At 71.9% G+C, this 57671-nt stretch carries 43 protein-coding genes and 1 tRNA gene (1 of these 44 running past the window's edge); 16 read left to right on the forward strand and 28 right to left on the reverse strand.

The genetic code is table 11. From position 1 onward, the window contains the following. The first annotated feature begins 542 nt into the window (after positions 1–542). Positions 543–761, forward strand: a complete 219-nt coding sequence (locus M3E84_RS04205; RefSeq protein ID WP_259894752.1) for a helix-turn-helix domain-containing protein — start codon at positions 543–545, stop codon at positions 759–761. A gap of 5 nt (positions 762–766) precedes the next feature. Here M3E84_RS04205 and M3E84_RS04210 read toward each other — a convergent pair whose 3' ends face one another. Beyond that, positions 767–1336 (reverse strand): hypothetical protein, encoded by a 570-nt coding sequence (locus M3E84_RS04210; protein ID WP_259894753.1) that lies wholly within the window; start codon positions 1334–1336, stop codon positions 767–769. A gap of 267 nt (positions 1337–1603) precedes the next feature. Between M3E84_RS04210 and M3E84_RS04215 the strand changes: the two genes are divergently transcribed. Together M3E84_RS04215 and M3E84_RS04220 are read left to right on the forward strand one after the other, a co-directional pair. Beyond that, the gene (locus M3E84_RS04215; protein ID WP_259894754.1) at positions 1604–2185 is read left to right on the forward strand and encodes a LysM peptidoglycan-binding domain-containing protein; all 582 of its coding nucleotides are present in this window, start codon (positions 1604–1606) and stop codon (positions 2183–2185) included. 78 nt (positions 2186–2263) lie between these two features. Continuing rightward, on the forward strand, positions 2264–2746 hold the full coding sequence (locus tag M3E84_RS04220; RefSeq protein WP_259894755.1) for an Rv3235 family protein: 483 nt from the start codon (positions 2264–2266) through the stop codon (positions 2744–2746). Between the two features lie 98 nt (positions 2747–2844). Here the strand turns inward: M3E84_RS04220 and secA are convergent, their stop codons facing one another. The 10 genes from secA to M3E84_RS04270 all read right to left on the reverse strand — a co-directional run bounded on the left by secA (position 2845) and on the right by M3E84_RS04270 (position 16687). Next, positions 2845–5640, reverse strand: coding sequence for a preprotein translocase subunit SecA (gene secA, locus M3E84_RS04225; protein ID WP_259894756.1), 2796 nt, complete (start codon positions 5638–5640; stop codon positions 2845–2847). A gap of 243 nt (positions 5641–5883) precedes the next feature. After that, positions 5884–6564, reverse strand: coding sequence for a ribosome hibernation-promoting factor, HPF/YfiA family (gene hpf / locus M3E84_RS04230; protein WP_259894757.1), 681 nt, complete (start codon positions 6562–6564; stop codon positions 5884–5886). 139 nt (positions 6565–6703) lie between these two features. Further along, positions 6704–7555, reverse strand: a complete 852-nt coding sequence (locus M3E84_RS04235; protein ID WP_259894758.1) for a ComF family protein — start codon at positions 7553–7555, stop codon at positions 6704–6706. Positions 7556–7672: 117 nt separating this feature from the next. Beyond that, positions 7673–9412 (reverse strand): LpqB family beta-propeller domain-containing protein, encoded by a 1740-nt coding sequence (locus tag M3E84_RS04240; protein ID WP_259894759.1) that lies wholly within the window; start codon positions 9410–9412, stop codon positions 7673–7675. Next, positions 9412–11835 (reverse strand): MtrAB system histidine kinase MtrB, encoded by a 2424-nt coding sequence (gene mtrB / locus M3E84_RS04245; RefSeq protein ID WP_259894760.1) that lies wholly within the window; start codon positions 11833–11835, stop codon positions 9412–9414. Before mtrB ends, M3E84_RS04240 begins: the two co-directional genes overlap by 1 nt. 22 nt (positions 11836–11857) lie before the next feature. After that, on the reverse strand, positions 11858–12544 hold the full coding sequence (gene mtrA, locus M3E84_RS04250) for an MtrAB system response regulator MtrA (RefSeq protein ID WP_259894762.1): 687 nt from the start codon (positions 12542–12544) through the stop codon (positions 11858–11860). 170 nt (positions 12545–12714) lie between these two features. After that, positions 12715–13770 carry a hypothetical protein gene (locus M3E84_RS04255; protein WP_259894763.1) on the reverse strand — a complete coding sequence of 352 codons (1056 nt, stop codon included), beginning with the start codon at positions 13768–13770 and terminating at the stop codon, positions 12715–12717. Further along, the gene (locus M3E84_RS04260; RefSeq protein ID WP_259894764.1) at positions 13767–14129 is read right to left on the reverse strand and encodes a chorismate mutase; all 363 of its coding nucleotides are present in this window, start codon (positions 14127–14129) and stop codon (positions 13767–13769) included. Before M3E84_RS04260 ends, M3E84_RS04255 begins: the two co-directional genes overlap by 4 nt. Positions 14130–14144: 15 nt before the next feature. Continuing rightward, complete coding sequence (mnmA, locus tag M3E84_RS04265; protein ID WP_259894765.1) at positions 14145–15323, reverse strand: tRNA 2-thiouridine(34) synthase MnmA; 1179 nt, start codon at positions 15321–15323, stop codon at positions 14145–14147. A gap of 143 nt (positions 15324–15466) precedes the next feature. Next, positions 15467–16687 carry a cysteine desulfurase family protein gene (locus tag M3E84_RS04270; protein WP_259894766.1) on the reverse strand — a complete coding sequence of 407 codons (1221 nt, stop codon included), beginning with the start codon at positions 16685–16687 and terminating at the stop codon, positions 15467–15469. A gap of 35 nt (positions 16688–16722) precedes the next feature. Between M3E84_RS04270 and folP the strand changes: the two genes are divergently transcribed. The 3 genes from folP to M3E84_RS04285 are packed head-to-tail and all read left to right on the forward strand — an operon-like array spanning position 16723 to position 18930. Beyond that, positions 16723–17679 (forward strand): dihydropteroate synthase, encoded by a 957-nt coding sequence (gene folP, locus M3E84_RS04275; RefSeq protein WP_259894767.1) that lies wholly within the window; start codon positions 16723–16725, stop codon positions 17677–17679. Then, entirely contained in the window at positions 17672–18454 is a 783-nt protein-coding gene (locus tag M3E84_RS04280; RefSeq protein WP_259894768.1) for a dihydrofolate reductase family protein, read from the forward strand. The genes folP and M3E84_RS04280 overlap by 8 nt, the downstream gene beginning before the upstream one ends. 11 nt (positions 18455–18465) lie before the next feature. Next, positions 18466–18930, forward strand: a complete 465-nt coding sequence (locus M3E84_RS04285; protein WP_259894769.1) for a tRNA (cytidine(34)-2'-O)-methyltransferase — start codon at positions 18466–18468, stop codon at positions 18928–18930. Positions 18931–18948: 18 nt separating this feature from the next. Here M3E84_RS04285 and M3E84_RS04290 read toward each other — a convergent pair whose 3' ends face one another. Next, positions 18949–20514 carry a S1C family serine protease gene (locus M3E84_RS04290; protein WP_259894770.1) on the reverse strand — a complete coding sequence of 522 codons (1566 nt, stop codon included), beginning with the start codon at positions 20512–20514 and terminating at the stop codon, positions 18949–18951. Positions 20515–20742: 228 nt separating this feature from the next. On the opposite strand from M3E84_RS04290, the gene M3E84_RS04295 reads away from it, so the two are divergent. Both M3E84_RS04295 and M3E84_RS04300 read left to right on the forward strand, forming a co-directional pair. Beyond that, positions 20743–22890: a TPM domain-containing protein gene (locus M3E84_RS04295; protein WP_259894771.1), complete on the forward strand. Its 2148-nt coding sequence runs from the start codon at positions 20743–20745 to the stop codon at positions 22888–22890. A gap of 112 nt (positions 22891–23002) precedes the next feature. After that, positions 23003–23773 (forward strand): PspA/IM30 family protein, encoded by a 771-nt coding sequence (locus tag M3E84_RS04300; RefSeq protein ID WP_259894772.1) that lies wholly within the window; start codon positions 23003–23005, stop codon positions 23771–23773. A 254-nt stretch (positions 23774–24027) separates the two neighbouring features. Here the strand turns inward: M3E84_RS04300 and M3E84_RS04305 are convergent. From M3E84_RS04305 to M3E84_RS04315, 3 genes are all read right to left on the reverse strand, one after another. Beyond that, positions 24028–24104 (reverse strand) — tRNA-Met (locus M3E84_RS04305). A 186-nt stretch (positions 24105–24290) separates the two neighbouring features. Next, the gene (locus M3E84_RS04310) at positions 24291–27326 is read right to left on the reverse strand and encodes a UPF0182 family protein (RefSeq protein WP_259894773.1); all 3036 of its coding nucleotides are present in this window, start codon (positions 27324–27326) and stop codon (positions 24291–24293) included. 197 nt (positions 27327–27523) lie between these two features. Beyond that, positions 27524–28585 carry a PDZ domain-containing protein gene (locus M3E84_RS04315; RefSeq protein WP_259894775.1) on the reverse strand — a complete coding sequence of 354 codons (1062 nt, stop codon included), beginning with the start codon at positions 28583–28585 and terminating at the stop codon, positions 27524–27526. Positions 28586–28850: 265 nt separating this feature from the next. Here M3E84_RS04315 and M3E84_RS04320 point away from each other — a divergent pair, with 265 nt between their 5' ends. Further along, a complete protein-coding gene (locus tag M3E84_RS04320) occupies positions 28851–30287 on the forward strand; it encodes a zinc-dependent metalloprotease (protein WP_259894776.1) in 1437 nt (478 codons plus the stop codon). On the opposite strand, the gene M3E84_RS04325 is transcribed toward M3E84_RS04320, so the two are convergent. Then, positions 30224–30907 carry a M48 family metallopeptidase gene (locus M3E84_RS04325; RefSeq protein WP_259894778.1) on the reverse strand — a complete coding sequence of 228 codons (684 nt, stop codon included), beginning with the start codon at positions 30905–30907 and terminating at the stop codon, positions 30224–30226. The two genes, M3E84_RS04320 and M3E84_RS04325, sit on opposite strands and share 64 nt — an antisense overlap. Before the next feature lie 138 nt (positions 30908–31045). Here M3E84_RS04325 and M3E84_RS04330 point away from each other — a divergent pair, with 138 nt between their 5' ends. After that, the gene (locus tag M3E84_RS04330) at positions 31046–31861 is read left to right on the forward strand and encodes a ThiF family adenylyltransferase (RefSeq protein WP_259894779.1); all 816 of its coding nucleotides are present in this window, start codon (positions 31046–31048) and stop codon (positions 31859–31861) included. 52 nt (positions 31862–31913) lie between these two features. On the opposite strand, the gene M3E84_RS04335 is transcribed toward M3E84_RS04330, so the two are convergent. Together M3E84_RS04335 and nudC are read right to left on the reverse strand one after the other, a co-directional pair. Continuing rightward, positions 31914–33800 (reverse strand): ATP-dependent helicase, encoded by a 1887-nt coding sequence (locus tag M3E84_RS04335; protein WP_396415561.1) that lies wholly within the window; start codon positions 33798–33800, stop codon positions 31914–31916. Further along, complete coding sequence (gene nudC, locus M3E84_RS04340; protein WP_259894782.1) at positions 33794–34912, reverse strand: NAD(+) diphosphatase; 1119 nt, start codon at positions 34910–34912, stop codon at positions 33794–33796. The genes M3E84_RS04335 and nudC overlap by 7 nt, the downstream gene beginning before the upstream one ends. A gap of 180 nt (positions 34913–35092) precedes the next feature. On the opposite strand from nudC, the gene M3E84_RS04345 reads away from it, so the two are divergent. After that, a complete protein-coding gene (locus tag M3E84_RS04345; RefSeq protein ID WP_259894784.1) occupies positions 35093–36385 on the forward strand; it encodes a macrolide 2'-phosphotransferase in 1293 nt (430 codons plus the stop codon). Positions 36386–36444: 59 nt separating this feature from the next. Here M3E84_RS04345 and M3E84_RS04350 read toward each other — a convergent pair whose 3' ends face one another. Both M3E84_RS04350 and M3E84_RS04355 read right to left on the reverse strand, forming a co-directional pair. After that, complete coding sequence (locus M3E84_RS04350) at positions 36445–40239, reverse strand: ATP-dependent DNA helicase (RefSeq protein ID WP_259894785.1); 3795 nt, start codon at positions 40237–40239, stop codon at positions 36445–36447. After that, entirely contained in the window at positions 40236–43793 is a 3558-nt protein-coding gene (locus M3E84_RS04355) for a UrvD/REP family ATP-dependent DNA helicase (RefSeq protein ID WP_259894787.1), read from the reverse strand. The genes M3E84_RS04350 and M3E84_RS04355 overlap by 4 nt, the downstream gene beginning before the upstream one ends. A gap of 234 nt (positions 43794–44027) precedes the next feature. Between M3E84_RS04355 and M3E84_RS04360 the strand changes: the two genes are divergently transcribed. Next, the gene (locus tag M3E84_RS04360; protein WP_311200428.1) at positions 44028–45026 is read left to right on the forward strand and encodes a 3'-5' exonuclease; all 999 of its coding nucleotides are present in this window, start codon (positions 44028–44030) and stop codon (positions 45024–45026) included. Positions 45027–45118: 92 nt separating this feature from the next. After that, complete coding sequence (locus tag M3E84_RS04365; RefSeq protein WP_259894789.1) at positions 45119–45313, forward strand: CsbD family protein; 195 nt, start codon at positions 45119–45121, stop codon at positions 45311–45313. A gap of 92 nt (positions 45314–45405) precedes the next feature. Here M3E84_RS04365 and hemL read toward each other — a convergent pair whose 3' ends face one another. The 8 genes from hemL to hemE all read right to left on the reverse strand — a co-directional run bounded on the left by hemL (position 45406) and on the right by hemE (position 55253). Then, positions 45406–46725: a glutamate-1-semialdehyde 2,1-aminomutase gene (gene hemL, locus M3E84_RS04370; RefSeq protein ID WP_259894790.1), complete on the reverse strand. Its 1320-nt coding sequence runs from the start codon at positions 46723–46725 to the stop codon at positions 45406–45408. 125 nt (positions 46726–46850) lie between these two features. Next, complete coding sequence (gene hemB, locus M3E84_RS04375; protein ID WP_259894792.1) at positions 46851–47900, reverse strand: porphobilinogen synthase; 1050 nt, start codon at positions 47898–47900, stop codon at positions 46851–46853. A 1-nt stretch (position 47901) separates the two neighbouring features. Next, positions 47902–48975, reverse strand: a complete 1074-nt coding sequence (locus M3E84_RS04380; protein ID WP_259894793.1) for a uroporphyrinogen-III synthase — start codon at positions 48973–48975, stop codon at positions 47902–47904. Between the two features lie 194 nt (positions 48976–49169). After that, complete coding sequence (hemC, locus tag M3E84_RS04385) at positions 49170–50240, reverse strand: hydroxymethylbilane synthase (RefSeq protein WP_259894794.1); 1071 nt, start codon at positions 50238–50240, stop codon at positions 49170–49172. A 38-nt stretch (positions 50241–50278) separates the two neighbouring features. Continuing rightward, positions 50279–51598, reverse strand: a complete 1320-nt coding sequence (locus M3E84_RS04390; protein ID WP_259894796.1) for a ferrochelatase — start codon at positions 51596–51598, stop codon at positions 50279–50281. Then, a complete protein-coding gene (gene hemQ, locus M3E84_RS04395) occupies positions 51595–52311 on the reverse strand; it encodes a hydrogen peroxide-dependent heme synthase (RefSeq protein ID WP_259894798.1) in 717 nt (238 codons plus the stop codon). Before hemQ ends, M3E84_RS04390 begins: the two co-directional genes overlap by 4 nt. Positions 52312–52398: 87 nt before the next feature. After that, complete coding sequence (hemG, locus tag M3E84_RS04400; RefSeq protein ID WP_259894799.1) at positions 52399–53895, reverse strand: protoporphyrinogen oxidase; 1497 nt, start codon at positions 53893–53895, stop codon at positions 52399–52401. A 173-nt stretch (positions 53896–54068) separates the two neighbouring features. Continuing rightward, positions 54069–55253 carry a uroporphyrinogen decarboxylase gene (gene hemE, locus M3E84_RS04405; RefSeq protein ID WP_259894801.1) on the reverse strand — a complete coding sequence of 395 codons (1185 nt, stop codon included), beginning with the start codon at positions 55251–55253 and terminating at the stop codon, positions 54069–54071. A gap of 104 nt (positions 55254–55357) precedes the next feature. Between hemE and M3E84_RS04410 the strand changes: the two genes are divergently transcribed. From M3E84_RS04410 to M3E84_RS04420, 3 genes are all read left to right on the forward strand, one after another. Further along, the gene (locus tag M3E84_RS04410) at positions 55358–56794 is read left to right on the forward strand and encodes a glutamyl-tRNA reductase (protein WP_311200527.1); all 1437 of its coding nucleotides are present in this window, start codon (positions 55358–55360) and stop codon (positions 56792–56794) included. Positions 56795–56808: 14 nt separating this feature from the next. Beyond that, the gene (locus tag M3E84_RS04415) at positions 56809–57441 is read left to right on the forward strand and encodes a TetR/AcrR family transcriptional regulator (RefSeq protein WP_259894803.1); all 633 of its coding nucleotides are present in this window, start codon (positions 56809–56811) and stop codon (positions 57439–57441) included. A 73-nt stretch (positions 57442–57514) separates the two neighbouring features. Beyond that, on the forward strand, positions 57515–57671 hold part of the coding region annotated (locus M3E84_RS04420) for a DUF3107 domain-containing protein (protein ID WP_259894804.1) (this coding region is incomplete at its 3' end). Its footprint extends 61 nt past the window's final position; 157 of 218 annotated nt are visible.

A 57671-nucleotide genomic window follows, 5' to 3' on the forward strand; every position in this document is an offset into this window, starting at 1 on the left:
GTGGCCTCTCAGTGTGAGTCAGCGTCTCCCCCGTCATCCAGTGGCGGGGGGGGGGGGGGGGGGGGGGGGGGGCCCCCCCCCCCCCCCCACGAGCCCGAGCCCCACCAGCAGCCGCGGCTCGCGCCAGCCGGGACGACGCAGCCGCCCGGCCGTGTCGGTGCTCGAGGCACCGGAGACCGCGCGGGATCCCGTGGTGGATCCGGATCTGGGCATGTGGGCCTCCTGGACTGTGCACGGTGCCTCGGGCCGTCCGGGGCGCTGCGATCGGATCTGCGTGCGCTCGGCGCAGCGTTCCTGTGCTCATCGTGACCCGAGCAGCTCGGACTCGGGAGAGCTCGAGTTCAACTGTGGACGAGTCGATGACTTCAACTGCGCTCAGATCTCGGCTGCTGCCCCTTCCGCGCAGGGACCCGCAGGATCCGCTGCCGAGATGCCTCCAAGCCGTTCTTCCACAACCGCATCCCGCCTCGGGGCACCGGATGGCACAATGTTCCCGATCGGAGCCGGTCTGGACCCCGATCCCGGAATCTCAGGAGAGCACCATGGCAGAGCCGCAGTTCCTCACGCTGGCCGATGTCGCCGACATCCTCGCGATCTCGGCCTCCCAGGCTCGTGCGATGGTCCGCTCGGGCGAGCTGCCGGCGATCCAGGTCGGCGGACGCGGTCAGTGGCGGGTCGAGAAGGCCCGCTTCGAGCAGTGGGTCGAGCAGCGTCATCAGGAGACGGCCCAGGCCGTGCGAGCGGGCGCCTCCCTGGACTGAGGGCCTCAGGCCCGGCCTGCCGCGACGGGCTCCGAGACCACGCAGGCGATCGCCGAGAAAGGCACCGTGCGCATGGCGCGCACCGCCCGACGGCGCCGGAACTCGTCGTCCGGATGCATCGCCAGATCCAGGTGATCGCGCCCCGCCCGGTCGATCGTCCCCTCCAGCGATCCGCCGGGCACCCCGTCGACCAGCAGGACGCGCACAGCCGCCCTGGCCTGGGCCAGGGCGCGCACCGCCTGCCCCAGCCCCAGCCGGCTGCGCCGCTGCGGATCGCTGCGCCGCCGATCCAGCCCCTCGACCCACAGCACCGATTCCAGGGGGACCAGCAGCTCCACGGCCGAGTCCTGGAGCATGACCCACCCCATCCCGGCACCGGTCACCTCGCCGCGCGCCGAGGAGCCCCCGCGCAGCCCCACCTGCACGGCCGCGCCCTCGCAGCCCAGGAAGCGGTCCTGCAGCAGGGCCTCGGCGGTCTCGGCACGGGTCAGCTCGGCTGCCTCGCGCTCCATATCCCGGAAGCGCTCGGCCGCCAGCTGCGCCTCCATGTCCGCGAACAGCTCATCCCAGCGCATCAGCTCCCCCATCCCCGGTCGCCCAGCCCCGGAGCGCCCTCATGGCCACCGGCAGGTCAGCCTCCCCGGAGTCTACGAAAGGGCGCGGTCTCATGACGTCATAGTGAGATTCATCGTTCATTGACACCAGCAGACACTCAGATGAAGCTGTGAGCATCAAACGTCACCAAACGGCATCACATGGCAGATTCAGCGATGATCTGACACCCGCACCGATCGGCACGGGCACGATGCGCAGAGGCGGTGACCTGATGCCAGGAGGCACCCATGTCCGTGCAGTGCGCAGCCCGCTTCACTCCCCCGCCGGTCCCCGAGCCGTCCGCCGAGCGAGGCACGGCCCCTCGAGCCTCCGGGCCCTTCACCCAGCGCGGCCTGGGTGCCGGCGCGGCCCTGCTTCTCAGCAGCGGCGCCGCTGCGAGCGCCTGGGCCCTGCCCGCGACGGCCCACGCGCAGTCTGAGCAGACGGCACCGGAGGAGGATCAGCAGGCCGGCCCCCGCCCCGAGGCCCACAGCCCCGATGTCGCGGCCGCCATGCCGGTGAGCCCCCTGTGGAGCGCGGCGATCGCAGCTGAGACCCCCGCTCGGCCCGCAGCCGCAGCGGCACCGGCGGCACCGACGACTTCGGAACGGATCCAGGATCGCCTGGCCGAGTCCGCGCTGTGCGTGCGCGGCGGCGAGAGCCTGTGGTCCCTGACCGGGCAGCTGCTGGGCCCGAACGCCTCAGAGGCCGAGATCGCCCGGTCCTGGCCGCTGCTCTGGGAGGCCAACGCCGATCAGATCCGCGACCCGGACCGGGTGGCCGCAGGAACCGTCCTGAAAGTCCCGCCGCGGCTGCTGCCGGAGTCCTGAGCCGCCGCAGCGCCGCCCCTCTTCACACACCTCGCCTGTTCCACCCCCATCCATCCCTATCTGTTCCAGGAGCCCGCCATGCCCATCACCTCGCACCGCCCGCCGACCCCGCGCTCCGAGCAGCGCCCGTCGTCCTCAGGCAGCGCACGCCCCTACGTATGGCGCCAGCAGCAGCGCGCCGCCCAGCGATCCATCACCCCGGGCACCGAGCGTGAGCGCGCCACTGCCCTGATCCGAGCTGTCGCCGTCGCCGCTGTCGAGGTCCTGGCCGGTGCGCGGCCCGCCGGCCAGCTCTCCCGCTGGGCCGAACCGGAGATCGTGGATCGCCTGCACCGCAGAGCCGTCCTGCTGCAGCGGCGCCGAGGTCTGGAGCCGGCGGAGGCCCCCGTGCATCGCGTCCATCAGCACTCGGAGGTCCGCAGTCAGCGCGTGTGCCCGGTGGGTGACGGCATCTACGAGGCCGCCCTGGTCATCTGCGATGACGCCCGCTCACGAGCGGTCGTCGTGCGGGCCGAGCGGCAGGAGCAGGCCTGGCGCATCACCGTCCTGGAGATCGGGTGAGGCCACCCACGCACGCCTGCTGAGAAACGGCAGCGGGGCCGGGCGCGGACGCTCTCGCCTGCCCGGCCCCGCTGGGGCTTCTCCGCTGGGGAACGCGCTCAGTCCTCGGAGGAGGCCTGCTTCCTGGCCTCTCGCTCGGCCTTGGCCTCCGCGGCTCGGCGCTCGGCGCGCGAGCGCGGCTGAGCCGGAGCCTCGCCGCCTGCGGCGGCTGGATCCGAGACCGACGACGCACTCGGCACCGAGGCGCTCGCCTTGCTCCGGGCAGAGCTCCCGGGGGCCTTCTCGCCGCTGCGCTCGGTGCGCACCTGCGCGCGTCCGCTCTCGCTCGGGGCGGAGTACTGCAGGAACTTCGGCTGCTTGGGCAGACCCGCCCCCAGCGGACCGCCGCCGGCCTGGGCGCGCTGCGAGCTGAGATCGACCGAGAAGAGGTAGGTCACCGTCTCCTCGCGGATGCTGTCCATCAGGTTCTGGTACATGATGTGACCCTCGCGCTGGTACTCCACCAGCGGATCGCGCTGGGCCATGGCCCGCAGCCCGATGCCGTCCTTGAGGTAGTCCATCTCGTAGAGATGCTCGGGCCACTTGCGGCCCAGCACGGACAGGACCACACGGCGCTCGAGATTGCGCATGGCCTCGGAGCCGATCTGCTCCTCGCGCTCCTCATAGACGACCTCGGCATCCGAGATCAGCTGCTCCCGCAGGAACTCGGTGCTGAGCTTGTCGCGTCCGCCGGCCTCCTCGATCAGCTCCTCCTGGGACACGGAGACCGGATAGACCGTGCGCAGGGACTCCCACAGCGCGTCCAGGTCCCAGTCCTCGGGGTGTCCGGAGCTGGTCTTCTCGACCACGATCGAGCCCACGACCTCCCGGAGGAACTGCTGCACCTGGTCCTGCAGGTCGTGCCCCTCCAGGATGCGGCGGCGATCTGCGTAGATCGCCGTGCGCTGGCGGTTGAGGACGTCGTCGTACTTCAGGACGTTCTTGCGCTGCTCGGCGTTGCGGCCCTCGACCATGTTCTGCGCCGAGGCGATCGCCCGGGAGACGATCCGGAACTCCAGGGCGGTGTCCTCGGCCGCATTGGCCATCAGACGGGAGGCGCCGCCGGCATTGAACAGGCGCATCAGGTCATCGTTCAGCGACAGGTAGAACCGCGATTCGCCGGGATCGCCCTGACGTCCCGCGCGCCCGCGCAGCTGGTTGTCGATGCGGCGGGACTCGTGGCGCTCCGTGCCCAGCACGTACAGCCCGCCGAGCTCCTTGACCGTCTCGTGCTCGTCGCCGATCTCCTGCTCCGCGGCCTCCAGGACCTCGGGCCACTTCTGCTCATAGCCCTCCGGGTCCCGATCGGGGTCCAGGCCGAGCTCCTTCATGCGCTCCATGGCGATCGCCTCGGCGTTGCCGCCCAGGATGATGTCGGTACCGCGACCGGCCATGTTGGTCGCCACCGTGACAGATCCCTTGCGCCCGGCCTGGGCCACGATGGCGGCCTCGCGCTCGTTGTTCTTGGCGTTGAGGACCTCGTGCTTGATGCCGCGCTTGGACAGCAGCTTGGAGAGGTACTCGGACTTCTCCACCGAGGTGGTGCCCACCAGGATGGGCTGGCCGGTCTCGTGGCGCTGCTCGATGTCCTGGACCACGGCCGCGAACTTCACGACCTCGTTCTTGTAGACCAGGTCCTCCCGGTCCTCCCGGATCATGGGGCGGTTGGTCTCGATGGCCACCACACCGAGATCGTAGGTGTTCATGAACTCGGCGGCCTCGGTCTCGGCGGTGCCGGTCATGCCGCCGAGCTTGTCGTAGAGGCGGAAGTAGTTCTGCAGGGTGATGGTGGCCATGGTCTGGTTCTCCGGCTTGACCTTCACCTTCTCCTTGGCCTCGATGGCCTGGTGCTGGCCCTCGTTGTAGCGCCGGCCCTTCAGGATGCGCCCGGTGTGCTCGTCGACGATCTGGACCTCGCCCTTGATGACGACATAGTCCTTGTCCCGGGTGAACAGCTCCTTGGCCTTCAGGGCGTTGTTCAGGAAACCGATCAGCGGGGTGTTGGCGGTGTCGTAGAGGTTCTCGATGCCCAGCCAGTCCTCGACCTTGTCGATGCCGGGCTCCAGCACGGAGACGGTGCGCTTCTTCTCATCGGCCTCGTAGTCCTCGTCCAGCTCCAGCCGATCGACGAGCGAGGCGAAGACCGAGTACCAGCGATTGGCCTCGCCGGAGGCGGGACCGGAGATGATCAGCGGAGTGCGGGCCTCGTCGATGAGGATCGAGTCGACCTCATCGACGATCGCGAAGTTGTGCCCACGCTGCACGAGCTCGTCGACCGACCAGGCCATGTTGTCGCGCAGGTAGTCGAAGCCGAACTCGTTGTTCGTGCCGTAGGTGATGTCCGCGGCGTACTGCTTTCGGCGCACCTCCGGGGACTGACCCGCCAGGATCGTGCCGGTCTCCATGCCCAGGAACCTGTAGACACGGCCCATCTGCTCCGCCTGGGAGGAGGCCAGGTAGTCGTTGACCGTGATGACGTGCACGCCCTTGCCGGACAGCGCGTTGAGGTATGCCGGTGCGGTGGCGACCAGGGTCTTGCCCTCGCCGGTCTTCATCTCGGCGATGTTGCCCAGGTGCAGCGCGGCCCCGCCCATGAGCTGGACGTCGTAGTGGCGCTTGCCCAGAACCCGATGCGAGGCCTCGCGGACCACGGCGAAGGCCTCCGGGAGCATGCGGTCCAGGGACTCGCCATCCTGGACGCGCTGGCGGAAGGCGTCCGTCTCGGCGCGCAGCTCGGCGTCGGTGAACGAGCTGAAGCCGTCCTCGAGCGTGTTGATCGCATCGGCATAGGACCGCAGACGGCGAAGGACCTTCTTGTCGCCGGTCCGGAGCACCTTCTCCAGAATGGACGCCACGGGAACACGCTCCTTGATCGTGGGGGCTGAGTCGCCGTGATCGATCCGAGAGCCGTCACGGACTCTCCCGCGACGGGCTCCCCGGTCCGAGGCCGTGGGGTCGGCCGACGACTCAGGACAGTGTACGGCAGAGCCCATGGCGGCAGACGCGACCGGGAGAGCCCGGTCGCGTCTGCCGTGCGCTGAGCTCGAGGGCCGACCTGCCTGTGCCGACCGCGCCATCAAGCTGGGAGACGGCCCCGATCAGCTGGCCTGGTACGCCCTCTCCTCCACGGTCTCCGGCTCGAGCGCCGAGGCGCTGAGGGAGATCACACCGTATTCCCAGCCCTTGCGCCGGTAGGCCACCGAGGCCTCATCGGTGGCCGAGTCGATGTAGAGGAAGAAATCGTGGCCCACGAGCTCCATGCGGTCGATGGCCTGGTCAGCGCTCATCCGCTCGGCGGGGAAGGACTTGCGTCGGATCTCGACGGGCGGCACGTCCTCGCTGAGCGCGTACTCGGTGTCGAAGGCCTCGGACTCAGCGGCCGAGAGCTCTTCCTGGGAGGCGTAGGGCCGCTCCCCGATCGGCATGACCGGAAGCGCGGCGGTCGCTTCGTGCACGGCGGTGGGACGGTGGTTGCCGCGGTGGATCTTTCGGCGGTCGCGCGCGCGGCGCAGCTGCTCGATGAGCTTGGCGTAGGCGGCATCGAAGGCGGCCTGCTTGTCATCGCCGCGGGCCTCCGCACGCACCACGGGACCGCGGCCGATCACGGTGGCCTCCACGCGCATGCCGTCGTGACCGGGCTGGGGATTCTCCTTGAGGACTTTGATCTCGATCCGCTGGACCTTGTCGCCCAGCTCCTCGAACCTCACGACCTTGGTCCCGACGTAGTCGCGGAAGCGATCGGAGATGGTGACGTTGCGGCCCTGGATGGTGAGTTCCATGATGTCCTCCCAGTCAGCGGACTGGCTCCCGCAGCACACGGGATCATCCGCGGTAGACCCTGCGGCGGCCGACGAGGGCGACCTCCGCCCGGGACTAGGGGTCCCGGTAACAGAATATTACCCGGCTCACACATGCGATTCACCCACCCGTCGCCGGTGATTCGCTCCCGGCACGGACCCCGAGGGCCGTGGGGGCGCCCACCGCGCCCAGCACGACTGCCCCGCGCACCGCGATGCCGCCGGTCTGAAGCCGCCGTGCCGCCCGGGACAGCGTTGAGCCGGTGGTGAGGACGTCATCGACGAGCACCACGGAGTCCGGCACCGCACAGCGCAGCCGTCGCCATGGGCGCTGCAGCACGAAGGGGTCCTCGGCCCGAGCACGTGCGGCGGCATCGCGTGTCTTCTGCGCACCCGAGTGCGCCACGTCGCCGCGGCGCAGTGCCGCCGCAGCGGTGCGGGTGCGGTGTCCGAGCCACGGCTCCACGCGCACTCCCGTCGGCAGCAGGCCCTGCCGACCAGCCCGGGCCAGCAGCTCACCCACGGGATCGGACCAGCGGCGCCGCAGCGCCGCCGCCGAGGTGGGGATCGGCACGAGCACCTGCCCCTGCGCGCCCTCCCCGAGCCCGACGCGCACGGCGCGGGCGAGGATCGGGGCGAGCACAGCGAGCAGATCGGCCCTGCCGCCGTCCTTGAAGGCCATCAGGCACACCGCCAGCTCGAACTCATACGCCCCGGCGGCCACGACCGGCAGACCCGCGAGCTGGGCGGAGCCGGATTCCGCCCGACGGGGCCGCGAGCAGCTGCGGTGCAGCAGGCGCCGACACGGGCGGCACACCGACTCTCCCGGCTCCCGGCACACCGCGCACTGGACCGGCACGAGCGGCTCGATCCCACGCACCGCCGTCTGCGCCGCTCGGGCCATGCCCGCTGCGAAGGAGTCGGCGCCGAGGCTGCGACCGGGGTGCCGTCGTGGTGTCTCAGGAGAGTTCATGGGCGCAGGGTCCCGCAAGCGCCGGAGGTGCGCTCGCCCCGACGACGGGCACGGGACGCAGCACCCCGCCCCCCGGACGAGCACCAGCCTGTGGAGGACTGCCGGCCGGTCGAGGGCTCAGCCCGCGTAGGCCACGTCCGAGATCTCGTCGGTCTGCGGGGACCAGGCCTCACCGGTGAGCAGGCGCAGCTCGCCGGCGCTCTCCACGTAGATCTCGCCCTCGCCGTCCCCGCCGGCGATGTTCTGCACGCCGTCGACGACCGTCGGCAGGCTGCGGTGGCGACCCGAGATGTCGTAGACCTGCGGCGTGCTGCTGGAGTCGCGCTCAGCGGCCGCCACGAACGCCGTATCGCTGATCCACGCGGCGTAGGCCGGGGGCTCCACGGCACCCAGATCTACCATCTGCGGATCGTTCAGCCGCACCGGCTCCCCGTCGCCGCTGCGGATGATGCCGGCCAGCAGGATCCGGGAGTCGTCGCCCTCGTCGGTGAGGATCAGCGCCCGGGTGCCGCCGCGGGCCACGCGCAGGCTGGCGATCGGGATGCCCTCCAGCGAATCCGCCTGCACCTGCTCGGCGCTGCGTCCGGGCTCGTCGATGTTGGCGACTCGGACCGTCCCCTCGTCATCTGCGGTCCAGGCCCAGCCGTGATCATCCACGGACGGATCGCTCAGCCCGGATCCGCTCACGCGCTCCACGACCTCAGGATCCGCGGAGGAGAAGGTCACCATGGTCTCGTCGCCATCGCTCAGCGCCGCGAACCGGTCCATCTCCCTGCCCATGGCCGGTGCCGTGGGCGAGCGGCCCTCGAGGGCATCTGCCAGCTGCGGAACAGGGCTGATCTGCCCGCCCTGATGGAACACGAGCTCCTCATCGCGCAGCGCGATCTGACGCCCCGGCACCCCCGCCACTGTCCCGGGAAGCTCAGCGGCAGCGCCCGGCGCCAGCTCCACGGCCGAGTCGTTGACGGTCATGCCGAGGGTGTCGACCGTCTCGAGATCCTGCAGGGTGAGCAGGATCTGCCCGTACATGCCCTGCGTGGTCTCCAGGTCCGCGGTGCTGAAGTCGGGGATGGTCAGCTCGACCGAGGCTTCGCCGTCCTGGACGGGAACGGTGGAACCCTCGGCCAGCTGCGCGCCCTCCGGGATCTCGGAGCGCACCGCACCGTCCAGGTAGGGAGCCGGGCCGTTGAGCAGTGCGCGCATGAGCTGCGTGGAGACCACGGGTCGATCCGGGAACCAGCGGGAGTCCGGCACGGCATATCTGCCGTCGAGCGTCATGAAGTACAGGTTGTAGGGCTGATACACGTCATCGAGGTTCGAGGCCGGGATGAGCACGGCGTCCGGGGCCTCGGAGATGCGCCACTCGCCATCGACCCGGGTGAGCTCGAGGTCGAACTCATCGGTCGTGCCGGGCTCCTGCCGATTCATGATCCCGTTGACGTCGATCTCGGCACGGGTGTCCACGCTGACGCGCACCTGATCGTCCTCGAGCCCCTGCTGGATCCCTGCCTCGCCGGAGAACACGAAGGTCTGCTGTCCCGGGTGCCAGCTGTCGGCCAGCTCCGGGGCCAGGTACCGACGAGCCGCGGCATAGTCCTCGGCCGCGCCCTGCCCCGCCGCCAGGAAGTCGGTCACGATCTGCTCGGGACTCGCCCCCGGGGCAGGGGCCGCGAACTCGGGCTCCGCCTCGTCGGGGGTCGCGGGGGTGGGCGGCTCGGCCACGTGCACGGGCCCGGACGTGGGGATGGACGCGCAGCCGCCCAGCACCAGGGAGCCGACCACACCCATCGACAGCGCCAGGCGCACTCGCCGGCGGCGCTCGCCCCCTGCCCGCGCAGAGGCGGTGTCCTGGCTCATCAGGAGCTCCTTCCGTCGTCGTCGTGGTCGCTGTGCGGCTCGGCGGCGCCGGCGCCCTCGGTGTCGCCGAGCTCGGGATCGGGCAGATCGCGGAAGGCAGGCAGCTCGCCGGTGTCATCCGGGAACAGGTCCTCGTAGGACTCGTCCAGGTCGTCCTCCTCGACGAAGGCTGACGGCGGCTGCCCGGCCTCGGCATCGCGGAAGGCCGTCCCGCCGACCGGCCCATGGGGCTCAGATGCGCTATCCGCGCCCTCCAGCGCGACGCGGCGCAGATCCGGGCCGTCGGACGGCTTGTCAGCGGGATCGGCGGAGGGGTCGAGTCCTGCCGCCTCCGTGGTCACCGGGGTGTAGCGAGGGCCGCCCTCCGAGCGCCCGGCCGCCGAGGCCCCCACGAGCGTCCCGTCGATCGCCTCGTGCGCCGTGGCCGACGGAGCCGGCCCGGCGCCCGCCGTCCCGTCCTGCTCCGAGGCTTGCGACGACTCCGGGGAGGCCTGGTCCTCTCCGTCCGGGGTCTCGGCGTCCTCGCTCGCCCGACGGATCTGCGAGAGCTGCAGCTGACCGGTCGAGCGCGAGACCACCGAATCCTGATCCAGCGGGATGGCGACCATCGTGCCGGTGTCGGTCACCACGCCGACCACGGGCGTGGCCTCGGGATCCGGCGGGAGATCGACCGGCGGGACGTCGTCCTCGGACAGCGGTCGCGACTGCAGCAGCGGCAGGGACAGCCGGAAGCAGGCGCCCTCGCCCGGCGAGCCCCAGGCATCGAGCCAGCCGCCGTGCAGGCGCGTGTCCTCGGCCGAGATCGACAGCCCCAGACCCGTGCCCCCGGTGGTGCGCGCCCGCGCCGGATCCGCTCGCCAGAAGCGGTCGAAGACCTTGGCCGTCTGCTCCTCGGTGAGGCCGATGCCGTGATCGCGCACGGCCACGGCCACGGCGTTGTCCGAGGCCCGCACGACGATGTCGATCGGGCGGCCCTCGCCGTGCTCGATCGCGTTGACCACCAGGTTGCGCAGGATGCGCTCGATGCGGCGCTGGTCCATCTGCACCAGGATCCGCTGGCGGTCGGTGTGCAGCCGGATCACGGTGTCGGCGTTGGCGGCCAGCGGCGCCGTGGTCTCGAGCACCCCGGTGATCTGCTGGATGATGTTGACCCCGGTGATCTCCAGGCGCGCGGCACCGGCATCGAAGCGGGAGATCTCGAGCAGATCGGCCAGCAGGACGTCGAAGCGGTCCACCTGGTGGTACAGCAGCTCCGCGGAGCGCCGGTTGACGGGGTCGAACTCGTCGCGGGCATTGTGCAGGACCTCCGCGGCCATGCGCACCGTGGTCAGCGGCGTGCGCAGCTCGTGGGAGACGTCCGAGACGAAGGTCTGCTGCATGGACGAGAGCTGCTCGAGCCGGGTGATCTGATCCGCCAGGTTGTCGGCCATGCGGTTGAAGGACCTGCCGAGGCGGGCGACCTCGTGCGAGCCGTGGACCTGCATGCGGGCATCGAGGTTGCCGTCGGCCAGCGACTCGGAGGACCGCGCCGTGTTGGTCACCGGGCGCACGATCTCGCGGGTCACGTACCAGACCACGCCCGAGACCAGCAGCGCCTGGACCAGGGTGGCCAGCAGCAGCACCGCGTGCATGGCATCCAGGGTGCGCTGGGGCTGTTCGAAGTCATGGACGAAGTACAGCCCGTACGGCGAGCCCTGCCTGGGCTCGACCACCTGCCCGACGATCACGACGGGCACCTGCAGCCCGCCCTCGTCGATCTGCGCCGAGCTGGACTGCCAGTACATGCTCTCGTCGACACCGGCGCTGTCCGAGACCTCCTCCTGGAGCTCCTCCGGGATGGTCTGCTCGCCCATCCAGCTCGTCTCGGCCTGCGGCGGCAGGGCGTCGTCGCTCGTCTCGCCGTCGCTGAGCAGCGGAAGCAGCACCCAGCGGCTGCGCTCACGGTCGCTGCCGGAGTTCAGCCCGCTCAGCGTCGAGGACACGAGGGTCTGCAGCTGGGCCTGATCGCCGCCCTCCGAGGCGTCGAAGCTGGCCTGCACGCTGCGGTAGTCGGCCTCGGACTGGCTCAGCGCCTGGCCCAGGGCGTCGGTGAACAGCCGCTCGGAGATCTGGTGGGACAGGAAGCTGCCCGTGACCAGGAAGACGACCAGGACCCCGATCAGCGCGATCGACACCGCTCGGAACTGCAGGGAGTGCCGCCAGCGACGCAGCACCAGCCGCAGGCGCAGGCGAGCTCCGCCGATCAAGCCGCGGTATCGACGCCGCCTGCCGCGGGAGCCCGGCTCGGCCTGGGCGATCGGCGCTTGCTCGGGGGCATCCACGATGCCCACCGGCAGCGTGGGTCCGGCCGGATCCTCCCCCGGGCGCGCCTCGGCTCCCGCGGAGGAGCCGCGGGAGCCTGCGGGCGAGGAGAGATCGGTCATGGCAAGAGGACCCGAGCCGGGCTCAGCGGTGCTCGTGGCCGGCGCGGTAGCCGACGCCGCGCACGGTCACGACGATCTGCGGGTTCTCGGGGTCGCGCTCGACCTTGGAGCGCAGCCGCTGGACGTGGACATTGACCAGCCGGGTGTCGGCGGCCTTGTGATAGCCCCACACCTGGCGCAGCAGCATGTCGCGGGTGAAGACCTGCTCGGGCGAACGCGCCAGGGTCGCCAGCAACTCGAACTCCAGCGGTGTCAGGGGGATCTCCTCCTGCCCGCGCAGCACGCGGTGGCCGGTGATGTCCACGGTGACGTCGCCGACCACGAGCTCGGTCGAGGTGGCGCGCGATCCCGGGCGCAGGCGCGCCTTCACGCGAGCCAGCAGCTCGGCGGGCTTGAAGGGCTTGGGGATGTAGTCATCGGCGCCGGCCTCCAGACCGCGCACGACGTCGTCGGTGTCGGACTTGGCCGTCAGCATCACGATCGAGGTGTCCGAGAACTCCCGGACCTCGCTGCAGATCTGGATGCCGTCCTTGCCGGGCAGCATGAGATCGAGCAGCACCAGATCCGGATCGGCCTGGCGGAAGGCCCCCACGGCCTCCGCTCCATCGGCGCAGAAGATCGTCTCGTAGTTCTCGGCGTTGAGAATGATGCCGATCATCTCCGCCAGTGCTGCATCATCATCCACCACGAGGATCTTCGCCTTGGCCACGGGACCGCCTCTCTGCTTCGCGACATCTGCCCGGACCCCTGCGGCAGCTCGGCGACCTGGCCGAGCGCGGGTGGGCGCTCCCATCATGTCAGCTCCGCCGCCGGCCGGCAGACAACGCAGCTGCGGGGCGTCGCGGAGGCGGACCCGCCCTGGGGTGCTCGCCCCCGCGCTCAGGACTCCCGTGCGGTCTCCTCGAGCCCGTGGGCGAGGTCCGCAGCACGGCCGAGCACGACTGGCAGCCGATCCGGGGACAGATCCTCGAGCCCGGGCCCCACGGCGATCATCAGCCGCGAGAGCTCCCGCAGCGGCACTCCCACCTCGCTGAGCGGCTGGGCGATCGCCTCGACCTCCCTAGCGGTCGAGAAGGGCTGGGCGAGACTGTCGGCCAGATGTGGCAGCAGCAGGCTCAGGCCAGTGCCGGAGTCCTGGATCTCCGCCAGCGGCTCCCAGTCGCGGGCATCGGACCCGGGGGCGGTCAGCACGAGCCGATCCGCGCCGATCGCCAGGATGCGTGCGGGCTCCAGGCCGTCCGGGATCTGCAGCTCGACGCTCTGCGCCCCTGCCGCTCGCGCGGCCTCCACCACTCGCGCGAGCCCCTCGCGGATCTCCGCCCAGGGCACCGCCCGCAGGGTCTGATAGCCGCTGGCGGTGGGAATCCGGCCCTCGAGCACGCGAAGCAGCTCCGGCTCGGCGAAGCGCACCACGATCCCGCGCGGGCCGAGCGACTGGCGCAGCGCTGCCAGGTGCTCGCCGAGGCCGTCGGCCAGCGAGTCGACCAGGTCGCGACGGGCGCCGTGATCGCGCAGGACCCGCTCCCCGCCGTGGAGATGCAGGCGGGCGGCCAGGGTGGCCGGGCCCAGCAGCTGCGTGGTCACCGGCTCGAGGTCTCCGTCTGACTCGGCGCCGATCACATCGGCCAGGGCGTTGAGGTCGCTGGCCAGCAGGGACCGGGCGGCCCGCGAGTCCTGGGAGTCGTGGCGCTGCAGGCGCCAGCCGTGCGGCTGCAGGTCGCACCACAGCTCCGTGAGCACGGCGACCGTGCGCGGCAGGTCGTCTGCGGCCGCCGAGCGCTGCGGCAGGGGCAGCAGCCCGCTGCGATGCGGCGCGCCGAGCTCACCGCGCAGGACGGTGAAGGCCTCGAGCGCCTCGGTCCCGGGCAGCCCGCCCACGACGGTGGCGCGCGTGCGGGTCGGCTCCTGAGACCGGCCGACGGCGAGGGAGCTCACTGCTCGGTTCCTGCGCGGTGCTCCTCCGCGATGCGCTCGTGGTGGCGGATGACCTCGCTGATGATGAAGCTGAGGATCTTCTGCGCGAACTCCGGATCCAGCTCGGCGTCCTGGGCCAGGCGGCGCAGGCGCTCGATCTGCTGGGCCTCGCGCTGCGGGTCCCCGGCCGGCAGGTCATGGGCTGCCTTGAGCTCGCCGACCCTCTGGGTGGCCTTGAAGCGCTCGGCCAGCACGTTGACGAGCACGGTGTCGAGATTGTCGATGGTGCCGCGCATGGCGCGCAGCTGGGCGAGGGCCTCTTCCGTCCCGAGGGACTCGGCCGAGGCCGCGGCGCTGGCAGTCTGGTCGTCGGAGCTCATGACCTCGATCCTAGGTCAGCGGGCGGGCGAGGAGGCCCGGGAGGCCGCGCGAGCGGAGGCGATCGTGGCCTGCCCGAGCACTCGGGTGCCCTGGTAGACGACGGCCGACTGCCCAGGGGCCACAGCGGACAGGGGCTCGTCGAGCTCGAGCACCAGCTCAGTGCGCAGCTGGCCGTCTTCGGCGACGTCTTCGAGCCGGGCCCGACCGGGCAGCGCCTCGCCGTGGGCGCGGACCTGGACCTGGACCTCGACGTCCTCGGAGGCTTGCCCCGGGCTGCGCTGGCTGCGCCGCTGGAAGCGCTCGAACTCGGGCACGGGCCGCCCCGCCCAGGAAAGGCGGATGCCGCGGATCTCGTCGACCGCCAGATGCTCGCGCGGACCCACCACGACCTCATCGGTCTTGGGCCGGATCTCGAGCACGAAGCGCGGCTTGCCGTCGGCGGCCGGCGTGCCGAGATGCAGGCCGCGTCGCTGGCCCACGGTGTAGGCCAGGGCTCCGTCGTGGCTGCCGAGGTGTCGGCCGTCGTCGTCGACGATGGCCCCGGGGCGCATCTCGACCCGCTCGGCCAGCCACCCGCGGGTGTCGCCGTCGGGGATGAAGCAGATGTCGTGGGAATCCGGCTTGGCGGCCACGGACAGCCCGCGGCGCTGGGCCTCCTCGCGCACGAGCGCCTTGGACGGCGTGGGCGCCAGCGGGAAGAGGCAGTGCCGCAGCTGCTGCTCATCGAGCACGCCCAGCACGTAGGACTGGTCCTTGGCGTCCTCGGCGGCCCGGTGCAGCTGCGGGTGGCCGTCGACCTCGACGACGCTCGCGTAGTGGCCCGTGCACACGGCGTCGAAGCCCAGGGCCGTGGCCTTGTCGAGCAGGGCCTCGAACTTGATCTTCTCGTTGCAGCGCAGGCACGGGTTCGGGGTGCGTCCGGCGGCGTATTCGCTGATGAAGTCGTCCACCACATCGGCCTGGAAGCGCTCGGAGAAGTCCCACACGTAGAACGGGATGCCCAGCTTCTCGGCGGCCCGCCAGGCGTCGTTGGAGTCCTCGACCGTGCAGCACCCGCGCGAGCCGGTGCGCAGCGTGCCGGGCATGCGATTCAGCGCCAGGTGCACGCCGGTGACGTCGTGCCCGGCCTCCACGGCACGAGCCGCGGCAACGGCGGAGTCCACTCCCCCGGACATGGCTGCCAGGACGCGCATGGGGTCTCCTTACAGTGCTTCGGGCTGTTCGAGGATCGGCAGGACCGCCGGGACCCGGCGGATCAGCCCTCCAGGGTAGCGGTACGAGAGCGGCCCTGTCCTCCCCTCGGCTGCTCACGGCGTCCCGGCGAGGGCGCGCCCGGTCAGGTCCCGGACAGCCCTGCCGCCAGGGCACGGTCGTGGATCTGCGGCAGTGCGGCGATCAGGGCGTCGACGTCCGAGGCGGTGGTGCCCCGCCCCAGGGTGAAGCGCTGTGCCCCGCGGGCCGTGACCTCATCCAGTCCCATGGCCAGCAGGATCCGCGACGGGCGCGGGACACCTGCAGTGCAGGCCGATCCTGTCGAGGTGGCGAATCCGGCGGCATCCAGCAGGAAGAGCAGGGAATCTCCCTCGCAGCCAGGGAACGTGAAGTGGACGTTGCCGGGCAGGCGCTGCCCGGTGTGCGGACTCTCCAGCGGCCCGCGCAGCACGGCCTGAGGCACGGCCGCCCGGATGCCGTCGATGAGCCGATCGCGCAGCTGCGCCAGGCGCTGCGACTCCCCGGGCAGATCGGCCGTGGCCTCCCGCACGGCGGCCGCGAAGCCCGCCGCACCGGCCGCATCCAGGGTCCCGGGGCGCAGCCCGCGCTGCTGCCCGCCTCCGTGCAGCAGCGGGGCCATCTGAGCGCCGCGCCCCACCACGAGCGCCCCGCTGCCCACCGGTGCCCCGATCTTGTGCCCGGACACCGCCAGCGTGGTCAGCCCGGGGAGCCGGGAGCTGACCGGCAGCGCACCCAGCGCCTGGACGGCGTCCACGTGCAGCGGGACCTGGAACTCGGCGCAGACCTCTGCCAGCTGCGCGATCGGCTGGACCGTGCCGACCTCGTTGTTCGCCCACATGACGGCCACCAGGGCCACTGAGCCCGGATCGCGGGCGAGCATCTCGCGCAGCGCAGCGGGATCTGTGCGGCCGAGCCCGTCGACCTCGAGCAGCTCGAGCTGCGCGCCGCGGTGCCGGGCCAGATGCTCGGCCGGCTCCTGGACCGCCGGGTGCTCGATGCTCGATACGATCACCCGGTCTCGGCCCGGATCCTCAGCGGTGCGAGCCTCCCAGAGACCGGTCACGGCCAGGTTGTCGGCTTCGGTGCCGCCCGAGGTCAGGATGATCTCGACCGGGTCGGCCTCCACCGCCGCGGCGATCGTGTCCCGCGACTCCTCCAGCACGCGACGGGCCGCGCGCCCGGAGGCGTGCAGCGAGGACGGGTTGCCGCCGCGCAGCAGCTGTTCGTGCACGGCACGGGCCGCCGCCGGCAGGACCGGGTGCGTGGCGGCGTGATCGAGGTAGACGGGCCCGGCGGGCTGGGCGGGGGGCTGCGGATCGGACACGCGGCCAGTGTAGGGAGCCGCCCCGACGGGCTACCGTGACCGATGTGACCGCCGCACCGAGCTCCGTGCCCCCGAACCCCGCCGACGGGGTGCCCGCCCTGCGGCATCCGGTGCGCAGCCTGGCCGGGCGGCGGATCGACTTCCGCCGCGACCTGCTGGTCATGGGCATCGTCAATCGGACCCCCGACTCCTTCTACGACCGCGGCCGGACCTTCGAGCTCGAGGCAGCCGTGGCCGCCGGGCTGCGCCACGCCCAGGAGGGAGCCGACTGGGTCGACGTCGGCGGCGTGCCCTTCGCCGCGGGCGAGCCCCTGGATCCGCGGCTCGAGGCCGAGCGCGTGGTTCCGGTCATCGAGCAGCTGGCCCAGCATCGTCCTGGGCTGATCCTCTCGGTCGACACCTTCCACGCGTCGGTGGCCGATGCCTGCCTGGCCGCCGGTGCCCACGTGGTCAACGACACCACCGGGTTCTGGGATCCCGAGCTCGCCGAGGTGATCCGCGAGCGCGACGCCCACGTGATCGTCACGCACTCCCTGACCGGCCGCGGCGGCCCGCGCACCCCGGTGCCGGCCCCGCACTACGACGACGTGGTCGCCGAGGTGCGCGAGTTCCTGGCCCGGCGGGTCGATCATGCGCTGGAGCGCGGCATCGCAGCCGATCGGCTGATCGTCGATCCCGGCCACGACCTGCACAAGACCACCATCCACTCGCTCGAGCTGACGCGGCGTCTGGGCGAGATCACGGGCCTGGGCCATCCCACACTGGCGGCGGTGTCCAACAAGGACTTCGTGGGCGAGTCCCTGGGCCTGCCGCGCGAGCAGCGCCTGGAGGGATCGCTGTCAGCCGCGGTGGTCTGCGCCCTGAACGGCGCTCGGATCTTCCGGATGCACGAATCCGCCCCGGCCCGCCGCGCCCTCGACATGGCGGCCGCGATCCTGGGCCTGCGGGAGCCGATCCAAGCTGTCCACAACACAGGAGCAGACCATGGCTGAGTCCCGCGAGGTCACCGCGATCGAGCGGATCTGGCCCGACCCCGGCGTCCCGAGCCTCGACGAGCTGCGCGAGGACTACGCGCGCACCTGGCCTGCCGTCTCCGAGGGCTCCGGGGCCATGATGATCAGCTCGCTCGACGGCTCCGCCGTGCTGGGCGCGGTCTCCGGCGGTCTGTCCTCTCCTGCGGATCAGAAGCTCATGGATGTGCAGCGCAGCGTGGTCGACGCCGTCGTCATCGGCGCCGGGACCCTGCGCGAGGAGGGCTACGGCGGGCTGCGGGTGGCCGAGGACTCCGTGGCCTGGCGGCGGTCCCGCGGGATGACGGATCACCCCGTGCTCGTGGTCGTCTCGCGCAGCCTGGACCTCGATCCGGCCTCGGCCTTCCTGGTCGAGGCTCCCGTGCGCCCGCTGATCCTCACCGGCGCCGCGGCCTCCCCGCGTCGGAGAGAGGCGCTCCAGGAGGTGGCCGGCGTCGAGGTGCTCGACGACGGCGCGGGCGGTGTCGATGCGCAGGCGGCCCACGAGCTGTTCGCCCGCCGCGGCTGGCAGCGCATCCACAGCGAGGGCGGTCCCTCCGTGCTGGCCGTCTGGCTGAGCGCGGGGCGGATCGCCGAGCTGCATCTGAGCCTGTCCCCCGTGCTCGCCGGGCCGACCGAGGCAGGCCTGCTCGGCGCCTCGATCGATCCGCAGCGACTCGAGCTGAGCCAGGTGCTGCGCGACGGCTCGATGCTGCTCACGCGCTACCGGGTCCGAGCAGCCGCGCAGCGCCCGTAGACTCTGGGCCCATGGTGCGCATGCTTCTGGTGGAACCCGAGATCCCCGGCAACACGGGCAACGTCATCCGGCTCTCGGCGGTGACGGGTGCCCAGCTGCACCTGGTCGAGCCGCTGGGCTTCGACTTCGACGACGCCAAGCTGCGCCGTGCCGGGCTCGACTACCACGACCTCGCGGGCATGCACGTCCACGCCGATCTCCAGGCCGCCTGGGAGGCGCTGCGCCCGCAGCGCGTCTTCGCCTTCACCACCACCGGAACGTCCTCGCACACCTCCGTGCAGTGGCGCGACGACGACGTCATGATGTTCGGTCGCGAATCCGTGGGCCTGTCGGAGCAGCACAAGGCGGATCCGCACGTCACGCGGGAGATCCGCATCCCCATGCTGCCGGCCCGCCGGTCGCTGAACCTCGCCAACAGCGTCTCGATCGCCGTCTACGAGGCCTGGCGCCAGAACGGGTTCCAGGGCGCCCTCTGAGGGGCCCGGCGCGTGGACTCAGCCGGCGTCGGCAGCGTCGGCGACCGTGACCTCCACGGTCTCCTCGCGTCCGTCGCGCTCGTAGACCAGCTCGCCCTTGCCGCCTGCCGGGACCTCGCGCACCGCGGCCGTGAACTCATCGGCATCCAGGGTCGTGTGTCCGTTGAAGCTGCGAATGATGTCGCCCTCGCGCAGACCGGCTTCATCGGCTGGCGAGCCGTCCTCCACGGAGCGCACGAGCGCACCCTGCGAGAAGCTCTGGCTGTCGCCGTCGTCAGCAGCAGCGGCCGAGACGCCTGCGCCCAGGTAGCCGTGGGTGGCCTCGCCGGTGTCGATGATCTCCTGGGCGATGCGCTCGGCGTGATCGATCGGGATCGCGAAGCCGACGCCGATGCTGCCGGCGGCCGAGTCGTCGCCAGAGGCCGAGGCGATCGCCACGTTGATGCCGACCACCTTGCCGTCCACATCGACCAGTGCGCCGCCGGAATTGCCCGGGTTGATGGAGGCGTCGGTCTGGATGACGTTCAGGAACACCGACTCCGTCTGGCCCTGCGAGGAATCGCCCTGGCCGTAGTCGAAGAAGAAGTCCTGCCAGCTGCCCCCGCCCGGGTCCTCCTGCGATCCCTCGCCCTCGTCCGGGGTCTCGGGCACGGCCGAGGAGGCGACGGCGATCGTGCGATCAGTCGTGGAGATGATGCCGTCGGTGACGGTGCCGGACAACCCCAGCGGAGCACCGATGGCGATCGCGGTCTCGCCCACGTTCAGCTCGCTCGAGCTGCCGAGCTCGGCCGGCACGAGTCCCTCGTGCTCGATCTTGATGACCGCCAGGTCGGACAGCGGGTCCGTGCCGACGACCTCGGCGGTGGTCACGGTGCCGTCGGAGAGCTGCACCTCGATCGACGGGTCGCTGGACTGCCCGTCCATGGTCACCACATGGGTGTTGGTGAGGATGTGGCCCTCCTCATCCAGGATGATGCCCGAGCCGGAGCCGGCGCTCTGGCCGTCCGACGAGGAGATCGTCACCACCGACGGAGCCGCCTTGGCCGCAGCACCGGTGATCTCCGTGACGGAGTCGGTGTCGTTGACGATCAGCTCGCGCGAAGCCGAGGCCGTGGAGGAGTCCTCGGAGCCGGTGGCGGCATCCACCGCGGCGTAGGTGCCCGCGCCTACCAGGGCGGAGAGGATCAGTCCGCCGGCGACCAGCCCGGCTGCCCCGCGGCGTCGGGTCTGCGGCTCAGCACCTGCGGGGTTCCGTCCGTAGCCGCCTGCGGGCTGCTGCCCGTAGCCGTACCCGGGACCGTTCTGCGAAGCGGCGGCCTGCGGCTGCTGGGAGTACGGGCTGCGCGGCTCCGGCTGCCCGTACGGCCCCGCCGCCGAGGCCTCGGCCGGGTGCTGCGCGGCCTGGGCCTGCGGATCGGGATGCTGCCCGAGGCGCGGGTCCTGCCCGATGATCGGCTGAGGGGCGGTGCTGGCGGCCTCTGCGTCGCGCCCGGAAGCCGGCTGAGGGGACTGCGGCCCCGGCTGCCCTCCCGTGCCGTCGCCTCGGCGATCGTCCGGGCGGGGGGTGTCGGCGCCGTTGCTCAAGCCAGTGCTCCTCATGCGAAGTTCTCATCGATCGATGCTCGGGGCCTCGGGTCGCCCCAGGCGCGGTCCGCAGGCAGGGCCCGCATGCATCGCGGCCCACAGTATCCAGGTGCCGCCTGGAACGCCGCTGGGTGTCGGGTCAGGACCCCTGGGAACAGCCTGTCCGGGCGCTGTGCGTCGTCGCGCGGATCCGCGGCTCGTCGCACCCGAGTCCTATACTCGCCGTGAGTGATCGCCACCACGTCGCGGCTCCCCTCGCCCGCCGAGGGCTGCGGTGTGCGCCGCAAGCGACCGACCCCCACGGAGACCATGCCTCAGCACACGAGCCGGGCCAGCCGACGATCCGGTGCGCCACGCAGCATCGTCAGCGCTCTGGGAGCCGTCGCGCTGCTCAGCGCGGCCGCACCTGCCTGCGCCGCGCCCCCGATGGACCTGCCCAGCGGCGAGCGCATCGTCGATGACTCCGGCGTCCTCCAGGACCCGGGCGGGCTCGAGGACCAGATCGAGCAGCTCACCCGGGATGAGGGCGTCACGCTCAGCGTCGTGATCGTCGACGAGTTCACGGGTGCTGCCTCCGCCGACGAATGGGTCGAGCAGACCTGGCTCGCCAGCGGTCTGGGCAGCTCGGACGCCCTGCTGGCGGTGGCCTCGCAGGACCGGGAGGCCCGCTTCCTGGCCGGCGACGGCGGAGAGGTCAGCCTCAGCGAGCAAGACAGCATCTATCAGGACGACATCGTCCCCGAGCTGTCCGCCGACGACTGGGACGGGGCCGTGGCCGGTGCCGTCGAGGGCCTCGAGCAGGCTGCCGAAGGCACCAGCAGCGCCTCGGACAGCGGCGGGGGCTTCTCCTTCAGCCCCGTGATGCTGGTCCTGCTGATCGGCCTGGCCGCGATCTTCGTTCCGTTCGCACTGCGCGCGGCCCGCCGGGTGGATCGGCAGCGCGCGGGTCAGCGCCGCCAGCACGGTGAAGCCCGCCGCTCGCGCTTCGGCGAGTTCGCCGATGTGCCCCTGAAGGAGCTGCGAGTCCGCGCCGGGGAGCAGATCGTCGCCGCCGATAACGCGATCCAGCATTCCGAGCAGGAGCTCGAGTTCGCACGGCTGGAGTACAGCCAGGCGCAGGTCGCACCCTTCGAGGAGGCGATCCTGCAGGCCAAGGAGCACATGCGGGCCTGCTTCGCCCTGCAGCAGCAGCTCGACGATCACATCCCGGATTCCGAGGACGACCAGCGCTCGTGGCTCACGGAGATCATCGGCCGCACGCGCGACGCCCAGCGCCCGCTCGAAGAGCAGAAGGAGGCCTTCGCGCAGCTGCGACAGCTGGAGACCCGTCTCCCAGAGGCCCTGGCCCAGCTGAGGGACGAATCGCAGCGCATCCGCCCCGAGCTCGAGGCCGCCGCCGCGCAGATCGACCAGCTCAGCGCCCGCTTCGCCGACTCCGCGCTGCGGCCGCTGCGTGAGGACCTCGACCAGGCTCACGAGCGCCTGCGCTTCGCTGATGAGATGACGGGCACCGCCGAGGATTCCGCTCGCGGCGACGACCGCTCGAGCGCCGTCGTGCGGCTGCGCGCCGGCGAGGAGGCAGCCGGGCAGGCATCCGGGCTGCTGCGCTCGATCCGCGAATCCGCCGAGGCCCTGGGCACCGCGGAGACCGGGCTGCGCGATGCCATGGCCCTGGCCCAGCGCGATATCGCCGAGGCCGAGGCCTATGCGCGCGACGGCTCCCGCCCCGATCTGGCGGCGGCCGCGGCCGGGATGAGCTCCGTGCTGGGCAGCATCGACCAGCAGCTGAAGGCCGAGCGCATCGATCCGGTCGAGCTGCAGCACCGTCTGGATCTCTCCCGGGACCAGCTCGATCGCTCGCTGGGTGACCTGCGCTCCGCCGCCGAGCAGGACCGGGCGCTGCGCGGGCGGCTCGAGCAGGCCCTGGAGGCGGCCCGGAGCCGCGTGCAGGCCGCCGAGCGCTACATCTGGGGCAATCGCGGCGGCATCGGGCACGAGGCACGGACCAGTCTGGCCAACGCGCAGAGCTATCTGGAGCGAGCCCAGCAGCAGGCCCAGCCCGATCCCCAGGCGGCGCTCGAGGCCGCCCAGCAGGCAGAGCACCAGGCTCAGCAGGCGCTGGACGGCGCCCACGCCGACTCCCTCGACTTCTCCCAGCGCCGCACCACCGGCTCCGGGTCCTATGGCGGAGCCGCCCTGGGCGGCATCCTCATCGGATCGATCCTCGACGAGCTCATGGACGGCTCGGGCCGCGGCTCCGGCGGATTCCGCGGCGGAGGCTTCAACGGCGGATTCAACGGAGGCTTCGGCGGCGGGTCCTCCGCAGGGGGCTCCTTCGGAGGCGGCGGGCGTCGCAGCTCCGGCGGGAGGTTCTGAAGCCGCCCTGCCGCCGAATCCCTCGCCCCCCGCTGCGCACGACCAGCAGTCGTCGACACAACCATCAGCTCACCACACACCATCAGCTCACCACACATCAGGAGGAACCGACATGTCCAAGCAGTCCATCTTCGGGCGGATCGCCCAACTCACCCGCGCCAACATCAACGCGCTGATCGACCAGGCCGAGGATCCGCAGAAGATGCTGGATCAGATGGTGCGCGACTACACGGAGAACATCCGCGAGGCCGAGGCCGCCGTCGCCCAGACCATCGGGCAGCTGCGGATGCTGGAGCAGGACCACGACGAGGACGTCCGCGAGGCCCAGGAGTGGGGCTCCAAGGCCATGGCCGCCTCGAACCGCGCCGATCAGTTCCGCAGCAGCGGCCAGAGCGGCGAGGCCGAGAAGTTCGACAACCTGACCAGGATCGCCCTCCAGCGCCAGATGCAGCACGAGTCCGAGGCGCGCGGGGCCGAGCCGCAGATCCAGGCGCAGACCGAGGTGGTCAACCGCCTCAAGGACGGCCTGAACAAGATGCGCTCCAAGCTCCAGGAGCTGTCGAACAAGCGCGACGAGCTCAACGCCCGTCAGAAGACCGTCCAGGCGCAGTCGCAAGTCCAGGACGCGCTCAAGGCCTTCGACGTCATGGATCCCACCTCCGAGGTCTCGCGCTTCGAGGAGAAGATCCGCCGCGAGGAGGCACGCGTGCTGGGCCAGCAGGAGCTCGCCGCCTCCAGCCTGGACGCGCAGTTCGAATCCCTTGAGGACCTCAGCCAGGAGTCCGAGGTCGAGGCCCGGTTCGCCGCCCTGAAGGCCGGGCGCACCACGGATCACCTCTCCAGCCTGCCCGCGCCCCAGCAGATCGGCGAGATCGAGCACTGAGCCCGCTGGACCTGACGGCCGGCCTGCTCCCCAGAAGTCGTGGGGCAGCCGACCGGCCGTCGGTCCGTCCCGGCCCCAAGGCTCGTGAGAGCTCTGTGGTCTCCGGCGTCGTGCGCTGAAGCCGGACACCACAGAGCTCTCACGCACATCAGATCGAGTGGCCCCGCGATGCACCTCCGACACCCGTACGGCGCAGGGGCCGGGCACAGCAGAAGACCCCCGGAACCATCGGTTCCGGGGGTCTTCGTCCTACGTGGTTGCGGGGGCAAGATTTGAACTTGCGACCTCTGGGTTATGAGCCCAGCGAGCTACCGAACTGCTCCACCCCGCGGCGACAGAGAAAGACTATACGCACTTGTCCGGTGCTTCGCAAACCGGCGGTCGCCGGGCGTTCACGGCACGTCCATCGGCCCGTCGCCGGCGCTGCCGGGATATGAGGAAGGCCCCGTCGGGACGAGCGCTGCACTCGTCCCGACGGGGCCCTCACCTCAGCCTCAGGAATCGACCGACCGCCCGATCACTGATCCGCGTTCGGATCTGTGGGACCCGGCGAGGCGCTGGTGTCGATGCCCTCGGCCGTCATGGCGCGGTTGAGGGCGTCGTCGAGGCGATCCTGGGCCTCGCCGTAGGCGGCCCAGTCGCCGTCCTCCATGGCCGTCTGCGAGTCCGCCATGGCATCGGCGGCATCCGAGAGCGCCGAGTCCAGGTCGGCGCCGCCGCTGGGAGCGGAGGTCTCGCCGTCGGAGGACTGCTCCTCCTCGGCCGGCTGCTCGCCGCCCTCGGCCGCCTGGGCAGCCTCTTCCTCGGTGACGCCGGCGCCGTCGGTCGTCTCAGCGCCCGAGTCGCCGCCGAAGACCTGATCCAGGGCCTCATCGAGCGTGGGCGCGAAGCCGACCTCCTCGCCGAAGCTGACCAGCACGCGCCGCAGCGTGGGATAGCCGGACTCGCCCGAGGAGCGCACGTACACGGGCTGGATGTACATCATGCCGTCGTTGACCGGCAGGGCCAGCATGTTGCCGTTGATCACCTCGGAGCCGCCCTGACGCAGCAGGTTCAGCGCCGAGGAGACCTCGGTGTTCGAGTTGAAGTTGTTCTGCGCCTGTCCCGGTCCCGGGACCACCGAGCTCCGGGGCAGCTCGAGCAGCTTCAGATCTCCGTACTCGTCCGACTTCACGCCGTCCTCGCCGGTGCCTGCATCGCCGTTGGCGGCCAGGTAGCCGTAGAGCACGTTGCGGGAGTTCTCCCCTTCGTTCTGCTGCGGGATGAACGGGGTGGTCAGCTGGAAGCTGGCCTCCGACTCCCCCGGCATCTGCATGGACAGGTAGTACGGCGGGATGGCCGTGGAGACATCGGTCGTGGGGTCGTTCGGGATCGACCAGACGTCGTCGCCGGCATAGAACGAGCCCGAGTCAGTGACGTGATAGCGGTTGAGCAGCTCGCGCTGGACCTTGAAGATGTCCTCCGGGTAGCGCACGTGCTCCATCAGATCGGCCGACATCTCCGAATACGGCTTGAACGAGGCCGGGAAGATGCCCTGCCACGCCTGCAGCACGGGGTCCTGCTCGTCCCATGCGTACAGATCCACGGAGCCGTCGTACGCATCGACCGTGGCCTTGACCGAGTTGCGCATGTAGTTGGCCTGCTCGCTGGGCAGCGCCGCGGAGGCGCCCTCGGCCGTCGAGGTGTCCTCGGTGGCGTCGTCCAGCTCCATGGGAGTGGAGTACGGGTAGGCGTCCGAGGTCGTGTAGGCGTCCACGATCCACTTGACCTCCCCATCCACGATCGCGGGGTACGGGTTGCCGTCGACCGTCAGGTACGGGGCGACCTTCTCCACGCGCTCGCGCGGGGTGCGGTCGAAGAGGACCTGCGAATCCGGTCGCACGGCATCCGAGAACATCAGATCCGTGGACTGGAACTTGATGGCGTAGGACAGCCGGTTCAGCGGGTTGCCCACGTTGGGGCCGCCGTCGCCGGAGAACGTGGTGCGGACGTCGTCGTCCTCGTCGTCGGTGGTCGACGGCCGGTCCAGCTCGAGCTTGGGGTCCTCCTCCGTGCCGCCGACGATCGAGTACTCCGGGGACTGCTCGCCGAAGTAGATCCGGGGCTCGTAGTCCTCGGAGATCTCGCCGTCGGCCTTGATGCCGCCCTGGATGAACGACGGGGACCCGTCCGCCTCCACGCGGTCGCCGAAGGCCGCGATCATGCCGTAGCCGTGCGTGTAGACGACGTGCTGGTTGTACCAGCCCTCGGTCTCGCCCTGATTGAGCTCACGAGCGGCCAGCACGGTGTCCTGCACCTGGCCGTCGATCTCGTAGCGATCGACGTTCAGCGTGGAGGGGAACGAGTAGTACGGGCGGAACTGCTGCAGCTGTGCGAAGGCCGGGGAGACGACGTTGGGGTCCAGCAGGCGGATGTTGCTCGTGGTCTCCTCATAGTCGGCCAGCGCGCCCTCCTTCGTCTGCGTGGTGGCGTCGTAGGGCTGGGTCTCGGTGTCCTCCAGATCGAAGGCGGCGCGGGTGCCGTCGATGTTGCGCTGGATGTACTCGTCCTCCATCTGCTGCTCGGAGGGCAGGACCTGGAAGCGCTGCACGAGCGAGGGGTAGATCCCGCCGGCGACCACGGCGACGATCACGAGCATGGCCGTGCCGATCATGGGCAGGCGCCAGCGGCCCATGATCGCGGAGGCGATGAACAGCGCGGCGACCACCAGCGCCGCGGCGGCCAGGATGCCGCGCACCGGGATCACGGCGTTGATGTCCGTGTACATGGCCCCGGTCCAGCTGCCGCCGGTGTTGTTCAGGGTGGCGTAGCGGTCCAGCCAGAAGTTCACGCCCTGCAGCACGAGGAACGCGGCCGCCGTCACAGCCAGCTGCACGCGAGCCGCGCGGCTGAAGCTCAGTCCCCGCTCGGAGAGCCGGATGGCGCCGTAGAGGTAGTGGACCAGCAGCGCGGCGATGCCGCACAGCAGCAGCGTGGAGCTCAGGAAGCCGATCACCAGCTGCAGGAACGGCAGCGTGAAGACCCAGAAGGCCAGGTCCATGCCGAACTCGGGGTCCTCCTGCCCGAAGGGGACCTGGTGGAAGAACAGCAGGACGGTCTCCCACTGGGAGGCGATCGTGGAGGCCGTGAACAGGCCGAACAGCGCCGGGACCGCGATCATGGCGATCCGGCGCACCGGCTCGAAGGCCTGCTGATACCGGCGCAGGTTGTCATCCACCGCATCCGCGGCGGTGATCGGCCGATTGCGGTAGGCCAGGCGCATGGCCGTCCACAGAAGCCCGGCGACCAGCAGCGCGGCGACGATGAACAGCCCCGCACGCGCGATGTTCTGCGTGGCGAACACGTTCAGGTACCCGAGCTGGTCGAACCACAGGATCTCGGTATACACCTGCGTGAAGGCCACGAACGCGGCGATCAGGGCCACCACGATGATGACGGTCGGCAGCAGGGCTCCGTTGCGCCGGGACTGCCGGGCTGCCGGCCCGTCTCCAGCGGGAGTCCTGCCTGACGGGCCCTTCGGCGGGCGGGGCGGTTCTGCCGGTCCAGCGCTCACGTGATCCTGGGCCTTCCGTGGGGGTAGGAGCATTCGCGACCCGTACCCGGGCGACGCACCTGCGGCGCTGGTCGATCGGGCGGGTCGAGAGAGGTCAGGTGCCCCGAGTGAGACGGGACACTGCCGCTATTGTCCCGTCTGGCGAGGACATGAGCAAAGTCGGTGAATCCGCTGAGAGCCGAGGTTCGGGAGCCTGCTCAGTCCTGAGCGTCAGCGCAGGTGGGCAGCGAGGACAGATCGCCGTCCTCGGCCAGCACGGCCAGAGCCTCCTCGGCATCATCGAGGGTGTCCACCGCGACGACGGGCAGGCCGTCCGGCTCGTGGCCGCGCACCTCGTCGCAGTTCTCCACCGGCGCCAGGAACAGATCGGCGTCGGCATCCGAGGCTCCGATCATCTTCTGCCGGATGCCGCCGATCGGGCCGACATCGCCCTCGGCGTCAATGGTCCCGGTGCCGACCACGTGGTGCTCGCCAGCCAGCGAGCCCTCGGTGAGCTGGTCGATCAGGCTCAGCGAGAGCATCATCCCCGCGCTCGGCCCGCCCACGTCCTCCAGTCCGAACTCGACGTCGAGGGGGAAGTCGAACTCGCGATCGAGGTAGACGCCGAGCTGGCGGCCGTGGCCCTCATCGATCGTCTCGACGGAGAGGCTGCGGCGCGAGCCCTCACGCAGCACCGTGAGCTCGGCGGTGTCATCGCCCATGGCCTGGAGGTCCTCGCGCAGGGTCTCGAGGGAGGCGATGGGCTCGCCGTCGAGCTCGAGCAGCTGATCGCCGATCCGCACCGAGGACTCCGCCGGCGCCCCGGGCACGACCCCGATGACGCTCAGGGTGGTCCGGTAGTCATGCTCGAGGTTGTTCAGCCCGGCGGCGATCGCCATGTCCTGCGAGGACTCCATGGCGGCGGTGCCCGAGTCGTCGACCTCCTGCTGGGTGGTCGCCGGCGGGTACATGACCTCCAGCGGCAGGACCGCCATGCCCGGATCCGCCCACGAGATCATGGTCTCGAGCACGCGCGGACGCGAGTCCGGGCCGCCGACCACGTAGACGGTCGAGAAGTCGAGCTGCGAGTCGGTGGGGTAGGTCTGCGCACCCTCGATCGTCATGATCGGCTCGTCGCCGACCTCTCCGGCGATGTCGAACGTGGGGCCCGGCCGCTCGACCACGTACGGGGAGGGGGCCCAGGCGCACACGATCAGCAGCGCACCGGCCGCGATCAGCGATCCGCCTTCCAGACCGGGGCGGAATCGGGAACGGGACACGGGGCTGGACCTCAGGATCTACTCGGGCACCGGCGGGACAGGACCGCACGCACTCGGCGAGCGGATATCGACCGATCCTAGTCCGACGCGCTGCGGCATGCTCCCAGCGAACGACGGGCCGGCGCCGGGCCGCCGTCGCTACGCTGGGTGGACGACGCCCGCGTGCCCAGCGCACGAGGGCCCCCACAGGCCACCGGGACCGCCCCCGTACGGGGTGCCGCCGGCGGCGCACGAAGCCATCGATCTTCAGAACAGGACCAGGACCATGAGCTCCCAGTCACCGAACGGCGACGACGACCGCGAGGGTCAGGGCCAGGACCCCTTCCAGCAGATGTTCCAGCAGTTCCTGGGACAGTCCGGAATGTCGCAGGAGGACCTGCAGAAGATGGGCATGCCGTCCGACCCTGGCGCCCTGCAGGCCATGTTCGCGCAGGTGCAGTCCATGTTCTCGGGCGCCGGCCAGGACGGCCCCGTCAACTGGCAGGCCGCCAAGGACCACGCCCGCAGGGTCGTCTCCGCCGGAGGGGACCCCTCCGTGACGGAGTCCCAGCGCAAGGTCGTCGATGACGCCGTGCAGCTGGCGCAGCTGTGGGTCGAGGACCACACGAACTTCGGGCAGGGCCCGGTGCAGCCTGCCGCCTGGTCGCGCTCCGAATGGGTCGAGGCCACCTTCGGGACCTGGCAGGAGATCACCGGCCCCGTGGCCGAGTCGATCACCAAGGCGCTGACGGACACCCTCACCCAGCAGATGCCGGAGGAGGTCTCCCAGATGATGGGCGGGGCCTCGAACATGCTCGCCGGCGCCGGCGGGATGATGTTCGCCATGCAGCTGGGCCAGGCCATCGGCGGGCTGGCGGCCGAGGTCGTCTCCTCCTCGGACATCGGACTGCCGCTGGCCGAGGACCGCTCGGCCATGCTGCCGCGCAATGTCGAGGAGTTCGGCGAGGGCCTGGACATCCCCGCTCAGGAGATCGTGATCTACCTGGCCGTCCGGGAGGTCGTGCACACCCGCCTCTTCCACGCAGCCCCCTGGCTGCGCCCCCACCTGATCGACCTGATCACCCGGTTCTCCCGCGAGATCCATATCGACATGGAGCGCATCGAGGGCCTGGCCGCCGATATCGACCCCTCGGACCCCTCCGCCGTGCAGGAGGCGCTGAGCTCCGGGGTCTTCGTGCCGGAGCAGTCGGCCGAGCAGAAGGCCGTGCTGGGTCGCCTCGAGACGCTGCTGGCGCTGATCGAGGGCTGGGTCGACGTCGTGACCGTGCGCGCCACCGCCAATCTGCCCTCAGCATCCGCGCTGTCGGAGACCATCCGCCGCCGTCGCGCCTCGGGCGGGCCCGCCGAGCACGCCTTCGCCTCCCTGATCGGGCTCGAGCTGCGCCCGCGCCGCATGCGCGACGCCGCCGCATTCTGGGAGCGCGTCGAGCAGCGCCGGGGCCTCGAGGACCGCGACGGGCTCTGGGAGTCCCCCGAGCTGCTGCCCACCGACGAGGACCTCGACGATCCCGAGGGCTACGAGTCCCGGCGCGGGCTGCTCACCGCCTCCGAGGACGAGTTCGACGCCGCCCTGCGCAGCCTCCTGGACAGCGAGTCCATGTCCGGGGACGACGCGAGCGGCTCCGGCACCGCTGAGGATCAGGAGCCGGGCTCCGAGGCGGAGTCGGATTCCGATCCGGATTCGGGAGACAGCGGACGCTGATCCTCCTGCCCCAGGGCCCAGGCCGCTCCCTCAAGGAAGGCCTGGGCCCTGGCCATGTCCGGATGCAGGGCCTCCAGACGGCGGAACTCCCGGCCATGACCTGCCTCCAGCAGGTGGCACAGCTCGTGGTGCAGCACGGTGTCGAGCACCCACTCAGGGGCACTGCGCAGCCGATCCGAGACGCGGATCCGTCCCGTGGCAGGCGTGGCCGAGGCCCAGCGGGTGATCTGCCGGGAGGTCCACACCACGTCCGTCGGCTGGGCCCTCCCCTCCAGGAGCCGCTCGGAGAGCTGCCGTGCCCGGCCCATCAGGTACTCGTCGCGCCCGCGGGCGTTCGACGCGGCGAGGGTGCGCTCGCGCTGGGCCACCAGTCGGGCGGTCATCTGCTCGGACCACCGCGCGACCTCCCGGGCTGACATCCTCGCCGGGACCTGCAGGACGATCCGCTGCCCCGACCAGTGCGCCGAGACCGTGCGACGACGGCGCTGCGAGCGCCGGACCTCGACCTCCGGCTCCGCGCCGCCGACGGCGCCCGACTCTGCTGCGACGGGCTCGGCCGCGACGGCTGCGCTGTCCGAGTGAGCGGCGGGCTGCTGGCGGGGGAGACGGGCGGCAGGCATGGACCGAAGGCTACCCACCCTCGCCTGTGGACAGCCGCCGCCCCGGCCCGGTCTCGCGCAGACTGCAGGCCCGAGGGCTTCCCGGATCCCCATTGTCCGCCGATGACTCCGCCCGCTGAGAGGACTCCCATGCTGCCCATGGCTCCCGTGCCCGCCGCGCCGGCTCGGCTCGATGCCCTGCTCATGCCCCGGTCCGCTGCCACGCACCGGAGCCTGGGCGCGGCCGTGTGCGAGATACGCGTGCTGCTGCTGGGGCTGAGCCCAGTCACCGCGGCCGCGGCCGTGATGCTCGCCGGGTGCGGGGTGCGCGGCTTCACCGTGGTCGACGACGGCTGGGTCACCTGGTCCGATGCCCGCGCCGGCTCCTTCGACTCGACCGAGGTGGGACTGCCCCGGGACCTGTGCACGCGCCGACGCATCCGCTCGGCCAACGCCCTGGCAGCCCCGGTGACCTGGACCGACGACGTCCTCACCGACGCGCGCCCCGGCCGCGTGGTGCTGCGGGCCTCCCGTCTGCGGGCATCCGCACAGCACGGCGAGCAGCTCGAGCTGCCCGCCGATCATCTGGCGCTTCCGTCGGCAGTGCCGCTCGTGGAGGTGCTGCAGCTGCCCGAGCACGCGGGGCTCAGTGCTGCGGTGCTCGGGCGGGTCGCCGCCTGGCGCCGACGGCCATGTCAGCAGTGCCTGCAGCGGATCGCCGAGCAGGCCGGGACTCACGCAGCGCAGCAGCCGGGCGGTCCCACGCCACTGATGGCTCTGCGCGCCGCGACTCCCGCGCACACGGCGTGGGCGGCGGGGATGGTGGTCCAGGCCGTGCTGGCCGCCGCGCTGGAGCCCGAGGAGGCGGCGCCGGAGTCACCGCAGCGGTGGCTGCTCAGTCCCGGGCACCCCTTCAGCACGCTCACGGCTCTGCCGCAGCTGCCCGGACCGGCCTGCGATCTGTGCCGCGGGTGAGGTCCTGCGTCAGGGCTGCCGGGCTGCCGGGCTGCCGGAGATCGTGGCCGTCTCAGCGTGTGAGCAGCAGATCCTTCAGGAAGCGTGAGGGGCGTCGATTGGCACGGCCTCCCGGGGTGCGCGAGGCCGAGCACGAGAGCATGAGCTGCTCGCGGGCACGGGTGATGCCGACGTAGAGCAGGCGGCGCTCCTCGTCGATCTCATCCGAGGTCTCGGCGAAGGTGATCGGCATGAGCCCCTCTGACAGACCGGTCAGGAAGACCGCATCCCACTCCAGGCCCTTGGCCGAGTGCAGCGAGGCCAGCGTGACGCCCTCGACCGGGGGCGCGTCCTGCGCCACAGCCCTGCGGCCGAGCTCCTCGGCCACGTGGCCCAGCGTGAAGGGCCCGGGGCCCTCCGTGCCGGCGCGCTGGGCCGCACTGACCGATTCGCTGTGCGCGGCGGCCAGGCGGTCCGTCATGTCCACGAGCGCGGCCATGGACTCCCACTTCTCGCGCGTGCTGCCCACAGTGCGCGGAGCGTTGCGCGACCATCCCAGCGAACGCAGCATGTCCCGGACCTGCTGGGTGACCGCACCGGTTCCGGCCTCCGCCTCGGCGCCGGCCGCCGAGCGGATCTGCACGATCGCCTGGCGCACCTCCGGGCGGCGGAAGAACTGCTCGGTGCCGCGCAGGCGGAAGCCGATCCCGGCATCCGCCAGGGCGGTCTCGAAGGCCTGGGCCTGTCCGTTGGTGCGGTAGAGCACGGCGATCTCGGTGGCCGGCACGCCGTCGTCGAGCAGATCCTGGATGCGCACGGCGGTGCCCTGGGCCTCGGCCTGATCATCCTGGTACTCATGCCAGTCCGGAACAGGCCCGGCCGCGCGCTGGCCCACGAGGCGCAGGGGCTCGGCCCACAGCCCCTCGGTGGAGTCCAGGCCGGGGCGCCGCGCGCTGAGCAGCCTATTGGCCGTGTCGACGATCTGCGGCGTGGAGCGGTAGTCGCGCACCAGGCGGATCACACGGGCCGAGTCGTAGCGGGCGGGGAACTCGAGCAGGTGCCGTGACGTGGCGCCGGTGAACGAGTAGATGGTCTGGGAGGCGTCGCCGACCACGCAGAGGTCGTCGCGCGGGCCGAGCCAGGCGTCGAGCAGGCGCTGCTGCAGAGGCGAGACGTCCTGGTACTCGTCGACCACGAAGTGCTGGTACTGCGCCCGCACGGCCGCTGCGATGCGCTGATCCTCCTCGAGGATCCCGGTCATCACGGCCAGCACATCCTCGAAGTCGATCAGGTTCCGGTCGGTCTTGAGCTCCTCGTAGGTCTGCCACAGCCGCTGGATCGTGGTGGCGCTGTGCCCACCCGGCAGGTCCCGGACGCTTCCGGCGGCGGCCTCCCGGGCGATGGCATCCGGGTACATGTCCGGCACGAGCAGCAGGGCGCGGGCTCGCTCGATCTCCCCCGAGAGGTCCCGGATCGCAGCGCGATCGCTGCTCAGGCGCATGGAGCCGGCGGCCTCGGCGATCAGCCGCGCCTTGTGCGTGACCAGGTCCGGGATGGATCCGCCCACGGCCTGGGGCCAGAAGTACTGCAGCTGGCGCAGCGCCGCCGAGTGGAAGGTGCGGGCCTGGACGCCCTCCGCGCCCAGCAGCCGCAGCCGATCGCGCATCTCATGGGCGGCCCGGGCCGTGAAGGTCAGCGCCAGGACCTTCTGAGGGGTGTAGACCCCCACGGCGATCCCGTAGGCGATCCGGTGCGTGATGGCCCGGGTCTTGCCGGTGCCGGCACCGGCAAGCAGACAGACCGGTCCGCGCAGAGCAGTGGCGGCCTCGCGCTGCTCGGGATCCAGACCCTCGAGGATGCGCTCCTCCAGCGGCCGCTGGTCCGCCTCCGGCAGTGCGAACAGGGCCGAGGAGGCGGCGTCCGGGACGATCTCGCGCTCGAGGTGCCCGATGCTCACCATTCCACCCCCGTCAGCGCGCCGCCGTACCAGTGCTCGATCAGGCTGCGGGCGATCGAGATCCGCCCGGGCAGCCTCAGCTCGCCGGCCTCCGAGGTGCGGCGCAGCTGCTCGCGGGTCACCCAGCGCAGCTCGGCGATCTCGACGCCGTCCGGGGCGACCGCTCCGCCCTGCAGGCGCGCGGTGCAGCCGATCATCAGCGATCGCGGGAACGGCCACGGCTGAGAGCCCAGGATGCGGACATCGCCCACGATCGCGCCGGACTCCTCCTGGATCTCGCGGCGCACCGCCAGATCGATCGACTCCCCCGGCTCCACGAAGCCCGCCAGCGTGGAGAAGCGGTCCTCCGGCCATGCTGCGGCGCGTCCCAGCAGCAGGCGCTCCTGGTCGCTTCCAGGCTCGCCGTCGGTGACGCTGACGATGATCGCCGGGTCGGTGCGCGGGAAGTGCAGCGAGGAGTCGTTGGGGCACACGCGCACCCAGCCCGAGCGCTCGATCTCCGTGATCTCTCCGCAGCGCGGGCAGCGGGGGTGATCCAGGTGCCAGGCGGTAGCGGCCTGGGCGGCGACCGCCAGCGCCTCGTCCTCCGGGGACCGTCCGATCAGCGACAGGGCCGCCCGACGCAGCCCCTGCCACTCGTATCCGGGCGCGGTGGTCTCGAGCAGGTCCTGGACGGCCGCGATCTGCCGACCGAGCTCATCGACCACGCCGTGGGTGGTGTCCTGCAGCGCGGAGTGGGAGTCGTCCAAGGGCTGGACCGTGACGCCCACGCGCTGCTGCGGATCATGCGCCCGGTCCATGAGCACCGCGGAGGCGGCGACCTCGCCCAGGAAGACCTCCGGGCGCGCTGGATCAGAAGGCAGCTCCGGCAGCTGCGAGCGCTCCAGCAGCACCAGTCGGTCCTCGCGCATCGGCAGGCGCCCGCCGAGCATCACGAGCGTGAGCCGGGCGCTGCGGCGCAGATCCGTGTGCTCGCGCTCGACCGCGCGCCGATCGAGCGCCTCCGTGGAGAGCATGGACGACGGGTCCAGGCGATCAGAGCTCGGCTCGGCAGAGCGGCTGGGGGCCTGGTGGTCGTGGGCTGCGGCGGTGTTGCGGGTCTGGTCTGTGGGCACCTGACCACTCTAGGGCCCGGCGCCGACGACGCCACGCGGTCGCTCCCGCACTCGCGGGCCCAGCGTCGGCACCTGTGCGCATGAGCCACGTCGCGGACCTGCAGCGCAGGCTGTGGAGCAGGTCGGGATGCCTTCGTCGTGCGCGGGAAGCGGCCAGGAACCGCTTGTAGGGTTGCCCGCATGACATCGTCCCTGGAGCACCTGGCGGCCGCGGCGGCCGCGGCAGTCCCCGGGCTGCGCCCCGCGGGTGTGGCCCCCTCCCCCGACGACGACGCCGACTTCCGCTCTGCTGTGGTCGTCGATGCCTCGCAGCGCCGGTGGCGCGTGCGCAGCGCGCTGAGCGATGAGGCCTCCATGCGCCTGGCCTCCGAGCACTCGGTGCTCAGCTCCTTCAGCCCCGCTCTGCGCGCCAAGCTGCCGTTCCACATGCCCACCGTCGTGGGCTCGGTCGAGGACCGCGGTCGGCGCCTGTTCGTGTACTCGCACCTGCCCGGGCGCCCCGTGCCGATCGACGAGCTCATGGACCTGGCCGAGGCCCCGCCGACGCGCCCGCAGCCGCCGAGCGCAGAGCCCGTGCCACCGGCGGCCGCGCAGCTGGGCCAGCTGATCGCTGCGATCCACTCGCTGCCGCGCGCCATGGTCATGGACGCCGATCTCCCGGCCTACAGCTCCGAGCAGTGCCGCAGGCGCCGCCTCAGCGAGCTCGATCAGGCCGCGAGCACCGGACGCATCCCTGCGGCTCTGCTGCGCCGTTGGGAGGAGGCCCTCGAGGACCGCACGCTGTGGCGCTTCTCGACGCATGTGATCCACGGAGATCTCCACGAGGACAACCTGATCGTGGAGGGCAATCGGGTCACGGCCGTCACCGGCTGGTCGGACGTGCACGTGGGCGATCCCGCCGATGACTTCGCCTGGCTGATCGGCGCCAGCGATCCGTCGTTCGCGGCCGCAGTGATCGCCGAGTACGCACGGCTCACCCCCGCCGAGCCGGATCCGCACCTGCTGCGTCGGGCACATCTGGAGGCCGAGTTCGCTCTGGCGCGCTGGCTCGTGCGGGGCATCTCGCGAGATCTGCCGGAGCTGATCGCCGATGCCGAGTCCATGCTGCGCATCCTGGAGAAGGACGTGGAGGCCTATGAGCAGGAGCTCTCGGCCGCCCGGCGTGCACCGGCCGAGGAGTCGGTCGAAGCCCGCACCGAACATGCCCGCAGCGCCCGGCAGCGCGCCGAAGAGGTCTCCTTCACGACCACCGGCACGCGCGGGCTGAATCGGGAGTCGCTGTTCTCCGATCCCGCCGACGACGCCGGCGCGGGCGCGGAGCACAGGTCCCGGCAGGACGGAAGCCGCCCGGGAGCCGCAGGCCCGCAGGACGAGGCGACCGCGGAGCCTGAGGATGCCCTCGAGGCCGACCAGCGGCCCGAGGCCACGGTGACCCCGCTGCGCCGCCCCGGCACCCGACCCTCCGAGGACTGAGACCGAGCTGGTCTCCGTCAGCTCCGGCCGTGGAGTCCGGGGCTGCGACGGCGATCGGCTCAGTCGAAGGCGCGGCTGACCATGCGCTCGAGCTGCTGCTCATCCGCCAGGTCGTGAGGGCGGATGGTGCGGTCCTCGGAGACGAAGTAGAACGCCGCGGACACGTCCTCGATCGGCACCCCCTGCAGCCGAGACCAGCCCAGCCGGTAGACGGCCAGCTGCACGGCTCGACGTGCCAGCTCCCCCTCCGAGGGCACCGCGCCGGTCTTCCAGTCCACGAGCTCCCAGCGGCCATCCTCGGAGCGGAAGACGGCGTCGATCCGACCGCGGATGGTGACCCCCGAGATCGGCGTCTCGATGGGATGCTCGACCGACCACGGCTGCCGGTTGCCCCACTGCCCGGCCCGGAAGATCTCGGCCAGGCGCGGGAGATCGTAGGACTCGTCCACGAAGTCGTCCTCGGCGGGGAATTCGTCCAGATCGAAGATGGCCGAGGACTGGAAGTGCTCCTCGATCCACGAGTGGAAGGCCGTGCCGGCCCGAGCGGCCATACCGGGGCGCCGCGGCATGGGACGGCGGAACTGAGCGGCCACCGCCTGCGGGTTGCGACCCAGCTCCACCACGGTGGAGGCCGACAGGTGCGAGGGCAGGGCCAGCTCCTGGACCTCGCTGCGCGTCTCGTGGGCGGCCAGCAGGACGCGGGCCTCCTCGAGCCAGCGGGCGATCTGAGGAGCCTGGATGCTCTGCGCGATCTCTGGGCTGTCGATCTCCGTCGGCCCGGTCTGCGACTGGGTCTTCTCCGTCTGCTGGCTCACCTGCCGGGCCGCAGCCTCCACGCGCGCGCGCCGACCGGCGTGGGGTGCCGGATGGGTCTCGACTCCTGGCTGCTGCGGATCGGTGGGCGCCTGGGCCTGCTCGCCGCGGGTCTCCATGACCACGGGGCCCTCGAGGGGGTCATAGGGCCAGGCCGCCCAGAGGCGGCGGGACTGCTCGGGGTTCTTCTCGTCAGCGGCCGCGTCCTCCCAGCCCGCCAGCTCGATGCCATCGATGACCCGATGCTGCTCGTCCTGCGGAAGCGCGACCGGTGCGGAGTCGAAGGCCTTCTCCTGGGCCGCCTCCCGAGCGATCTCCAGCCCCGGCTGGCCGGTCAGCGGCAGCAGCTCCAGCAGGAATCGCGACGGGCTCAGCCGTGTGGCGGCAGCGCCCGAGAATGCGCTCGAGGACAGGTGAAGGCAGCTCCTGGCCCGGGTGAAGGCCACGTAGGCCAGACGGCGCTCCTCCGCCTCGGCATGCTGGGCGGCGTCCTCCTTGAACTGCTCCAGGGAGTCGTTGAGGGCGTCGAGGTCCGAGGTGTCCTCGCTCCACTGCGGCAGGAACGCGCGGTCCCCGCGCAGCGGCCAGGGGACGTCCGAGGGGTCCTTGAGCCACCGGGTGTCCTTGGTCGAGGGGAAGTGCGACTGGTTCATCCCGGGCACGTGCACGTGATCCCACTCGAGGCCCTTGGAGGCGTGGACGGTCAGCAGCTGCACCGCCCCCGGCGTGGGCTCCGGCGCGGCGGTGTCCAGCTTCTCCTCGCGGGAGGCGACGTCCAGCCAGGCCAGGAACGCCCCGACGTCCTGCGTGGCGCTGGCCGCGCTGAAGGAGGCCGCCAGGTCGAGGAACGCGTCCAGGTCGCGGCGTCCCTGCTCGGCTCGGGCCTCCGGTCGGGCGGCGACCTCGATGTCCAGGCCGAGGCTCCGCTCGATCACCGAGATGATCGTGGCCAGGTCCTCCGAGAGCCAGGTCCGCAGCTCGGCCAGCTCCTCGGCGAAGGCGACCAGACGCTGCCGGCCGGTCTCGCTGAGGCTGCGCCCGGATCCGGAGACCCACTCCGGGCGGGGCAGGGTCTCTACGGCCTCCACGAGGGAGGCTGCGTCGACCCGGTCCGGTTCGACCAGGACGTCTTCCGGAGGCTGGTCCTTCACCGCGTCCTGAGGCTCACCCGGCGAGTCGATGTCCTCGATCAGGCCCATGTCCGCGGCAGCGCTGCGGCGCCGCTCGAGGTGCCCGGCCCAGTCGCCGAGTGCGGCGAGGTCATGGGCGCCCAGCCGCCAGCGGGCACCGGTCAGAAGCCGGGCCAGGGAGTCGGAGCGGCCCGGGTCGGTGAGCACCCGCAGCGTGGCCACGATGTCGACGACCTCCGGCACCTGCAGCAGACCGCCGATGCCGACGACCTCCACTGGGAGACCCCGTGCGACCAGCTCGCGGCGCACGGGCTCGAACTGGGCTCGGCGCCTGCACAGCACCGCCGTGGTGGGCAGCCTCTGGTCACCGTGCGACTGCTCGCGCGCGGTCAGGATCTGCTCGGCGATCGCGGCGGCCTCCTCCTGATCCGAGCGGTGACGGGAGAGCAGGACCTGCCCGCGCTGCGCCCCGGGGCGCGGGTCCAGCCCCGGGACCTTCTTCAGGCCCTGCCCGGCACCGCCGGTGCTCCACGGCGGCGGGGTGCGCAGCGGCTCTGCGGTGCTGTTCGCGGCATCGAGGATCGCCGTGTCATTGCGCCAGGCCGTGGTCAGGAACGAGACGGCGTCCTCGGGATCCCCCGGCACCGGGAAGTGGTCGCTGAAGCCGAAGAGCTGTCCGGCCGAGGCCCCTCGGAAGCCGTAGATCGACTGCTGGGGATCCCCCACCGCCATCACGGAATGGCCGTGGCCGAAGAGCTTCGCGAAGATCTGCATCTGCGCGTGCGAGGTGTCCTGGAACTCGTCGAGCAGCACCACGCGGTACCGCTCGCGCTCGGAGGGGCCGCACGTCCGGTCCTCCTCCGCAAGGCGCGCCGCATGGCTGAGGAGATCGCCGAAGTCCATGACCTCGGCCCCCTCCTTGGCCTGCTGATAGCGCTGAGCCATGCGGCACAGCACGCCCGTGCGCAGCAGCCGATCAGCGGCCTGCTGGATGTCCTTGGTGATCTTCTTCTTCCGGCTGCCCGGCCGCGGCGAGGTCTCGAGCATGGCCTGTCCGAGCCGGTCGGTGTGCCTGCGGATGTCATCGAGGTCCAGCAGGTGCTCGGCCGCCCCCGACGACAGCGCGAGGACCTGCTGGACAGCAGTGGACATCCGCAGGTCCGGCGGGACCTCGCCGTCCCAGGACTCGACGACGCGCGAGGCGATCTGCCAGGCCTGGGCCGGACCGAGCAGGGCGGTCTCCGGCTCCAGGCCGATCCGCAGCCCGTAGGTGCGCACGAGCGTGCTGGCGTATGAGTGATAAGTCAGCACCGTGGGCTCGAGCACCGGCGAGGTCTCCCTCTGCGCGGCCCCTGCCCTCTGGCTGGGGTCCTCCGAGGAGGCCGCGGCCGAGTCCTGCGCAGCGGGTACGACGAGGCCCTTGGAGCGCAGCACACCCAGCCGCCCGCGGACGCGGTCGCGCAGCTCTCCGGCTGCCTTGCGAGTGAAGGTCACGCCGAGGACCTGATCCGCGCTCACGATGCCGTTGGCCACGAGCCACACGACCCGATCGACCATGGTGGCCGTTTTGCCGGAGCCTGCGCCCGCGACCACGAGCCGCGGGGTCAGCGGGGCCGCGATCACCTCCGCCTGCTGCGGGGTGGGCTGGTTGCCGCCCAGTGCCTCTGCGAGCTCCTGGGGGCTCCACCGCGGCTCGATGCCCAGGTACGGGTGGGGTTGCTTTCCGGTCTCCCCGGCGCCTCCGCTCGAGGCCGGCATTTCGGGCTCCGAGGTGCCATATCCCGGAGTCTGCTCAGACGGCGCGTCCTGGGGGCGGGTGCTGTGCTCAGAGGCCATGCCGGGCTCCTTCTCGGTCTCCTCGTTGATCCGGTGGTGAGCCCTGCGGTGGCTGGAGGCTCTGGACTCGCTCATTCGGTGACCTGCCGTCCCTCGGCGCACAGCGGGCAGATCTCCGGGAGGCTGCAGCCGATCCCGCCGTGGCCCGTGTTGGACCCGGCGGTGTGGCTGGCCAGGAAGCGATCACCGGCCACCAGGTCTGCGGCCGCCGCGACCAGCTCGCGGACCCGCACCCCGCCGTCCTCGGTGAGCCCGTCCTGCAGCTGCGTGCTGACGTTGACCGTGTCCTTGCCCAGCTGGACCAGCAGCGCCCCGCCGGGCAGGTGCTGCAGAGGGCCCTCCTGCAGGACCAGGGGCTCCTGCTGCTCGGGTTGCTGCCCCTGCGAGAGCGCCTCCTGCTGCGAGTCGCGCTGCTGCTCGTCGACCATGGCCTGGCCTGCGCCGGCGGCCAGAGCCGCCTGATAGGCCAGCAGCTGCGGATGCTCGGGCAGATCCTTGTTGGCTGGTGCGCTGCGCCCGGTCTTGAGGTCGACCACCACGAATCGGCCCTGATCGTCGATCTCGAGGCGGTCCACCCGACCGCGCAGCAGGGCATCGCGCGCGCGACCGTGAATGAGGACCTGGAAGCCTCCCTCCACGAGGGCCAGGCGCCGATGCTCGTCCTTGCGGGCCTGGATCACGTACTGGGCGAAGCGGCGCAGCATGGTCTCGGCACGCTCCTTGAGCAGATCCGACTCCCAGGTATCCGGCAGCCCGAGCTCACGCCATCGGCGATGCATCTGCGCGGCCAGCTGATCTCCCGTGCCCTCGGGGGCCTCCTCCGCGATCGAGTGGACCAGGGTGCCGACCGAGCGAGCGGCATCCGAGGCCTCCTCCGCACGGGCCGTGGCCACGTACCAGTCCAGCGGGGAGCGCTGGATGGTCTCGATGCGCGAGGGCGACAGTGGCACAGGCTGCTGCGGATCCAGGACCTCGTGCGAGGACGACAGCGGCAGCAGGCCCCACCATTGGTGCGGGGCGGCCCCGTCCACCGGCTCCGGCGAGGAGGCGAAGCGGTGCAGCAGCCTGGCTGCCGCCTCCCGCTGTCCTTCCGGGGCCGTCTCCTGCTGCAGCGCCCGGCGCAGCTCGGCGGTCAGCGCCCGCAGCGTGGGCGGACGCGGCGCGGCCCGCACGGGACGGGCCTGTTCAGCGGCCTCCGGGTGGAGGGAGGGGTCCCACGGGTCCACGAGGTCCAGGAACTCCGAGGGGTTCTCCTCCTCGGAGGCCACCGCCGTGGCGATCAGCTCGCGCGAGGCCCGGGAGACGGCCGTGGCGAACTGGCGCAGCTCGTCATGGCGGACCTCGGTGAGCCGGGCGGCAGGGCTGGTCTGGGCGGCGACGTCCACGCCGAGCTCAACCGCATCCGTGAGCCGCTGGGCTCCCAGCAGCTGACCCCGAAGCGCCGTGTTGGGCCATCTGCCCTCCTGCAGCCCGGCGATGAACACGACCGGCCAACCGCGTCCGGCGGCAGTGGCCGGGGTCATGATCTCCACGGAGGCTCCGGTGGGCGCCCGTGCCGCGAGGGTGTCCATGGGCAGGTCCTGGTTCTCCAGGAAGTCCAGGAACTCCTGCGGACCAGCTCCCGGACGGTGATCGGCGAAGCGCTCGGCCGTGCCGAACAGCGCGACCACGGCGTCGAGGTCGCGATCGGCCCGCTGGCCCTCAGGACCTCCGGCCAGGGCTGTGCGCTGCCAGCGACCGGCCACGCCGGAGGCATCCCACAGGGCCCACAGCACGGTCTCGGCGGTGGCGCCGTCGGCGCGCAGCGCGGTGCGTCCTGCCTGCAGCATCCGTGCGACCCGACGCGCTGGTGCGGCTCGAACACCGGCCTGCTCCATGACGGTGGGGTCCAGCAGTGCCTCCACGAGCAGCTGGTCCGAGCTGCGTCCTCCGCCCGAGCGCAGCTCATGGGCGCGCAGGCGCTGACGCAGGCGGCGAAGGTCCATGGCCGAGGCGCCGCCGATCCGCGAGCTGAGCAGCTCGACGGCCTCGTGCGCCTCCAGCACGGCACCGTGCTGCGCGGGGCTCTCGCCTGCCGTGGGAGCCTCCACCGACCTCTGCGACCCGGGCTGCGCCGCGGCGGGGTCCTGCTGCCCGCGTGCCCGTGTCTCGGACGTCTGCGGCTCGGATGCCTGTGGGTCGGACATCTGGTGGTCCGCGCTGCGGTCCGTCGTGCGTTCGGCCACGATCAGCCGCAGAGCGGACAGCAGCGGCTTCACGGCGGACTCGTCCCGGACGGGGGTCTCCGCCGCCGAGGTGGTCACGGGCACTCCGAGTGCGGTGAGATGGCGCTGAAGCGACTGCAGGCGATCGCTCGAACGAACGATCACCGCGATGTCCTGCAGCGCCACGCCCTGCAGCAAGTGGCGCTCGAGGATGGCGTGGCCGATCCAGCGGGCCTCCTGCGCGGCCGAGCCGAGCAGGACGGCCTGGGGCAGCCGCGCCCCCGCCGGCTCCTCCCCCTGGATCACCGGCCGCGGACGCCGGAGGTGCTGAGCGGTCTCGAGCGCGGGGATCCGCTGCGCCGCGCGCTGCCAGGCCAGCTGGATCGCCTCCGGCATTCGGTGCCCAGTTCCGAGGACGCGACGCGTGAGAGGGCGCTCGGGGGTGCCCAGGCGGTCCTCGAGCCCGCGCAGCAGGTCCGGGCGAGCGCCGCGGAAGCCCTGCACGACGGTGTCCGGCGAGGCGGCGATCACGACGTCGCGACCCCGGCACAGCACCTCCAGCAGACGGTGGATCGACGGCGTGGCCTCCTGGAGATCATCGATCACCACGAACTCGAGCCGCTGCTGCTCCCGGTGCAGGAACTCGGGGTTCTCCACGAGGGCCCGGCAGGCCTCGCTCACCAGCGCTGCGGGGTCGAAGGCCTCCGGCATGCGCAGACGGCGCACGCGCAGGTACTCACGGCGCAGCACCGAGGCGGCGATCCAGTCCGGGCGCTGCATCTCCCGCCCCAGCTGCTCGAGATCCTCCGGGCTGAGCCCGTGCTCGCACACCCGGTCGAAGAGGTCCCGGATCTCCTGCCGGAACCCACGGGTCCCCACGGCCTCCGAGAGATCCGGCGGCCACACGACGGCGGCGCCGTGGCCCTTCCGGTGCCCGGCCATCAGCTCCTTGAGCAGGACGTCCTGCTCGGGTCCCGACAGCAGCAGGGGCGGCTGATCGACTCCCGGCAGCAGCCCCTCCGCCTGCGCCCTGCGCAGGAGGTCGAAGGCGTAGGCCTGCCAGGCTCGCACCGGCGGAGAGGTCATGGTGGTGGCCGCGGTGGCGGTCAGGGTGTCCCGGGCACGAGCGGCCGCAGCGCGTGACGGGGTGAGCACCAGCAGACGGTCTGCGGGCAGCCCCTCGCGCAGCCGGCGTGCGGCCAGTGAGAGCAGGGCCGTGCTCCGCCCCGTGCCCGGCGCCCCCAGCACGAGCTGCGGACCGCATCCGGTCTGAAGCCCTGCGACCTCCCGCTGGTCATCGTCCAGGGCCGCGAGCTCCGGGAGCACGAGCGAGCTGCGCTGCGCCGGAACCAGGCGCCAAGCCGAGCGCGCGGCGGAGAGATCGACGACGGGCTCGGGGGGATGCGACGGCCGCTGCTGGGACATGGCCACATCGCACCACAGCGCTCCGACAGCACAAGCCGCCCTCGGTACGCCGGCGCGTCGTCGTCGCTGTCGGTGCCACAAGTCCGTGGTGGCCTGCGCCCTCCGCCGCAGCGCTCGACGAGGCAGCACAGTGCGCCGAGCGCGGATGCACCTCGCGCGCATTGTGCGGACACAGAGATTGCGCGGATACAGAGGCAGCGCAGTGCTGTCGGAGCGCCTCCGTACGGTGTTGGCATGGCCAGCAGACCCGATCCGTCCGAGCAGACCGACCCGCTCTTCGAGCTCCCGAGCTCGTCGCGCAGCACTGCGGCGAGCCCTGCGCAGTCCGAGCCGCAGGAGGCTCAGCTGCCGCTCTTCGAGGCTCCCGCCGCACCGCCAGGTGCCCCCGAGCAGGCGGATCGCCCGCAGCAGGAGGGCCACCCAGAGCAGGCCGAGGCCTCCGAACAGGCCACGGACCCCGCCCAGTCGAGCGCTCATGCCCCGACCTCGTCGGAGCCTCGGGCCCACGGCCCGTCCGCCGGCTCTCAGGACTCCAGCACCCCCTGGAACGAGCTGCCGCGTGCGGCCTTCGACCTGGAGACCACGGGCAAGGACGCCCACGAGTGCCGGATCGTGACCGCCGCGCTGCTGCTGATCGACGCCCGGGGCGAGATCGTGCAGCGCTGGGACTGGCTCGCCGATCCCGGGGTGGAGATCCCCGAGGGCGCGGCAGCGGTGCACGGCATCTCGACCGAGCACGCCCGCGAGCACGGCCGCCCGGCCGCGGAGGCGGTCCCGGAGATCGTGGCAGCCGTCGCGGACCTGCTGGAGCGCGGGATCCCGGTGCTGGCCTTCAACGCCTCCTACGACTTCACCGTGCTGGCCGCAGAGGCCCGGCGTCACGGGCTGCAGGCTCCTGAGGCCTTCCCGGTGCTGGACCCCTATGTGATGCACAAGCACGTGCGGGTGCGCTGGCGCGGCAAGCGCACGCTCGTGGCGCTGTCCGAGGCCTACGGAGTGGACCTGGAGGAGGCCCACACCTCCGCGGCGGACGCCCTGGCCGCCGAGCAGGTCGCACGCCGCCTGGCCGAGGAGTTCGCCGAGCTGCGCATGCCGGCTGCGCAGATCCACGGGCAGCAGATCGAGTGGGCCGCCGAGCAGGCTACCGATTTCCAGGAGTTCCTGCGCGAGCGCCGTCAGGACCCGAGCATCATCATCGACGGCACATGGCCGGTGCGTGACCAGCAGGGATGACCCCGGCAGGACTGCCGCGCATCGGTTTCCCGCAGTAGACTTGCAACTCCCCCGTCGGCCTGACGGCCGGCACCAGAGCACAGGAGGTTCCCATGGGACTCGGTGACAAGATCAGCAACAAGGCCCAGGAGGTCTCGGGCCAGGCCAAGCAGAAGATCGGCGAGGCCACCGGAGACGAGCGCCTGCAGGGCGCGGGCGAGCAGCAGGAGAACTCCTCGAACGTCCAGCAGGCAGGCGAGCACCTGAAGGATGCCAAGGACGACATCCTCGGCGGCGACAACCGCTGAATCGCCGCTGAAGACTCAGCGCCCCGGCCCCGTTCCGCGATGCGGAAGGGACCGGGGCGCTGCCATCTCCGGGCGGCTGGGCCCGTGGCCGGTCAGGCGCCTGCCGGCTGCGCCTGGGCGGCCGCCTCGGCGGCCTTGGGCAGAGCGTCGATGATGCGCTGCATGGCGGACTCGTCGTGCGCCGCGGAGAGGAACCAGGCCTCGAACACCGACGGCGGCAGGTACACGCCCTGCTCCAGCATGGAGTGGAAGAACGGCGCCCAGCGGAACACCTCCTGGGACTTGGCATCCGCGTAGGTGCGCACCGGGCGATCCGAGGTTCCGAAGGTCACCGAGAACAGCGACCCGGCGCTCTGGATCGAGTGGTCCACCCCGGCGGCAGACAGGGCCGAGGAGACCTCGCCGCGCAGCTGCTCGGAGTGCCTGTCGATGGTCCGGTAGCAGTCGTCGTCGGCCAGCTGGAGCGTGGCCAGACCAGCGGCCATGGCAACCGGGTTCCCGGACAGCGTGCCGGCCTGGTAAACGGGGCCGGTGGGGGCCAGGTGCTCCATGACCTCGCGGCGACCGCCCAGCGCTGCGACCGGAAGTCCGCCGCCGATGACCTTGCCGAAGGTGAAGATGTCCGGCTCCCAGCCACCCTCCTGGGGCGCGCTCAGGCCCCAGTAGCCGGCGGGATCCACGCGGAAGCCCGTGAGGACCTCGTCGAAGATCATCAGGGCGCCGTGGTCCCGGGTGATCTCCCGCAGGCCGGCGTTGAAGCCCGGATCCGGCGGGACCACGCCCATGTTGGCCGGGGAGGCCTCGGTGATCACGGCGGCGATGCGTCCCTCGTGGGCGGCGAAGGCCTCGCGCACGGCGTCGAGGTCGTTGTACGGCAGCACGAGGGTCTCGGCAGCGGTCGCCTCGGTGACTCCGGCCGATCCCGGCAGCGACAGCGTGGCCACACCGGAGCCGGCCTCCGAGAGCAGCGAGTCCACGTGGCCGTGGTAGCAGCCGGCGAACTTGATCACCAGGTCGCGACCGGTCACCCCGCGGGCCAGGCGCAGCGCGGTCATGGTGGCCTCCGTGCCGGTCGAGACCATGCGGATCTCATCCAGCGCCGAGACGCGCTGGACCAGGTGCTCGGCCAGCTCGGTCTCCCCGCGCGTGGAGGCGCCGAAGGACAGGCCCTTCTCGACGGCGGCGTGCACGGCCTCCAGCACGACGGGGTGTGCGTGCCCGACCAGCGCCGGACCCCAGGACCCCACGAGATCGACGAACTCGCGGCCATCGGCATCGGTCAGGTACGGCCCGCGCGCTGCGGAGATGTACGGCGGGGTGCCCCCGACGGAGGCGAACGCACGCACCGGCGAGTTCACCCCTCCGGGGATCACGCGACGAGAGCGCTCGAAGAGCTCTTCGGAGACTGACATTAGGGGTCCTTTCCTGTGATGCGGGTGCGCCGCGGGGCAGCGGCTGCGTCGTAACAGGCGCCCCGCTCGCACGAGGTCGTCGTGGGTGTCCGTGCCCCGCCTGGGCAGCGGTGTGGATCCGGGCTTCAGCGCAGGCCGTTGTCCTCGCGCCACCAGCGGGCCAAGTCGGTCGCGAAGTAGGTCAGCACGGTATCGGCGCCTGCCCTCACGATCGACAGCACCGACTCCTGGGCCGCGGCGCGGCGGTCGATCCAGCCGTTGGCCGAGGCCGCCTGGATCATCGCGTACTCCCCGGAGATCTGGTAGGCGGACACCGGCACCGGCGACTGGTCGGCCACCTCCCGCAGGATATCGAGGTAGGACATGGCCGGCTTGACCATGACCATGTCCGCGCCCTCTGACAGGTCCAGCTCGAGCTCGCGGAGGGCCTCGCGCCGGTTGGCGGCGTCCATCTGGTAGGTCTTGCGATCGCCCGTCAGAGACGAGTCGACGGCCTCGCGGAACGGGCCGTAGAACGCTGAGGAGTACTTCACGGCATAGGCCAGCACCACGATGTCCTGGTATCCGGCGGCATCCAGGGCATCGCGGATGACCCCCACCTGGCCGTCCATCATCCCGGACGGGCCAAGTACGTGGGCTCCGGCCTCGGCCTGGGCCACCGCGGCCCGCGCGTAGATCTCGAGGGTGGCGTCGTTGTCGACGCGGCCCTGATCATCCAGCACCCCGCAGTGCCCGTGATCGGTGAACTCGTCCAGGCAAAGATCGGCCATCACCAGGAGGTCATCGCCGACCTCGTCGCGGACCTCGCGCAGCGCCCGGTTGAGGATCCCGTCCGGGTCGGTGAGGCCCGAGCCGGAGGCGTCCAGGGCCGTGGGGACGCCGAAGATCATGATGCCGCCGAGCCCGAGCTCGACCGCCTCGGCGGCCGCACGGCGCAGCGAGTCCATGCTGTGCTGCACCACCCCGGGCATGGAGGCGATCTCGACCGGCTCCTGCAGCCCCTCCTTCACGAACACCGGCAGGATCAGCTGCGACGGGTGCAGGCGGGTCTCGCGCACGTGGCGGCGCATGGTCTCGGACTGGCGCAGGCGCCGCGGGCGGTGGGGCAGATCGACGCTGAATCGACGGCTCCCCGGAGCCTCGGCTGCTGTAGTGCGATCGAGGCGATCGTTCATGTCATTCCTCCTGTGCTGATAAAGCGATGTCTTCAGGTGCGGGCCGCTGGAGCCCCGGCGGAGCGGCCACGGCCCGTTCGAGTGCTTCGACGAGCCCGGACGGCGCCGTGGACTCTGCCACGACCGCCTCGAGGCCCAGGGCGACGACGGCGGTGTGCGTGGGCTGCCCGATGACCGCCAGCGCGGTCGAAAAAGCCTGCACGAGCCCGTCTGCCAGCGCGCGGACAGCCGACGGCGCGGTGAGGATCACACCGTCGACCGTCCCGGCGGCCAGCTCCGAGCAGGCCTGCTCGACGGTGCGCACGGTGTCGTGCTGCGCCGCGGGTGCTGCGACCAGGGGATCCTCGGCCGGCCACGGAGCCATCCGGTAGGCGTCGCGGCGCCGCACCTGCCACCCCAGCTCCTGCAGCCCGCGGGTCAGCTCGGGCGAGGCCGCCGCCGACTGGGGCAGCAGCACGGTTCCGGGCCGCGGCGGGGCGGGGGTCACCTGCTCGGTCTCCGAGTGCGCGGCGGCGGGCTCCGGCTCCGAGACGAGGCTCCCCGGCTCCTGCGGGTGGGCCCAGGTCTCGAGCAGCCCGGCGGCCGAGGCGGTGCGATGGGGCTGCAGATGAACGGGCACGGCATGGCTCTCGAGCTCGGCCGCAGTGGCCGGCCCGACGGCCGCCACGCGCAGCCCGCGCTCGATGCCGGGACCCAGCAGGTCCCCGAGGCCGCACTCGTGCGTCTCGAGTGCCAGACGATGCAGGGCGCGCACCGTGTTGGCCGAGGTCGCCACGAGCCACAGGGGCTTGGCCCGGTCCGGGGCCCCATGGGAACCTGCGGCCGGTGCCGGCGAGCGGCCCTTGGTCGAAGGCAGCTGTGCTGAGGGCAGCTTCGCCGAGGAGCCCTCGGTCGAGCTGCCGAGAGGCGCTGCGAGCCTCGGCCCCTGCGCCGCCGTCTCGAGCAGCTCGAGCAGGTCCTGACGCTGCCGGCCGGTGACCGGCTCGGCCTCCTTGACGGGAACGAGCACGGGCTGGGCTCCGCGCTCGCGCAGCAGCCCCAGCAGCTCGGAGGCCCGATCCGGGGTGCGGGTCACGACCACGGTCCGGCCCCGAAGCGGGCTGTCTGCGCAGCGGGCCGGGGGCTCCTGCCCCTGCCCCCCCGGCCCTGGCTGCCCCGCCCGCGGTTCCGAGCCTGCCGCCCTGGACGCAGGGCGCTGCGCGCAGGCTCCGGCGCTCGGCGCGCTGAGCCGCGACGAGTCCCTGGACGGGAAGGCTGCGGACACCGGTCTCAGGCCAGCCCCGCCAGTCGGGCCGCGCCGTCGGCGAGCAGGCCATCGCCCACACGCCGCCCGAGCTCCCGAGCGGCGGCCGTGGACAGCTCGTGCGAGGCCTCGGTGCGGCGCATGACCTCTGTCCCGTCCGGGGAGGCCACGGCGACCCGCAGGGTGAGCATGCCGTTGGCGACCGTGGCCAGCGTGCCCACCGGAGCGGCGCAGCCTGCCTCCAGCCGCGCCAGCAGCGCACGCTCGGCGGTCACTGCCCAGCGGGTCTCCAGGTGGTTGATCCGTGCCAGACCCTGCAGCAGGGCGCTGTCGAGCGCGTGCTGCCCGGGGCGGGCGCGCTGTGCGGCGGCGGCCTCCTGGGCGGAGCCGGAGGCCTGCTCGGCGAGCTCTGGGTCTTTGTCGAGCACCTCGGTGCGGATCTCGAGGGCCAGCGCCCCCTGCCCGGGAGCGGGCAGCACGACCGACGGGTCCAGCGCCTCGGTGATGTGCGCCTGCAGGCCCAGTCGGCGCAGGCCGGAGGCTGCCAGCACCACGGCGTCGAGGTCGCCGGGCCCCTCGGGATCCAGCCCGGCCACGCGCGCCAGGCGGGTGGGGACGTTGCCCCGGATGTCCACGATCTGCAGGTCCGGACGGGCCAGCAGCAGCTGAGCCGCCCGCCGGGGCGAACCGGTGCCGACCTTCGACCCCTCGGGAAGCTGCTCGAGGCGCAGGCCGTCGCGGGCGCACAGGGCATCGCGGGGATCCTCGCGCTCGGGCACCGCGCCGATGGACAGGCCCGGGGTGGGTGCCGTGGGCAGGTCCTTGAGCGAGTGCACGGCCATGTCGACGCGGTCCTCGAGCAGGGCCACGCGCAGCGCTGCCGCGAACACGCCGGTCCCGCCCAGGGTGGCCAGCGACCCGGTGAGGACATCGCCCTCGGTGCGGATGATCTCCAGCTCGTGGGCCACTCCGGCGGCCTCTGCCACCCGGTCCGCAGCCCACGTGGTCTGGGTGCGGGCCAGCGCGGAGCCGCGCGTGCCCACTCGCAGCACGGCGGCCGGCTGCCGCTGGTCCTCGGTGCGCTCTGCCTCGCTCATGTCCTGGCCTTCTTGATCGTTCTCGTGGGTCCGCCCGCTCATGCGAGCGTCACCTGACCTGTCTCGTCGACGCCGACCGGGATCGGCTCGCCGACAGGCCGCTGCGCGATCGTGGGCCGCGGCTCGGCGCTGCCGCGCAGGATCTTGACGCAGCAGTCGGCGGGGCAGGCATCGAACCAGGTGCCGTCGCTGCACGCCGACGACCTGGGCTCGGCCGACCGTGCGGCCATGCGCTGCTCGATCAGATCCGCGAGCCCGGACACGAACGCCGGGTGGGTTCCCGGAGTCGGCGTGCGCACGAAGCCCAGGCCGCGCTCCTGCGCAGTCTCGCGGGCCTCGGTGTCGAGATCCCAGAGCACCTCCATGTGATCTGACACGAAGCCGATCGGGACCACGATCACGGAGCCTGCGCCGTCATCCGCCGCCTGCTCGACGGCATCGTTGATGTCCGGCTCGAGCCACGGCATGGACGGCGGACCCGAACGCGATTGGAACACCAGATCCCAGCTCAGCTGCGCCGGCAGCTCGCGGCCATCGTCCTGCAGCCGCGCCCGAGCGCGCTCCATGACCTCCCGCGAGGCGGCGAGCAGCTGATCCGCGTAGGCGGAGCCGGTCGCGAAGCGCTGCCTCATGGTCTCGGGGCCGGCAGCCAGGGCATCGGTGTCCGGCACGGAGTGGGCGGCGAACAGGATCCTGAGCGGACCGCCCTCGGTCCTCTCGATCAGGGCCTCGCATAGCCCGTCGACGAACGGCTCCAGGAACCCGTCCATGTCGTAGAACTGGCGGATCTTGCCCACGGCCATCTGCTCGCCGAGCCCGGTCTGCTCGAGCGCGGCTCCCCAGTCCTCGCGGTACTGCCGGCAGGACGAGTATCCGGAGAACGCGGAGGTGGCCAGCACCAGCACCCGACGGCTGCCCTGGTCGTGCAGGGACTGCAGGACATCGGCGACGTAGGGCTCCCAATTGCGGTTGGCCCACGTGATGGGGGTCTCGATCCCCCGCCGACGCAGCTCCTGCTCGAGCGCGGCCAGCAGCGCGCGGTTCTGCGCGTTGATCGGCGAGACGCCGCCGTTGGCGCGGTAGTGCCCGGCCACGGCTTCCAGCCGGTCGTCGGGGATGCCGCGGCCCCGTGTGACGTTGCGCAGGAAGGGGATGACGTCTTCCTGAGCCTCCGGGCCGCCGAAGGACGAGAGCACGATGGCATCCCAGTCCTGGGGGTCCTGGGCACGAGCCCGGCTGAGCTGCGGTGCCTCGACGGGGCGCGGCGAAGCCTCCACCGCGGCCCCGCTGGGGATGCTCACCGCCGACGGCGCGAGCTCGGGCTCGTCCTGCGCATGGGCGGTTCCGGGCGCGGTCATCGCAGCACCTCGGCCAGGTCCGCGGTGCTCACCCGTCGACCGGTGTAGAACGGGGTCTCCTCGCGCACGTGCAGCCGGGCCTCGGTGTTGCGGAAGTGGCGCATGACATCCACCAGGTCTACCAGCTCGGGTGCCTCCAGGGCGAGCATCCACTCGAAGTCGTTGAGACCGAAGCAGGCGATCGTGTTGGCCAGGACCTGCGGGTAGTCGCGGGCCTTCATGCCGTGGTTGCGCAGCATGCGCGAGCGGTCCTCGGGATCCATCCAGTACCAGTCGTAGGAGCGCACGAACGGGTAGACGCAGACCCATGCCTCCGGGGCGATGCCCAGGGCGTAGGACGGCGAGTGACTGGCCGTGAACTCTGCCTCGCGGTGCACACCCATGGCGGCCCAGACCTGGTGGGTGCCGGCCAGCAGCGCGGTGCGGCGAGCGCGGCGCAGGGCCAGCTGCAGGGCGGCGGGGTCGTGGCCGTGCAGCCACAGCATGATGTCGGCGTCCTCGCGCTGACCGGAGACGTCGTAGGTGCCGCGGACCACGATGCCCTCGGCCGCCAGCTGCTCGACGAGGGCGTCGAACTCCTGGACGGCGGCCTTCTCCTGCTCGTGAGTGGGCACGGTGCGGTCGTTGTCACGGGCGTAGACGGACCAGACGGCCCAGTGCTGGGTCTCCTGCTGCTGGACGTCCTGGGCCTGCTCGGTGCTCTGAGCGGACATGTGAGGGACTCCTCTCGTTCGGCTCCGATCGGACGACCCGATCGGGCTGCTGTGCTGGGGTTCGCGGGGCCAGGGCCCCTGTGTGCGTCAGCCTGCCGGCGGCTCGGTGACCCCGTGGCCCTGGAGCACGCGGGCGATCTCCCTGCGGGTATCCGCCACCACGGCGACCAGACCGGTGCCGGAGAGCCACGAACCGACCGCGGCGACGTCCTGCATCTGCCCCACGGCCTGACGGAAGGCCGCGACCTTCTCGGCGTGCCCGGCCGACGGGCGGGCCATGGCCTGCTCCCAGCGCACGACGTCGGCGTCGACCAGGCAGGAGTGCGGCAGCTCGACGCTCAGCAGGTGCGAGGCATCGCGCATGGCCAGGGTGAGCAGCTGATCGTCCTTGAGCTCCAGCTCCGGGGAGACCGTGCGCCCCGAGCTGTCGACCCGCCCATAGGACAGACGCAGCACGTGACGGCCCTGGGGCAGGGCCTGGCGGACCCAGCCCCATTTGGCGCTCACGTGCGTGAGGGCCTTGGCATGGACGTCCGGGACGGACTCGGAGACCAGGATCCCGGTGCCGCGGGGCGCCGCGTCCAGCTCCGGCTTGTCGACGACCAGAGTGGCCAGGGCGATCTGGGGGCCCGGCTTGGGCTGGAACTCGGAGATCTCCCGGGACTGCGCCCCGAGCAGCCGCACTGCCGTGGGCCCGTCCGAGGCCATGACCAGCAGCTCGCCGCGGGCGATCGCGGACTTGTCGCCGAACTCCGGCTGACGCTGCAGGACCATCCAGCCGGGGCGTCGCGGATCGCGGTCCACCGCCAGGACGTCATAGCCGAGCACGAGCTTGACGTCTCGCTGCTTGAGGTCTTCCACCAGAGCCTCGGCCAGGGTGTTCATGCCTCCGCGCAGACCGGCGACGTTGCCTCCCGGAGGTGCTGCCCGGCGCAGGGAGGCCGCCGCGCCGCTGAGGCTGCCGTGCTCGCGCAGGGCCTGGCGCATCCCCGGGGAGACGGTGTCCAGGTCCAGGGCGTCCGGGTGCGCCGAGTGCACGCCCATGGTGAAGGGGGCGACCATCCGCTCCAGCACCGCCGTACCCATGCGCTGGCGCACGAGCTCCCCGAGGGTCCGCGCCTGCGCGCCGACCTTGGCCGGGCGTCTGAGGTCGGCGCGCGCTCGCCACAGCCCGAAGCGCCCGAGGGTCTCGGCCAGGCCCGGCTCGGAGAGATCCCCGGGGATGCCCAGGATGCCCGTGCGCTGCGAGGGCCGAGGGCCATCGGGCAGGGCCGTCCAGGACCCCAGGGGCTCCGGGGCGATGATCCGATCCCCCAAGCCGAGCTCCCGGGCCAGATCGGCCACGGAGTCCGAGCGGGTCGCGAAGGAGTCCGCTCCGGAGTCCAGGACCAGGTGGTCGACCAGGTGCGAGCCGACGGAGCCACCGAACTGGGGGCGGGCCTCCACCAGGGTGACCCGCAGCCCAGCTGCGGCGAGGTCCCGCGCGGCGCACAGCCCTGCGATGCCGCCGCCGACCACGAGCGCCGAGCGCAGCGGTCCTCGCACGCGCTCCTGGCCCGAGGGCCCCGACACGGTCTGCTCCACCGCTGCACGTCCTTCCTGCGCTGGTGCGCCTGCACCCAGGCGCCTGCTGATCCGACTGCTGCTGCGGGGACCGGCCGGTCTGCGCAGCCACGAGCGCCGTCCCCACTCATCTCCTCCAGGATGCCACCGGGCTCCGACAGCACAGTGTCTGCGCCGCCGGCGCCCGCCGGCTCTCAGCCGCGGCCGGGACCGTGGGCCGGCTGCTGGTCGTGGATGTAGGCGACCAGATCCGTGAGCACCTGCGGATCGGTGCTCGGCGGGACCCCGTGGCCCAGGTTGACCACATGGCCTGCTGCCTCAGTGCCTTCCGCCAGGACCTCGTCCACATGGCGGCGCAGCACCTCCTGCGGAGCCGGCAGCAGGGCGGGGTCGATGTTGCCCTGGAGGATGGTCTGGCGCCCGACCCGGCGCACGGCCTCGCTCAGGCTCAGGCGGTGATCGACGCCGACGGCCTCGGCCCCGGCCTCGCGCATGGCGACCAGCAGGTCCCCGGTGCCCGTGCCGAAGTGGATCCGCGGGATCGGCAGGTCCGCCACGGCTTCCAGCGCCGCGGCCGAGTGCGGGGCCACGTGCTCCTGGTAGTCCCGCAGCGACAGCGATCCGGCCCACGAGTCGAAGAGCTGGACGGCCGAGGCGCCGGCCTCCGCCTGCGCCCGCAGGAAGGCGCCCGACGCCCGCGCCGCCCATGCGGCCAGCGCCCGCCAGGCCCCCGGATCGGCGTGCATCATGGTGCGCGGGCGCAGATGATCCCGCGACGGCCCGCCCTCGACCATGTAGGCCGCCACCGTGAAGGGCGCACCCGCGAAGCCGATCAGCGGGGTGGCGCCGAGCTCGGCGGTCGTCAGGCGCACCGCCTCGCGGATGGGCTCGAGGGCCTCGTCGTCCACCTCGGGCAGAGCATCGATCTGTGCGGCGGTGCGCACGGGCTGCTCGAGCACCGGTCCCTTGCCGGGGACGATGTCCACGCCCACGCCGGCCAGGCGCAGCGGGACCACGATGTCCGAGAAGAAGATCCCGGCGTCCACGCCGTGGCGGCGCACGGGCTGCAGGGTGATCTCCGCGGCGAGATCGGGGCGCAGGCAGGCCTCGAGCATGGCGGTGCCCTCGCGGGCCTGCTTGTACTCGGGCAGCGAGCGACCGGCCTGGCGCATGAACCAGACAGGGTGGGTGGCCGCCCGGCGCCCGGTCAGCTCCCGCAGCAGCGCCGAGTCGTGGGTGCCCGCGCTGCGCAGCGGGTGGCCCGGGGCGAGCCGCTCGAATCCCAGGCGGAAGCCGTCGGGTGCCGTCTCGTCCGTGAGCGGTCCGGTTGCGGAGGTCACGGCTCCGGAGGTCTGTGCTGGGTGGGTCATGCCTCCCATTGTGCCCTCGCGGAGCCCGGCGACTTGGCGACAGGACGTCTGCGGCAGGAGGTGGCCAGCGCCACCGGTGCGGGGTTGCGACCGCGCGGTAGGATGGCGTGATTGTGGTCCTGTTCTCCTTGGTGGCATCCCACCGCACCGTTGATCTGAGCACCGTCGCGCGTCTGGCTGACGGTGCTGCGAGCGCTCCCCTGGAGCTCGGCCCCGCAGCAGGACTCAGCGGCACCGTGGCGCTGTCCACGTGCAACCGCCTGGAGATCTACGGCGAGCTCGACGACAGCGCCGATGCCCAGGGGCCGGCCTCCGCTCGCGATGCCCTGGTCCGCCTGCTGGCCGAGCGCTCCGGCGTGGCCTTCGAGGACGTCCTGGAGTCCATGGACCTGCATGTCGACGAGGACGCCGCCCATCACCTCTTCACCGTCGTCTCCGGACTCGAGTCCGCCGTCGTGGGCGAGCGCGAGATCACCGGGCAGGTGCGCCGGGCGCTGATCGAGGCCCAGCGCAGCGGCACCGCCTCCGGCGGTCTCGTGCGCCTGTTCGAGGAGGCCGCCAAGACCGCCCGGGAGGTCGGCACCAGCACGAGCCTGGGCGAGCGCGGCCGCTCGATCGTCTCCGTGGCCCTGGACCTTGCCGACGATGTCACCGACGGCCGGTGGCCCGAGCGCCGCGCGCTGGTCTTCGGCACCGGCGCCTACGCCGGGGCCACCATGGCCGCGCTGCGCGATCGCGGCTGCGCGGACATCGAGGTCCACTCCGCCTCCGGCCGAGCCGAGGCCTTCACGGCCAACCGCGGCGGCACCCCCGTGCCCGTCGACGGCCTGCGCGAGGCCCTCGAGCGCGCCGATGTGGTGATCGGCTGCTCCGGCGGCTCCGAGCCGCTGTCGGCCGACCAGCTTCCCGCAGGCCCCCTCACCGTGGTCGATCTGGCCCTGTCGCGGGACTTCGACCCCTCGGTCGTGGACCTGGACGGCGTGGAGCTGATCACCCTCGAGTCGGTCAAGCTCGCGGCCCCGGAGGCCACCGAGGAGTCCGTCGCCTCCGCCCGCCGGATCGTGGCCGAGGCCGCCAAGCGCTTCCGCGACCGCCGCTCCGAGCGGGACATGGACGCCGCCATCGTGGCGCTGCGCAAGCACACCATGTCCGTGCTGGACACCGAGCTGGAGAAGGTCCGCCGCCAGCACGGCTGCACCGCCGCCGCCGAGGAGGTCGAGTTCGCCATGCGCCGCATGGTGAAGTCCCTGCTCCACGAGCCCACGGTCCGCGCCCGGCGCATGGCCAAGGAGGGCCGCGCCGAGGACTACCTCACCGGACTCGAGGCCCTGTTCGGCCTGTCGGTCGAGCTCCCCGAGAAAACCCCCGAGCCCCTCGAGGCCCCTGATCCCCCTGGTCCCGGCTCCTCCCGCGAAGACGCGGCGGAGCCCTCGGACACCCGCCCCTGCGGCCTCGGCCGCACTCATCAGCACGCCGAGCCGTCCCCCGGGCCGCGCGCACACCACGACTCGGCCGACGGCCACCGGCAGCTGCCCCGCGCCGCTGGCTGAGCCCCAGGAGCCCTATGAGCGCATCCCATCCCCGCACCACCCGTCTGCCCAAGGAGCAGCGCCGCCGCCAGCTTCTGCAGGTCGCCCGCACCGTCTTCTCGGAGGGCGGCTACCACGGCGTGTCCATGGAGGAGATCGCCGAGGCCGCCGGCGTGTCCAAGCCGGTGCTCTACCAGCACTTCCCCGGCAAGCACGAGCTCTACGTGGCGCTCGTCGAGCACAGCCTGGACCGGCTCGGCTCTGATCTGCTCGAGGCGCTGCAGGGCGCCGAGGCCCGCGAGGGCATCACGGTCAACCGCGCCCGCGTCGAGGAGATGCTGCGCGTGTACTTCGACTTCGTGGACTTCGATCCGCAGTCCTACCGGCTGATCTTCGAGTCCGATCTCATGGCCGTTCCGCAGATCGGCGAGCGCTTCGAGGCCTTCCACATGCGGGTGGCCGAGGGCGTGGGCAACGTGCTCGGTCCGAACGCGGGGCTGAGCCGGGATGCCGCCGTCATGCTCTCGCGGTCCCTGACCGACATGGTCCAGACGGGCGCCGGCTACTGGTCGCGGCATCGGGACCTCCTCTCGCGCGAGGAGGCCCAGCTGCTGGTCTTCCGTTTAGCCTGGGGCGGAATCGGAGTGCTCGACGAGGACTGGACGTGACCCGCTCCTAGACTCGTGCTCCGGCACGACCCTGGCCGCACCCCGCGCGGCCCGCAGATCATCAGGAGGAACCGTGGAGATCAAGATCGGGATGCAGCACGTCGGACGGGAGATCGTCGTCGACTCCCCGCTGGGCGCCCAGGAGGCCACCGACCTGGTCAGCACTGCGCTGGGCGAGGGCACCGTCCTGTCCCTGAAGGACTCCAAGGGCAACCTGACGCTGGTGCCGG

The sequence above is a fragment of the Kocuria sp. p3-SID1428 genome, from assembly GCF_025149945.1.
Taxonomy (GTDB): Bacteria; Actinomycetota; Actinomycetes; order Actinomycetales; family Micrococcaceae; genus Kocuria.

Excerpts from the sequence above, each read along its gene's own strand:
- M3E84_RS04205 (WP_259894752.1), top strand. The coding sequence starts at position 543 with ATGGCAGAGCCGCAGTTCCTCACGCTGGCCGATGTCGCCGACATCCTC.
- M3E84_RS04210 (WP_259894753.1), bottom strand. The coding sequence starts at position 1,336 with ATGCGCTGGGATGAGCTGTTCGCGGACATGGAGGCGCAGCTGGCGGCC.
- M3E84_RS04215 (WP_259894754.1), top strand. The coding sequence starts at position 1,604 with ATGTCCGTGCAGTGCGCAGCCCGCTTCACTCCCCCGCCGGTCCCCGAG.
- M3E84_RS04220 (WP_259894755.1), top strand. The coding sequence starts at position 2,264 with ATGCCCATCACCTCGCACCGCCCGCCGACCCCGCGCTCCGAGCAGCGC.
- hpf (WP_259894757.1), bottom strand. The coding sequence starts at position 6,564 with ATGGAACTCACCATCCAGGGCCGCAACGTCACCATCTCCGATCGCTTC.
- M3E84_RS04235 (WP_259894758.1), bottom strand. The coding sequence starts at position 7,555 with ATGAACTCTCCTGAGACACCACGACGGCACCCCGGTCGCAGCCTCGGC.
- M3E84_RS04240 (WP_259894759.1), bottom strand. The coding sequence starts at position 9,412 with ATGAGCCAGGACACCGCCTCTGCGCGGGCAGGGGGCGAGCGCCGCCGG.
- mtrB (WP_259894760.1), bottom strand. The coding sequence starts at position 11,835 with ATGACCGATCTCTCCTCGCCCGCAGGCTCCCGCGGCTCCTCCGCGGGA.
- M3E84_RS04260 (WP_259894764.1), bottom strand. The coding sequence starts at position 14,129 with ATGAGCTCCGACGACCAGACTGCCAGCGCCGCGGCCTCGGCCGAGTCC.
- mnmA (WP_259894765.1), bottom strand. The coding sequence starts at position 15,323 with ATGCGCGTCCTGGCAGCCATGTCCGGGGGAGTGGACTCCGCCGTTGCC.
- M3E84_RS04280 (WP_259894768.1), top strand. The coding sequence starts at position 17,672 with ATGGCTGAGTCCCGCGAGGTCACCGCGATCGAGCGGATCTGGCCCGAC.
- M3E84_RS04285 (WP_259894769.1), top strand. The coding sequence starts at position 18,466 with ATGGTGCGCATGCTTCTGGTGGAACCCGAGATCCCCGGCAACACGGGC.
- M3E84_RS04300 (WP_259894772.1), top strand. The coding sequence starts at position 23,003 with ATGTCCAAGCAGTCCATCTTCGGGCGGATCGCCCAACTCACCCGCGCC.
- M3E84_RS04320 (WP_259894776.1), top strand. The coding sequence starts at position 28,851 with ATGAGCTCCCAGTCACCGAACGGCGACGACGACCGCGAGGGTCAGGGC.
- M3E84_RS04325 (WP_259894778.1), bottom strand. The coding sequence starts at position 30,907 with ATGCCTGCCGCCCGTCTCCCCCGCCAGCAGCCCGCCGCTCACTCGGAC.
- M3E84_RS04330 (WP_259894779.1), top strand. The coding sequence starts at position 31,046 with ATGGCTCCCGTGCCCGCCGCGCCGGCTCGGCTCGATGCCCTGCTCATG.
- M3E84_RS04335 (WP_396415561.1), bottom strand. The coding sequence starts at position 33,800 with ATGGTGAGCATCGGGCACCTCGAGCGCGAGATCGTCCCGGACGCCGCC.
- M3E84_RS04345 (WP_259894784.1), top strand. The coding sequence starts at position 35,093 with ATGACATCGTCCCTGGAGCACCTGGCGGCCGCGGCGGCCGCGGCAGTC.
- M3E84_RS04350 (WP_259894785.1), bottom strand. The coding sequence starts at position 40,239 with ATGAGCGAGTCCAGAGCCTCCAGCCACCGCAGGGCTCACCACCGGATC.
- M3E84_RS04355 (WP_259894787.1), bottom strand. The coding sequence starts at position 43,793 with ATGTCCCAGCAGCGGCCGTCGCATCCCCCCGAGCCCGTCGTCGATCTC.
- M3E84_RS04360 (WP_311200428.1), top strand. The coding sequence starts at position 44,028 with ATGGCCAGCAGACCCGATCCGTCCGAGCAGACCGACCCGCTCTTCGAG.
- M3E84_RS04365 (WP_259894789.1), top strand. The coding sequence starts at position 45,119 with ATGGGACTCGGTGACAAGATCAGCAACAAGGCCCAGGAGGTCTCGGGC.
- hemL (WP_259894790.1), bottom strand. The coding sequence starts at position 46,725 with ATGTCAGTCTCCGAAGAGCTCTTCGAGCGCTCTCGTCGCGTGATCCCC.
- hemB (WP_259894792.1), bottom strand. The coding sequence starts at position 47,900 with ATGAACGATCGCCTCGATCGCACTACAGCAGCCGAGGCTCCGGGGAGC.
- hemC (WP_259894794.1), bottom strand. The coding sequence starts at position 50,240 with ATGAGCGAGGCAGAGCGCACCGAGGACCAGCGGCAGCCGGCCGCCGTG.
- M3E84_RS04390 (WP_259894796.1), bottom strand. The coding sequence starts at position 51,598 with ATGACCGCGCCCGGAACCGCCCATGCGCAGGACGAGCCCGAGCTCGCG.
- hemQ (WP_259894798.1), bottom strand. The coding sequence starts at position 52,311 with ATGTCCGCTCAGAGCACCGAGCAGGCCCAGGACGTCCAGCAGCAGGAG.
- hemE (WP_259894801.1), bottom strand. The coding sequence starts at position 55,253 with ATGGGAGGCATGACCCACCCAGCACAGACCTCCGGAGCCGTGACCTCC.
- M3E84_RS04415 (WP_259894803.1), top strand. The coding sequence starts at position 56,809 with ATGAGCGCATCCCATCCCCGCACCACCCGTCTGCCCAAGGAGCAGCGC.